Origin of the sequence: Actimicrobium sp. GrIS 1.19, from assembly GCF_035984655.1 — a bacterium.
Classification (GTDB): Bacteria; Pseudomonadota; Gammaproteobacteria; order Burkholderiales; family Burkholderiaceae_D; genus Actimicrobium.
This window is the reverse complement of the sequence record NZ_JAXCHT010000014.1, coordinates 56483-102113: the sequence shown is the minus strand read 5'-3', so window position 1 is coordinate 102113 and position 45631 is coordinate 56483. Positions and strand designations below refer to the sequence as shown.

The window sequence follows — 45631 nt, the reverse complement described above, 5'->3', positions numbered from 1 at the left end:
CGAAATAGCGAACGCGCATGGCTGGCTTGCCCCCGACAGCGCGCTACCCGAAGACACCGTTCTGGCCTCGGCGCTGATGCGCAAGGAGGCCTTGCCCGCCACCTGCATCTCGACGCTGGAACCATGGCGCACGCAAATCGGCAATTGGTTTGCCGCCGGCATTCAAGGCACGGCCATCCACGCCACGCTGATGCGCAATCATGGCTACAGCGGCAGCTACTCGGCCGTGAATCGATTCCTCCATCAGCTCGTCGTCGACGACGTACCGGATGTACCGATGCGGCTGACGTTCAAACCGGCGGAGGCGGCCCAGGTCGATTTCGGCGCCGGCCCGCCGATCACCGACGTGCATACCGGAGAGATATTTAAAACGTGGTTCTTCGTGCTCACACTGGCGTGGTCGCGCCATCAATACGCCGAGTTCGTGCGCGACCAGTCCGTCGCTACTTGGCTCGGCTGTCACCGCCACGCCTTTGAATGGTTCGGTGGCAGCGTCGCGCGGGTGATCATCGACAACGCCAAATGCGCCATCACGCGGGCTTGCGTGTTCGAGCCGGAAGTGCAGCGCGCCTATGGCGAATGCGCCGAAGGATATGGCTTCAAGATCGATCCATGTCCACCGCGCGATCCGCAGAAGAAAGGCATCGTCGAATCGGGCGTCAAATACATCAAGGGTAGTTTCCTGCCGCTGCGCGAGTTTCGTGACTTGGCCGACGCCAACCGGCAACTGCACGAATGGGTGATGACGCAGGCGGGCAATCGCATTCACGGCACCACCCGCGAGGCACCGTTGAAACGCTTCGCCGACGTCGAACGAAGTCTGTTGATCACCTTGCCTGATGTGCCGCCCCAGCTCGCTACCTGGGCCAAGGTCAAGGTCCACCGCGACGCCCATGTCCAGTATGACTACAACTATTATTCCGTGCCGTTCCGGCTGGTCGGCCATGCGCTGTGGTTGAAGGCTTCCGACACCATGGTGACGCTGTATCGCGAGCAGGAGAGCGTCGCCACCCACGTGCGACTGACGCGGCGCGGCGAGCGCAAGACGGTGCACGACCATATGCCGGCAGCGGCGCAGGCCTGGCAACTGCAGGATACGCAATGGTGCCTGAAGGAGGCCGAGCGCATCGGCCCAGCCTGCTACGCCTTGGTGCATGCCCTGTTCGGCGACGCCGTTCTGATCCGCATGCGCGCGGTCCAAGGCGTACTGCGACTCAAGAACAAATACGGCGCGGCCCGACTGGAGGCGGCCTGTTCGCGCGCCAACCACTACGGCACGCCCGGCTACAAGGTGGTCAAGAGCATTCTGGAGAAAGGACTCGATCAGCAAACCCTGCTGGCGGCCTTCGATGCCCTAGCCAGCACCTATACCGAAGGCGGCCGCTTCTACCGCGACACGCAAACCATTCTTCAATGAGAACCCACATGCATCCCATTCCTGAACTTACCCCTTTGCTTAAACAATTGCGTCTGTCTGGCATTCTCGATTCACTCGAAGCGCGCAACCGCGAAGCGATCGACTGCAAGCTGGCATTTACCGAGTTCCTCAGCTTGCTGATCCACGATGAAGTCGCCCGCCGCGATCAGAAGAAGCTCGACCTGCGCATGCGGCGCGCCAACTTCCGCAACCAGAAGACGCTCGAAGGTTTCGACTTCGACCGCCTGCCCGGCCTGAACCGCGCTGCGGTCCATGACCTGGCGACCTGCCGTTTCATTGAGGAGAAAGTCGCCGTGCTGATTGCCGGCCCTTGCGGCACCGGCAAGAGCCATCTTGCGCAGGCGCTCGGGCATGCCGCCGCGCGCCAGGGCTATGACGTGCTGTTCATCACGCAAACGCAACTCATGAACAGTCTGCGCACCGCGCAAGCGATGGGGAATTACGACCGGCGCTTCCAGTATCTGGCGAAAGTCGCGCTCCTCGTGATTGACGATTTCGGGCTCAAGCCGCTGCGCTCACCCGAAGACGAGGATTTCCATGACCTCATCGCCGAGCGCTACGAGCGTACCGCGACCATCTTGACCTCCAACCTCGACTTCTCGGAATGGGGCGCTGCGTTCCCGGCCAACAAGATGCTCGGCGCGGCCACGCTGGACCGCTTGCGCCATGGCGCGTATCGGGTGGTGCTGGATGGAGAGAGTTACCGCAGCCTGAAACCGGCACCGGAGAAATTTACGCCGCCATCCGCGAAGGGAGGCAAGATCAAGGTGCCGTGATGTCGTTCTTCTAAATGCCGCTACCTGCGGTACGCGCCATGCTTTCGGCGGGCTACGGAGTTGCCGGACAAAAAACCGTCCGGCAAGGGCTACCGCCCCGGCTCCTACCGCCGAACTTCGCCATACCCCGGCGAAGCCCGCTGCATGGCGCTTTGATCCTTCGTCGCTGTACTGCCACTTTGGTTTGGCAACACGGCGACAATTCCCGCTTCCCGCGTCAAAAACGCACCCTGAAAATACACCCGATTACAGCAAAAAATGCTATTGCAAAATCACCCAAAATCGCGCATCCTCGCACCCAGTTTGAGCCCCTGATTTGATTGGTCCTCGTGGCGCCATTACGCCGCAAATCGGTGGCGTCTTAATGCCGGTAATTGACACCCGTTACGCAGTCAAGGTAGGCCGCACCTTTACCCACTAGAAATCGTTCGGACGGTGCCACCAATGGCTCGATGGCGGCAATCCCTGTCAGTGCTTGCTGGTCCTGTACGAAGGCGACCAGTAGACGTGCATGGTCCTGGGCACCCTGTGCCAACGTGTTCTCCGTCACGATATCAGACAGCTCCTTCGTCGACTTGACGATGACCGGTACGTCGACCTTCAGCGTCGATGCGATCGCGTCGGCAATATCAGCCGCATGCTTGGCTGGCGTTCCCTTCGTTGCCTGGAACACGGCATTGCCGCTACTTAAAAGCGTGGCGACATTGGTATAGCCAAGCTCACCCAAGAGGGCTCGGAACTCTGCCATCGGAACGCGCTTGGCCTTGCCAACATTGACACCACGCAGCAGGGCTAGAAAGGTCGGCATTGTGACGCCTTACAGTTGAGTTGAGGCGGGCCTGATGGCGCGCCGAAGGGTGGGGTCATGCCGCACGATTCAATGCCGCCGCATAGCGCGCGAGCGATCGGTTGTAGCGCGGGAGATACCCGGAGAGGGCTGCCAGGCTGATCGACAAGGCTTCTCTTTCGCGACCCAGATCTGCGAGCGCCAGGGCCAGGAATGCGGAAACAGCTTGGTCCAACTCGTCAGACGGTTGCTTCAACTCTTCAATGAGCATGTCAGCCGCTTGCTGGGGGTTGCCGAGATGTCGAAGCGAACTGGCCATCTGAATCCGAACCCTGCGCCGGCGCGTGCCAGACAGGCCAGCATCAAGTGCTGATTCATACAGGGTGACTGCCTCGTGCGGCGACCCGGTTGAATCGTAGGCGGCGCCCAGTTCAAAGAACGCGACCGGATGTCGTTCCGCTAGTTCAGCCGTGAGTTGTCGCATGGCGCCCACGAACTCCGTGTCGCCCATTTCGTCAATGCGTTTCCACAGATGGACGAGGCGAACTTCCCAGTCTTCGTTGGTCGTCATCGGCGGGAGCCCGGGCCGCTCGGGAGTTCGCATACCAACTGCCTACGCCCGACCCGAGCGCGCGACAACATGCCGTGCGAAGTTGTCCAGGATGGCCTGCCAGCCAGCGCGTTGCTGCTCTTCGGAGTGACTGTCCTCACCGTCGAATGTCACGGTGACGGTGACGCCGGAAGGCCCGTCGGAAAACTCTACCAGGCCGATACGTTCGCCGAACCTGTACTCGAGAAGTTGTTGCGGCACGACTTTCGTGAACTCGCCGGCAAAGTCGAACCCGAAACTACCGTCCTTCGCCTCCATGCGAGACGTGAACTTGCCGCCCACGCGCAGATCGACCGCGGACGCAGTGGTATGCCAATCGGGCGAAGCGGTGTTCCAGATCATGATATCGTCGGGCGAATTGTAGGCGCGCCAGACCTCGGCAACAGGCGCGGCAACATGGGTGGATACGGTGATCTTCATTGTGGCTCCTGTACAGATGGGTCGTGGTTCGTGAGGCTTGACGCTGGAGTTCGCCGGCGGCAGCATATCTTCTCCCGAAGCCGCGTTCAAACCCACAGCCGATACATCCAGAACGATTCGTCCTCGATGAACCGCAGCGCGAATTCGCCGGGAGAAAAACCGGTAATCCGCTTGGCCACCCGGTTCATGTGCGCCTGGTCGGCAAAGCCCTCGGACTGCGCCAGGCCGGCCCAGTCCAGCGGTTGCCCGGCCTCGTAGCGATCGCGCGCGGCGAAGAACAGATCTTCGGTGCGGACCAGTGATTGCCACTCGCGCAGGGAGCGGCCGCTGAATGACTTGATGCGCCGTTCGACATGACGCGTACTGTGGACGCTGCTCCATTGCTGGGCCTTCCACGCGAGGCGTCCGACCCAATGCCTGCCCATCTGGCGCAGCGATGGCTGTGCGCCCGTCCTGCCCTGCAAAGCTTGCCACGGCGCGGTGAGATGGTTCTCCAGCACCGGCAGCAGGGCGTCATCGTCGCTGGCCAGGAGTGCATCCCAGAGAGGCGCCCATTGCGCACCCAGCAGCTCGGCTGCTGGAACAAAGCGGTCCTGAATGGCGGCGAGGTCGAACCCGAACAGGGCCTGGGCCGCGTCCGCGTTGAAGCAAGCCATGTAGCCCCGGCCCGTGCTCGGGGCCCAGCTCGCGGTAGGGTGCGACTGGCTGCCCGAGATGACGACCGGCGACGCAAACGGGCGCCAGGACGGCCCGGTTGCGCTGTCCCCAATCAATCCCGCATCAAGGCCGCGATACCAGGAAATCGCCACCAGGGGTGACGCGGGAAAGTGGGACAGGCGCTGGGCACTCGTCAAGGCCAGCGAGCGCGTATCGCGGCCGACCAGGGCGACCAGCGCACCCTGCAATGCGGGCGGCGGCAGACGCAGCCATGAATGCGGAGCGCGGTGGCCGTCGGCGCGCGGGCCACGCTCCAGCTGGCCTGGCGGCAGCATTGACAGCGGTGGTTGAATGGAGCTCATCGCTTGCCAGTATAGCAAGCCGCTTCCCGCAAGCGGTGATGTCGTTTCGGTTCAATACACATCGCCAACCGCAGTCGACAATGCCGTCATGAATACTACCTCGCCTCCACAATGCCCATACGGGCACGGCAAAAATGCTGCCGCGCCTTCCCTCCATCCATCGGGGGTGTGGCCCCCGGGGCCACCGTCCGGACTGATCGGCTGGACCCTGCTACGCAGCATGTCCCGCGACCTGCTGGGCACGGTAGCGGAATGGCGCCAGGCCTACGGCGACGTGGTCCATTTGCGCATGTGGCCGGAACACCAGATTGTGGTGAGCGACCCGCAACTGGTGCGCGATCTGTTGGTCGGTCATCACCTGGAATTGCGCCGCTGGGAGCGCGGCATCAGCGTCTTCTCGCAGCTGCACGGGCACAGCGTTCTCACCGCCGAGGGGGAGGTGTGGCGCGCCAAGCGCTCCGCCTTGCAGCCAGGTTTTTCACCCAAGGCGGTGCAAGCCTTCGTTCCGGCTATCGCGGGTGCTGCCGCGAAGACGTTTGCACGCTGGCCCAGCGGCGGGGCGGACTGGCCTGTTGAAAGCGCGCTTACCTCACTCGCGATGGACGTCATCTTGCGCATGATGTTTTCCAGTGAGATTGACGAGGACGCGCGCGCCGCGGAAGTTGCGCTGAACGACACGGCCAAAGCCGCCAATGCCGAGATGTACTGGCCGGCAAGTTTGCCCGACTGGATGCCGTGGAAACGCGCCAAGCGGCGAGGCATCGCCTTGCTCAAGCGCCTGATCAGCGGACACGTCGAGAAAAGGCTGGCGCTGGCGCCCGATGCATGGCCGGAAGACCTGCTCAGCCGGCTGCTGGTTCTGCACCGCGACGATCCGGCGGCTTGGCCACTGAAGGCCGTGCACGACGAATGCATGACTGCTTTCCTGGCCGGCCACGAGACGACGGCGGCAACGCTGACCTGGTGGGCCTGGTGCATGGCGGCAAACCCGCAGGCGCAGGAGCTGGCGCGGCGCGAGGTGGAGACGGTATTGCAAGGCCGGCTGCCCACCGCGCAGGATCTTCCCGCGCTTGCCTACCTCGCCACTACGCTGCAAGAAACACTGCGCCTGTATCCCGCCGCGCCGGTCCTGTTGTCGCGCCGCTCCACGCAGGCGATTACGCTGGGCGGCTGGCAGCTTCCCGCTGGAACGATGTTCATGGTGCCGCTACAGTTAATGCAGCACGATGCGCGCTGGTTTCCGGACCCGACTGCGTTTCGCCCCGAGCGCTTCGACTGTGGCGCGCCGGACTTGCCGCGTGGGTCCTTCATGCCATTCGGCACAGGCCCCCGAGTTTGCCTGGGCCAGCACCTGGCAACGACGGAGATGACGGTCATCGCGGCAATGCTGTTGCAGCGCTTCACGGTGAGCGTTCCCGACGGGATGGTGGCGCCCCGGCCGGCTTTCAATATCACGCTGCGCCCGGAATGTCCGCTGCGTTTGCGCCTTAAGGAATACACGCACAGTGTGAACCACGGGCCTGCTTTCCCATCGGACTTGGGGAGCCCCTGAAGGCGAGCGAGTATTTTGCGGATATCAGCAACGCTGCCATACGCATGGCGAAGCTCGGATCAATGATTGCTTTGCAGACTTGGCACTCGCAATCCCTGTGGCGCCCAATGTTTGGGATGAGATGCGTGCTTTATCTTGAGTGAATGGTTCGGCCGTTTGCGCCTGTAGCAACCCGTTATTCTTGGGAGCGATCAAGTGCCGGAAGAAACGGTGCGACCTTGCTCTCAAGCAGCTTGACCAACGCAGGTTCCATGAACTTGTAGTTGTCTGGAATGTTGAGGCACACAACCCGCGTCCCTTTCAGATGCGCCTTGAACTGCTCCGACAATTTGGACTTTTGCTTCTTCTCCATGACGAAGATGAGGTCCGCCCACTCGACAAGCTCCGTCGATACAGGAACCTCTGCATCGTGACTCAGCCCGGCCGAGGCGCATTCAATACCAGGATGCGCTGAGAAAATTTGCTCAGCGGTGGGACTACGCCACTTGTTTTTACCGCAGATGAAGAGGACGTTGTACATGCGGAACCTGGGGTCTAACGATTGACATGCGTGACGGCCGTCGGGAGTAGCCCTTGGGTGCTCCTCCGGATGGAAGGGTCAGTCCGCACCGGAGCTCGCAACCCAAATGGCTACGCTTGAGGTCCGCGCGGGGCAACATGACCTGCGAAGTCGTCCACGACGGTCTGCCAGCCCGCGCGTTTCTGCTCATCGGAGTGACTGTCCTCACCGTCAAATGTCACGGTTCACTTGGGTGGATTGAACCGTTCCGGGAACTCGCGCCGCGCGCTGGCGAGTACGCCCGGCAGATCTTCAAGGCTTCCATACCGCCGCATTTCGGAGGTGCGCACCCTGAATCCGATGCGCCACCGACCGGCGTTGTTGAGCCGTCCCGGAACGACCCGGAAATAGGGTTCTGTGCAAAGATTCAGGCGGATGTTGTGTCCGCCGGCCGACGCGGAGTCGAGGCAGTAGATACCCTCAGGAACCTCGAGCATGACCATCGTATTGCCGAGCACCATTCCCCCATAGGTTGTGTCCGTGTTGAGGTTTCTTACCCAGAAGCCATCGGTCGTTCCACCCCCGATGTCGCCAGGGTCGCGATCGATGCTGTCGACGATTTGTACCTGTACGTCGATGAGCAGGAGGCCGTTCTCTTCAGCATGTGCGCTAATTGAAGCCAAGGCCAGGCAGTGGGCCAGAAGGGCGACCAGCAGAATTCTCAATGCGTGGAAACGCCTGGTTTGAAGGCGAAGAAAGGTTCGGCTGGGCATTGCATGACGTGCTATAGAGCACCCTAACTTGATATCCATTGGACAATGTCAATTTAATAATGAATATTGCAAGATAGCATGGAAAGCTGACTCCGAGCGGAGGTGCACTCTGGTTTTTGTCTTACCCAATAAATTTTTATACGTCGAGTTTTAACAGCACCGACAAACCACGCAAATCCGTTTTGATTTCCACGCACCTGTTGGATCGAGTTAGTGAGTGTCGTCGCTACATGTATTGCCAGCCGTTCGTGCAAAAAACAATACTCAAAAATCGCGAAAAGATTTGACGGACTACCTCAGGGCGCGAAGCGGACGAAACAGGTTACTCAGTCAGCGAATTTCCTTCGGGCTGTGCATGTATGCTCAAGTTTTTTTACACGCTCAAAACTGTCACGGTCACGGGTCACGAAGAACATGTGCGGTGTACCGGCCCCGAGTACATGAAGGGGCTGAGTCATCCGAATTTGCTCCCAAAACAACTCGGTCGTATCGCATTCACTAAGGGGTGAAAAGCTGTAGCAGTTCACATAATTGCGTGTCGGGACAAGGCTCGGGACAACATCAAAAACATACCATTCATCGAACCCAGGCGCTGGCAACTCTGCGGCTTCAGTAATCTCTTTGCTAATCGCAACTGTTTCGGCAAGACGCCAGCCGGCCGTCAGCTCGTCCACAGTTAGTGTATAGGGACCACTGTCGCACGATGTAATCGCAACACGTTTTCCCAGCACCAGTTCAGGGGCAACTTGAAGTAGATCAGAAAGGGAAGGATCCCACGCCGTGGACCATTGCATCGCCCAGTATCCGTATCGTTCAATGCTGTGTGTCATAAAGGCTTTTCCAAGGAAAAATGCTGGACGTCCAGTAAGGCCACCCTCACCAAACTTTAAGGCTGCCTTTGGCCGGAACCCGCCCGTCGCACGCGTGCCAAATCCCGCTAGCAACACGGAACAAACACCCCGCAAGCCCTCGCCTAAACGGAGGCCGGCGGCCCCGCGCGCTTTTCCAGCCGCTGCGCATTGCGTTTCAGCGCGGCGTCCACCCCCTGCAGCACCGCCTCGGCATTGAACGGCTTGAGGATATATCCCGCCGCACCCATCTCCATGCAGGTCTTGATGGTCTCGATGTCCTGGCGGCCGCTGATCATCAGCACGGCGGCATCCGGGCACTGGACGAGCAGATCGCGCAAGACCTCAACGCCGCTGCGGTCGGGCAGCTCGATATCGAGGCAGATCATGGCGGGGCGGCGTTCCAGTGCGGCGGCCAGGCCGAGCTGGGCGGTGCCGACATCGGCGACGACCTCGTGGCGCTCGGCCACCAGAATGCTGCGCAGGATGGTGCGGGTCATTTCATTGTCATCAACGATCAGGACGTTCATTTTTTCTCTCGTTCGGTGGCGCGACGGGGCGACTTCAGGCAGCTTGACGAGGATGGTCGCATCCTGGGCAGACATGGTCGCATTGCAATGATACTAACCGAGAAGCCGGCGCTGCAGCGCGATCGGGGCGATCAAAAAAAAGCGGCATTCGCTCGCTGCGAATGCCGCCTTGGATTGCTGCAACAGCGTCCGGTCTGCTTACAGCACTTCGCTCGCATGGTCGGCCAGACGCGAGCGTTCGCCGCGCGCCAGCGTGACATGGCCGCTGTGGGCCCAGCCCTTGAAGCGATCCACCACATAGGTCAGGCCGCTCGATCCTTCGGTCAGATACGGCGTATCGATCTGCGCGATGTTGCCGAGGCAGATGATCTTGGTGCCCGGACCGGCGCGCGTGACCAGTGTCTTGATCTGTTTCGGCGTCAGATTCTGCGCTTCATCGACGATCAGGAACTTGTTGACGAAGGTGCGGCCACGCATGAAGTTGAGTGACTTGATCTTGATGCGCGAGCGGATCAGATCCTGCGTTGCGGCCCGGCCCCATTCGCCGGCATCCGAATCGGACTTGTTCAACACTTCCAGGTTGTCGTCGAAGGCGCCCATCCATGGCGACATTTTTTCTTCCTCGGTGCCGGGCAGGAAACCAATGTCTTCACCGACCGGCACGGTCACGCGGGTGACGATGATTTCGTTGTAGATCTTGGTTTCCAGCACCTGCGCCAGCCCGGCCGCCAGCGCCAGCAGCGTCTTGCCGGTACCGGCCTGGCCGAGCAGCGTGACGAAATCGCATTCTGGATTCATCAGCAGATTGAGCGCGAAATTCTGTTCGCGGTTCTTGGCCGTGATGCCCCAGACATTGCTCTTGGTGTGGCCGTAATCGCGCAAGGTTTGCAGCACCGCGGTCTTGCCGTTGATCTGGCGCACCTGGCCATAGAACATCGGTTCGCCGTTTTTGGGCTCCAGATACACGAACTGGTTGACCAGCATCTGCGCCACCGTCGGCCCGGTCAGGCGATAGAAGGTGTAGCCGGTGCCGTTCTTGTTTTCCTGCCACGACTCGATGCCCTTGCCATGCTTGTTCCAAAAGTCATCCGGCAATTGCAGGATGCCGGAGTAGAGCAGGTCGGTGTCTTCCAGCACATGGTCGTTGAAGTATTCCTCGGCCGGCAATCCCATCGCGCGCGCCTTGATGCGCATGTTGATGTCTTTCGACACCAGCACGATGGCGCGGCCCGGGTATTGCGTCTCCAGTGCGCGCACCACGCCCAGGATCTGGTTGTCCGCCTTGCCGACCGGCAGGCCCTCGGGCAACGCCATGTGCGTCAGTTTGGTCTGGAAGAACAACCGGCCCTTGGCATCCTTGTTGCCCAGTTTGGCGAGCGGGATGCCGTTTTCGATGTTGCCGTCGGCCATATCGCCGACCAGCGCGTCGAGCGAACGCGACACCTGCCGCGCGTTGCGCGCGACTTCGGACATGCCCTTCTTGTGGTCGTCGAGCTCCTCGAGGGTCATCATTGGCAGATACACGTCGTGTTCCTCGAAGCGGAACAGCGAGCTTGGATCGTGCATCAGGACATTGGTATCAAGTACGAACAGTTTGGTTTGACCGCCTTTGTCGGCCAGCCGGCTGACCGCCGATTTCGGTTTGACCACGGCCGGTTTGGCGGCCTTGACTTCGCGGATGCGGGCGGGTGTGTCGGTAACAGGGGCGCGCGCGACGGGCAGGGCGGCGGCCTCCAGGATTGCAGGGGTGGATGCAACCGCAGCGACAACCGGCGTCACGTACGATTTCACGATCTTGCTCTTGTCTGCCTTCGGGTAATCGATCGGTGACAGCAAGGCGGCAGGTTTGGTCGGAATTTTTGGCAGGGGCATCAGGACCTCGATCTGGTAACAGTGGAGTCATGCCATGATTTGCACCATGACGAACGGGGTCGAACAGTGGCAACAACAGTACTGCAAGAGGGTTGAACAAAGTGCAGAAAGCCGTTTGTGGCCGGGGCAACTGCCCTGACCAGAAACGGCTTTCCAGAAAGATAGGAGGATGAATTCAATGGCTGACGACTTAGGCAAGAGCCTTCACAAATTCCAGGACATCATCAACGTGACCAGGCACTTTCACTCCACGCCATTCTTTCACCAATCGGCCTGAAGCGTCAATCACAAAGGTGGTGCGTTCGATCCCGCGCACCTGCTTGCCATACATGTTCTTCATTTTCATCACGTTGAACATCAGGCAAACCGTCTCGTCCGGATCGGAGATGAGCTCGAACGGCATGCCCAGCTTGGCCTTGAAGCCTTCGTGCGAGCGCAGGCTGTCGCGGCTGATGCCGAACACGATCGCATTGGCCTGCTCGAATTCGGGGTACAGGTCGCGAAAGCGCAGGCTCTCTGCGGTGCAGCCAGGCGTATTGTCCTTCGGATAAAAAAACAGGATGACCTTCTTGCCGAGGTGATCCGACAACTTGAAAGGCGTGGCGCCGGTGATCGGCGCGGAGAAGTCGGGGACAATCATGTTCAATGCAGAGGGGCTGTCAGCCACGTAGATCTCCTGGTCAAGAATGTTTTTACTGTTTTGTATGCACCAGCAGGTCACCTGACCGGCCGGGCAGCGTGCCCCATTGGATCGGATTGACCGGTAATTCGCGCTGACCGATTGCGTCGTGGTATTGCGCCATCGAAGACAGTTGGTACCCTTGCGCGCGCCAGCCAGCCAGCAGCTGTTCGAAGATGGGGGCAAGTTTTTGCCCTTCAAGCTCGGCATGCAAGGTATACACATGATCGCGCGGACTCTCGGTCAACTTCAGCAGCGTAGCGGCGATATTTGACGGCGTGATGACCGTGCCGTCGATGGTGCGGCCCAACAATTCATCCAGCGTCGGCAGCGTGGTCGGCATCTGGATGCAGTTCAGGGTCGCGCCGAACGCGCTCAACCGGTGCGGCCCGCTGGCCGGATCGGTCAGGCTGCCGTCGTCGTTGAGCTGGGCGCGTTCGTCGGAGGCGTAGGCGATTCCGAAGCGGTCCAGCTGGGCAAACGCATGCGGATTCATTTGCCAGCCGGCCGCGCCGTGGGTGTGGGGAGCGGCACCGAAGATGTCGCTGAAGCGATCGAACGACTGCTGCATCTGCGCCTGCGTCCATGCTGCTTCCTGCCCGCGCACGTTGTCTTGCCAGACCACATGATCCCAGGTGTGGATGCCGCATTCGAAGCCGTCGTCGCGCACCGCGCGCAGTTCGGCCGCGCATTCCTTGCCGATATCCGGCGCCGGTAGCAAGACACCGTACATCAGGGTCTTCAGGCCATAGTGTTCGACCACCGAAGTGCGCGACACCTTTTGGAAAAAACCGGGCCGAAACGCCCGCCGCAACGCCCAGCCGGTGTGATCCGGCCCGAGCGAAAACAGGAAGGTGGCGTTGGCCTGATGCTGCGCCAGGTTGCGCGCCAGATTCGGCACCCCCTCGCGTGTCCCGCGAAAGGTGTCGACGTCGATCTTGAGAACGAGCTTGGGCATCAATCCATCAACGCGCGGGCTTCGGCCACCTGGCCGCGGTAGGCGTCGAAGATGTTGCGCAGCGTGTCAGCCATCGAGGTGGTCGGATTCCAGTCGAGTTCGGTGCAGGTGTTGGTGATTTTCGGCACCCGGTTCTGCACGTCCTGGTAGCCCTTGCCGTAGTACGTCGCCGAGGTGGTTTCGACCAGCTGCACTTTCTTGGCGGTGTCGGCGTATTCGGGATAGTCGGCCGCCAGCGTCAGCATCATGCCGGCCAGATCGCGGATCGAATAATTGTTGACCGGATTGCCGATGTTGTAGATCTTGCCGGTGGCAATGCCATCCTTGTTGGCGATGATCTTGATCAGCGCATCGATACCGTCGTCGATATACGTGAAGGCGCGCTTTTGCTGGCCGCCGTCGACCAGCGAGATGTTTTCGCCGCGCACGATATGGCCGAAGAACTGGGTCACCACGCGCGAGCTGCCTTCCTTGGCGGTATGGATCGAATCGAGGCCGGCGCCGATCCAGTTGAACGGACGGAACAGCGTGAAGTTCAGGCCTTCCATGCCGTAGCCCCAGATCACCCGATCCATCAGCTGCTTGGCGCACGAATAGATCCAGCGTGGCTTGTTGATCGGGCCGCAGATCAATTCGGATTCTTCCGGATCGAATTGCTCGTCATGGCACATGCCATAGACTTCGGAGGTGGACGGGAACACCAGGTGCTTGCCGTACTTGGCGGCCGAACGCACGATCGGCAGGTTGGCTTCGAAATCCAGCTCGAACACCCGCAGCGGTTCCTTGACGTAGGTCGACGGCGTGGCGATCGCCACCAGCGGCAGGATCACGTCGCACTTCTTGACGTGATACTCGACCCATTCCTTGTTGATGGTGATGTCGCCTTCAAAGAAATGCATGCGCGACTTGTATTCGGGATTGTCGAGGATGTCAGTGATGCGGTCCGTCATCATGTCCATGCCATACACGTGCCAGTCGGTGGTTTCGAGAATGCGTTTGGACAGGTGATGACCGATGAAGCCGTTGACGCCGAGGATGAGGACTTTTTTCATGAGCTGTGCTTTCGTTGGGGAGCTGGCCGCCGGCCAAAACAGGGTGGCGGATTAATGCGGGTTGTCGATCAGTGCTTGCTGCAATTGTTCCGGTGTGACGGTGTTGCCATTGGCGGTAAGTGTCCGGATTGCTATCGCCTGGCCATCGTTGCCGACGCCAAATATCGAATTATCCACTACTGCCAGTCCCGCAGGCAAATCGGCGAAGGTCCGGCGCGCCATGCGGGCCGCGCCAATCACGTAAGTCGTCGCGCCGAGCACGGTGAACGCACCCGGATAGGGCGGCGCCACCGCACGATGGAGGTTGTAGATGGCTTGCGCCGGCTGCTGCCAGTCGATGCGGCCATCTTCGGCCTTGCGCCCGCCGAAGTAACTGCCTTTGCTCAAGTCGTTCGGCAAGCGCGGGATGCGGCCGGCCAGCATCTCCGGCAACACGTTCCACAAGGTCTGCTCGGCGGCCACCACCACTTTGCCGAACACCTGAAACGCGGTGTCGTCGGGCAGGATCGGCACGCTGGTCTGGGCAATGATCGCGCCGGCATCGGGCTTGGCCAGCATCTCGTGCAGCGTCGCGCCGGTGACCTGCTCGCCGTGCAGCACCGCCCAGTTGATCGGTACCCGTCCGCGGTATTTGGGCAGCAGCGAGCCGTGCATGTTGAAGGCGCCGACGCGCGCATGCGCCAGCAACCCCACTGGCAGCATGTGGCGATAGTAAAAGCTGAAGATGAAATCCGGCGCAATGGCGCGCACTTGTTGATCGAGCTCCGCACTGGCAGGATCTTCCGGCGTGGTTACCGCGATGCCATGCTCGGCGCACAGCGCGGCGACCGAGTCGAACCAGATGGTTTCGGCCGGATTGTCCTGATGCGTCACCACCAGTGCGATGTCGACGCCGCGCGCCAGCAGCACCTGGATGCAGCGCACGCCGACATTATGATAGGCGAATACGACGGCGCGCACGGGTTACAGCTCCAGTGTGCTGCTGATGGAGGGCGCCGGCTGTTCGGCGGCCTCCTGCAACACGGCCTGGATCACATAGCGCGGGCGACCGCGCACCTGCTGGTAAATCCGGCCGACGTATTCGCCCACCAGGCCGATACCGAACAGCACGACGCCGATCATGAAGAAGACGATGGCAAACAGGGTGAACACGCCCTCGACCTCGGCGCCGAACAGGAAGCGTCGCGCCAGCAGGATCGCGAACAACGCCGCCGACAGGATCGACAGGCCGATCCCGAAGAGTGAAAAGAATTGCAGCGGCATCAGCGAAAAGCCGGTGATCAGGTCGAAGTTCAGCCGGATCAGGCTGTACAGCGAGTACTTGGATTCGCCGGCCGAGCGTTCTTCATGCTCGACGATGATCTCGGTCGGCTTGCGCGCAAAGGTGTAGGCCAGCGCCGGCACGAACGTGTTGACCTCGCTGCACTGATTGATCAGGTCGATCACATTGCGTCCGTAGGCGCGCAGCATGTTGCCCTGGTCGGTCATCTTGATATGGGTGATGCGCTCGCGCAGGCGGTTCATGGCGCGCGATGCGTAGGTGCGGAACACCGAATCCTGGCGGTCGCGCCGGATCGAGCCGACGTAATCAAAGCCTTCGCGCATCTTGGCGACCAGATGGCCAATCTCTTCCGGCGGATTTTGCAGGTCGGCGTCGAGGGTCACGGTAATGTCGCCGCGGGTGGCCTGGAAACCGGCCAGTATCGCCATATGCTGGCCATAGTTGCCATTGAAAAGCACCACGCGCGTGACATCCGGCCGCAGCCGGAACTGGTCGGCCAGGATCATCGTAGAGGCGTCGCGGCTGCCGTCGTTGACGAACACGACTTCATAGCTGTAGCCGAGCGCGTCGAGGGCCGGGTACAGCCGTCCGAACAGCTTGGCCAGGCCAGCTTCTTCGTTATAAATCGGAATGACGACGGAGAGTTGGGGTTTCATCGGCAGCCGTAAAATTATTGAAGGACGGATTTTACTGCGTCGACCGCGCGTTCGACATCGCTTTCGTTCATGGTGGAGAACATCGGCAACGAAACAATGCGACGACCAACCCGCTCGGCGACCGGGAACATGCCCTCGGTGAAGCCGCGGGCGCGGTACAGGCTCAACAGGTGAATCGACGGATAGTGATAGCCGATGCCAATCTGGCGCGCCATCATTTGTTCCATGAAGTGCGCGCGCGTGATGCGTTCGGGCAGCACCAGCTGGAACATGTGCCAGTTCGAATTTTCAAGATCGGCCACCGGCAGTTGCGCGCCGGTGCTGGCTTCGAAGTCGGCGCCGAACTGGGCGAAATAGTGTTTGGCCAGTCTGCGCCGGGTCGCGGTGATGGTGTCGAGGTGGACGAACTGGCCCAGTCCGATCGTGGCGGCGACATCGGTCATGTTGAATTTGCCGCCCAGCACGTCGACATCGAGGCCGTCGAAGCCGCTGCGGGTGACGCCTTGCAGGCGATATTTTTCAGCCACGCGCGCTTCGTCGGCATTGTTGAGCACCAGGCAACCACCTTCCGAGGTGGTGATGTTCTTGTTGGCCTGGAAGCTGAACGACACCATGTCGCCAAAGGCGCCGATGCGTTTGCCGTGCCAGCTTGAGCCGAGCGCCTGGGCGGCGTCCTCGACCACGCGCAGGTCGTACTTGTTGGCAATCGCATACAGACGTTCCATGTCGACCGGCAGGCCGGACAGATAGACCGGAATGATCGCCTTGGTGCGCGGCGTGATCGCGGCTTCCAGCTTGTCGAGGTCGATATTGCGGGTGACCGGGTCGATGTCGGCAAACACCGGCGTGGCACCGACCTCGATGATCACATTGGCGGTGGCGACCCACGAAATCGGCGTCGTGATGACTTCGTCGCCGACCCCGATGCCGGCGATGCGCAGCGCGATCTCCATCGTGCAGGTGCCGGAATTGAAGGTGCGCACCGGGCGGCCGCCGAAGTATTCCGACAGCATGTCCTCGAATGCCAGCACCTTTGGTCCGCTGGTGATCCAGCCGGAGCGCAGCACGTCGCCGACAGCGGCAATGGTGGCTTCATCGATGGTCGGTTTGGAAAAGGGCAGGAAGGGCAGGGTCATGGCGGGAGTTCGATTGGGTTGTAGGAGGGCGAACGATTAGCTGCGCGCCAGCAGGATGACACCGACGATGATGACGCCGATGCCAAGGATGCGCTGGGTCGAAATGATTTCACCCAGAAAATACCACGCGCCGATCGCATTGATGATGTAGCCAATCGACAGCATCGGATAGGCAATGGTGACGTCGACGCGCGACAGGCCGACGATCCAGACCAGCACCGACACCACATAACAGGTCAGTCCGCCAAGGATCGGTAGCTGGGTGGCCAGCTTGATGCCGGTGCCGAACCAGTTCTCGGCAGTCAGGTGAATGGCGCCGACCGCATTGGTGCCGGCCTTGAGCAGCAACTGGGCGACGGCATTGAGGCAGATGCCGGTCAGGATAAAAGCGAAGGTCGATGCATTCATGAGGGGGCGATCAGGGCTGGAGTTGGTTGGTGACGATCACCCGGCGCGGATCGGCGCCAATGACCCGCATCGGCAAGCCGAGCTGTTGCAGGTCGAGGTAGACATCGGGGCGAATGATGGCAATGGCCTTGCCGGGCTCGGCGCGCCATTGCGTGACGAAGTCGTCCAGTTCGGGAATCCACAGTTCCGGTTGCTGCTGCAGGCCGAATTCCAGTTCGTCGGCATGCGCCACCAGCTTGGTGGTGCGCTGCAGGTAAAACGGCAACGACTGCTCATAACGCTGGACCGCATACATCCGCGTCTGCGGGGTCAGTTCGGCCTTGACCGCGGCGACCAGCGCGTAGCCGGCGGCATAGCGACCCAGCGGATCGTGGCCGAGCATCAGGCACTGACCGGCGAGGAAGCCGGCAAAGGCGGTCACGGCGATCGCCGCGGTGGTGTGACGACGCGTGAGCAACATGGCAAACGCGCCGCCGCATGCAGCAATGGCTGCCGCAACGGCAATGCACGGCAGATAGGCTTGATACAGCGGCAACTCGAATGGCGTATTTGCCAGCAGTGGCACGCGTTGCAGCAAAGCCAGTCCGGCGATGCCCAGTGCCGTCAGCAGGGCTGCGTTGAGCAGCAGCACGCGTTGCGAGACCCGTTCGAGATAGCAGGCCAGCAGCAACGCCAGTGCCGGGAAGATCGGCAGGATGTAGGACGGCAGCTTGGAGCTGGAGATGCTGAAAAAGAAAAAGATGAAGCCAGCCCAGACCAGCAGCATTTTTTTCGGCTGGAAGGTACCCGGCACATTGCGCACGCCCTGCAGCACGCCCTGCACCAGCACGCCCAGCCAGGGCACCATGCCCAGCAGCAGGATCGGCAGGAAGTAATACAGGGGCCCGGCGCGATGGTGGATCTTGCTGGTAAAGCGCTGCAAGTGCTCGTGGATGAAGAAAAAGTGCGGAAACTCAGGGTTGTCCAGGGACACCAGCACGAACCACGGCGTCGTGATCAGGAAAAACACCAGCAGCCCGGCGCCGATGTGCAACCGTTTCCAGATCGACCAGTCGCGCGCCACGAAGGTGTAGATGAACAGCACCGCGCCCGGCAGCACGATGCCGATCAAGCCCTTGGACATCACCGCCAGCGCCATGCCGGCCCAGCACCACAGCATCCAGTTGCGCTGTTCGGTGGCGCTGGCGTCGTCGCGTTGCGCCAGCAGCAGCGCGCACAGCGCCAGTGTCATCATGGCCGACAGGCCCATGTCGAGCGTATTGATATGGCCCAGCATCGCCCACAGCACGCTGGAGCCCAGCACCAATGCGGCATTGCGCCCGACACTGGGGCCGAACAGGCGTTTGCCGGTGAAGGCCACGGCGGCCACGCCGAACAGGCCGCACAGTCCGGTCCACAGGCGTGCCTGCCATTCGCCGAGGCCGAACAGCTCGAACGTCAACGCATTCATCCAGACTTGCAGCGGGGGTTTTTCAAAGTACTTGATGCCGTTCAGGCGGGTGGTGATCCAGTTGCCGGTGGCGACCATTTCGCGCGCCATTTCGGCATAGCGGCCTTCGTCGGTCGGCACCAGCACGCGGGCGCCGAGGCCATAAAACCACACCACGCAAAACGTGACCAGGCCGATCCAGAACAGTACGCGGGCATTGAGGATGGCGCGCATCTCAGGCGGACGGCGCATCGAAAATCAGCGCCAGCGCGACCTTGCGGCCCTCGGCCATCAGAATGTTGTAGGTGCGGCAGGCGGCCTGGTTGTCCATGCATTCGACGCCGATGCGGCGCGCGGTAAGTGCGGCAATCAGGCGCGGATGGACAAAACGTTGGCGCGCTCCGGTGCCAAGAATGATCACGTCCGGGCGCTGCGCGTCGAGCGACGCGAAATCGTCGGCGGCAAGCGTCTCGAACGACGCCACCGGCCAGTCGACCGGCGCGACTTCCGGCAGCATGAACAGGCTGCGGCTGAAGCGCTTGAGGTTGATTTCGACGCCATCGGTATCGTAGGCGGTGACGGTTTGGTACTGTTGGGTTGTGGTGTGATGCAGCTTCATGCGGCCCGGACGTGTGTCACGTTATGGTTCGACAAAAGAAGCATTGTAGCGGCACTCCCATGTTAACGATTGATAAATGAAGGCGCTTTCGGCAAAATAGGTTTTTTCGCGGTGCAACATGGACCGCCTCATTCGCTTTCTCACTCGCCGCATCAACAGAAGGGACGCCATCGTGCGACCGATTCAAAAGTCCAGGAAACTGGCAGACGTGTGCTACGACATCCGCGGGCCAGTGCTTGAAAAAGCCAAGCAGATGGAAGATGAAGGCCACAAGATCATCAAGCTCAACATCGGCAATCTCGCTGCGTTCGGTTTCGATGCGCCCGACGAGATCGTGCAGGACATGATTCGCAACATGCAGAACGCGTCCGGCTACACCGATTCCAAAGGCTTGTTCGCGCCGCGCAAGGCGATCATGCATTACACCCAGGAAAAGCGCATCGCCGGGGTCACCATCGAGGATGTCTACCTCGGCAATGGCGCCTCCGAGCTGATCGTGATGAGCATGAATGCACTGCTCAACAGCGGTGATGAAGTGCTGGTGCCGGCGCCGGATTATCCGCTGTGGACCGCCGCGGTCAGCTTGTCGGGCGGCACGCCGGTGCATTACGTGTGCGACGAACAGGCCGACTGGTGCCCGGACATCGCCGACATCAAGAGCAAGATCAACGCCAATACCCGCGCCATCGTCGTCATCAATCCGAACAACCCGACCGGGGCGCTGTATCCGGACGCGCTGCTGCTGCAGATCGTCGAACTGGCGCGCCAGCATCAGCTGATCGTGTTCGCCGACGAGATCTACGACAAGGTGCTGTACGACGGCGCCAGGCATACGTCGATGGCATCGCTGGCCGATGATGTGCTGTTCATCACCTTCAACGGACTGTCCAAGAATTACCGCTCGTGCGGTTACCGGGCCGGCTGGATGGTGGTCTCGGGCGAAAAGAAACACGCGCGCGATTACATCGAAGGCCTCAACATGCTGACTTCGATGCGGCTGTGCGCCAATGCGCCCGGGCAATACGCGATCCAGACGGCGCTGGGTGGCTATCAGAGCATCAACGATCTGGTCGGCCCGGGCGGTCGGCTGCTGCGTCAGCGCGATATCGCGCACAAGATGCTGACCGATATTCCGGGCGTCACCTGCGTCAAGCCGAAATCGGCGCTGTACATGTTTCCCCGTCTTGATCCGGTGATGTACCCGATTACCAATGATCAGGATTTTGCTTACCAGTTGCTGGCCGAAGAGCGTGTACTGATCGTGCAGGGTACCGGCTTCAACTGCTTTACGCCTGACCATTTCCGCGTCGTGTTCCTGCCGAACTCGGATGACCTGGCCGAATCGATGGGACGCATTGCCCGCTTCCTCGACGGCTATCGGAAACGGCACGGCACCGCGTAATTTCATTTGTAGTCCGACTCACGAATTCTCATCCATGAAACCTATCAAAGTTGGTCTGTTAGGAATCGGCACCGTCGGTGCCGGTACCTTCAATGTTCTGAAGCGCAATCAGGAAGAAATTACCCGCCGCGCCGGTCGCAGCATTGAAATCGCCATGGTCGCCGACCTGGATGTCGAGCGCGCCCGCGCACTCACGAACGGCGAATGCGAGGTCGTCAGCGACGCCAATCTGGTGGTGTCCCATCCCGATATCGATATCGTCATCGAACTCATCGGTGGCTACGGCATCGCGCGCGACCTCGTGATGAAAGCCATCGCCAACGGCAAGCACGTTGTGACGGCCAACAAGGCGCTGCTGGCCTTGCACGGCAATGAAATTTTTGCGGCCGCGCAGGAGAAGGGCGTGATCGTCGCGTTCGAAGCCGCGGTCGCCGGCGGTATCCCGATCATCAAGGCGCTGCGGGAGGGCCTGACTGCCAACCGCATCCAGTGGATCGCCGGGATCATCAACGGCACCACCAATTTCATTTTGTCCGAAATGCGCGACAAGGGACTGGATTTCGACACCGTGCTGAAAGAAGCGCAACGGCTCGGGTACGCTGAAGCCGACCCGACGTTCGACATCGAAGGCGTCGATGCCGCGCACAAGGCAACCCTGATGGCGGCGATTGCGTTCGGGATTCCGGTCCAGTTCGCCAAGGCCCACGTCGAGGGCATCACCAAACTGGAAGCGACCGATATCCGCTACGCCGAACAACTGGGCTACCGCATCAAGCTGCTCGGCATTACCAAGCGCACCCCCAATGGCATCGAGTTGCGCGTGCACCCGACCCTGATTCCGGCCAAGCGCCTGATCGCCAATGTCGAGGGCGCGATGAACGCGGTGCTGGTGCATGGCGATGCGGTCGGCGCCACGCTGTATTACGGCAAGGGCGCCGGCGCCGAACCGACTGCCTCGGCGGTCATTGCCGATCTGGTCGACATTGCCCGGCTGGCCACCGCCGACCCCGGCCATCGCGTACCGCATCTGGCATTCCAGCCGGATGCGATGGCCGATACGCCGATCCTGCCGATGTCCGAAATCACCACCAGCTACTACCTGCGCATGCATGTCGCCGACATTCTCGGCGTGCTGGCGGCGGTAACGCGGATTCTGGCCGACTCCAACATCTCGATCGATGCGATGCTGCAAAAGGAACCGGCCGAAGGCGAAACCCAGACCGACATCGTGATGCTCACGCACCAGACCCAGGAAAAGCTGGTCGATGCCGCCATCGCGCGCATCGAAGCGCTGCCAACCGTCATCGGCAGCGTGACGCGGATTCGGCTCGAAGAGCTGGACTGACCTTCAGTCCTGCCCGCTCGGCGCTGCGGCGTTGCCGGTTGCGTCCCTGCCTTGGCGTAGCGACGAAGACAGTTGCAGTCGCCCCGCCAGCGGCACGTAGGGCTCGTACACATTGCTGCGCTGCCCATCCGGATCGGTGCCCGTCGATGCCCGTGCGCGGGCGGCCCTCAGGGCCGCAACCATTGCACTGGTTGCGCGCTGTGGTTGCGTGCTCGTCAACGGCTCCGGGGCCAGCAGCGGGACCTCCACCGTGGCCTGAGCCGGCACGGCGGGCTTGACCTCGGGTTCCGCCGGCACGCTGGTCTGCGGCATGGCCGGGGGCGGCACCGGCTGCGCGGGTTGATAGCCCTTGCCGCGGAAATACACCACCTTGGCCTTCATCGCCAGCACCAGTTCCGAGCGCGTGACCGAGTCGCTCCTGCCGTTTTGACTCAGGCCGCGCCGCGCGTCCGACGCATCGCGATCGATCGTAATTCCACCCAATAAAATCATGTCGCCCGGCCGGGCCCGGACCACGGTATTGATCTCGCGGTCGGCGGTGGTCGGCAGGGTCAGGTCGGTGCCGAGCGCGGTGAATTTGCTCAGGCTGACGATTTCCGAGATAGCCAGTCCGATCCGGGTGTACACGGTGTTGTCGCTGAAGTCGCCGAACAGCGTCAGATCCAGCCCGGTTTTCAGGTCGCGCGTCTCGGTGGTGACCTGATTCACCGAGGTGGAAAAATTGGTGCCGACCTTGGAAACGTAGGTGGTCGACTGGCCCACCCGCAAACTGCCCCGGGTACCGGAAATGACGGCCAGGCGCGGCCGCGAGATCGCCTTCACATTGCCTTGCGTTTGCAGGAAATTGATCAGCATGTCGATCGAAAAACGCGACGACGACAGCACCAGTCCGAGCCCGAGGCTGCTCAGCGTGCCGCTGGCGGCGTTGCCAATGGCTGGCGCGCTGCTGGCCGTGTCGGTGGCGCTTGCGGCCGGCTTTGCGGCTTGCCCGGGCGTGCCGGCCCAGCCCAGTTTGTTTCACTGGATGCCGGTATCGGAATTGTCCTTCAGGTCGACCTGAAAAATGTTCACGTCGTAGATGATCAGCGAACGCGTGTTGCGAATTTTTTGCAGATAGCTTTCGATCTTCGCCAGCGACGGTCGATTCGCATGGAACACCAGCAACGGTTGAGGCGATCGATGTACGGGTCCTTGGCGCCGAGGAACTGCAGGGTATTGGCCAGCCCGGCGGTATTGTCTTCGGACAGCGCCGGTGGCAGCTCGACCACGAATTGCTGCTCCTGCTGGATGAGCAGGGTGTTCTTGCGGTACGCATAGAAAAAGCCGATCGATTCCGACAGGCTGTCGAGCACCTCGGCCAGGCTGCCCTTGACATCGAACGCTGCGACGGTGCCGAAGCGCTCGCTGCCGTGACTGCCGCCCTCGATGTTGAGGGCGATGTCGGTGTCCTTCAGGACCAGTCGCAAGGCATCGTAGACGCCGGATTCGGTGACATTGAGTCCGTGCACGCGCACATTGGGCAGGCGGCCGCTGTCGACCATCGGGCGCAACAGGAAGATGTCGTCCGAGCCGAAGCCGGCATCGATATCCAGCTGTGCCTCGTTGCCGCCATCGTCGATGGTTTTTGTCTCGGGTGACTTGAGCATGCCGGCTTGCGGCGTCGCCAGCGGCCTGGGCAGACTGGCGCAGCCCTGCACCAGCAGCAGGAGCAACAGCACTGCCGTGCCTGCGCGTTGGCGTGGTGTCGTGTTGGAAGTCTGTTTCATGTCGGTGTCCCGGTTCAACATCGTGTTGCAAAACCCGGTGCATCGCGCCGGGTGCGGTGGCTTCAACTCATGCGTATCCAGGTGGCCTTGATTTTCTTGCTGGCCGCGACCAGTCCGACCTGCGCGCCCAGCGCCGTCACGTCGATACCCTTGCCGCTGATTGGCGTGACGGTGAGCTTGCCGGCCATCAGCGCGACCGAAGCGAAGGCATTGCTGCCGTCGTCGGCAGTGGCATTGACGATGTACTGCGCCTCGTCCTGCGGCATGAAGATCGGCTGGAAGGCGCCGGCACTGACGAACACCTCAGCCTCGCCGGTCTTCATGACATCCGATCGCAGCGACTTGGCATCGATGCGATCGGCGTCGAGTTTTTTGATGCGCGCCGTCTCGGCTTCCAGCGCGGCGACCTTGATATTGGTCGCCTTGATGTTGTCGAAAATCGCATCGCTGGCCTGGAAGGTCTTGATATCGACCAGTAGCGTGGCAGGGTCTTTCTTGACCAGGTGTTGCAGCACCAGCTGTTGTTCCTTGATGCCCTCGGCCAGCAATGGCACCAGTTGCGAGTACTGCACGCCCTTGTAGCCGTCGCGGTCGGTGCGCACCACCTCCGGCACGAACGGCTCGATCTGCTGCGCAATGAAGCCGAGCTGCCGGCCGGATTCGAAATTCCGGGTCGGGAACGCGGCGCGGTTGAATTCGTAATGCACGCCCTGCAGGCTCTTGATGGTGCCGATGGCGTTGACTACCGGCGTGATGTGCATCTTGAAGCGTGCGTCGGAGGCATTCACATACGCCGAGGTGCCGCCCGCAGTGCCATTGACGGTGAGCTGATACGCGCCGGCGCTGGTCTGGCCGATGGCGACGTTGTCGGTGGTGCGGCCCAGCACCACGGTATTGATCGAGGTCACCGCCGCGCCGGCGCCTAGCGCGGTCATGTAGGCGTTGACGTTGGTCGCCCCGAGTCCGGAGGCGCTGGCGCCCGCGCCGATCAGCGTGATCTGGCCGGAGCCGGCCATCGCGGCGGTGTCGGCGATGCCGCTGTTGTAGCCCACCAGGGTCATGTTGCTGCCAACAATCGGGTTGGTCACGGTGACGCCAGCCTTGCTGCCAATGGCGACATTCTGATAGCCGGAGGTGTTGTTGATCAGCGCCTGAAAACCGCTGGCGAGGTTGTCATGGCCGTCGCCGACGAATTGCATCGCTTTGCTGCCCAGCGCGACATTCTGGTAACCGGTCGTGCCGTTCTGCTGTGCACTGAAGCCCAGCGCTGCGTTGTCGTAGCCCAGCGTGTTGCTGACCAGGGCATTGCTGCCGAGCGCGGCGTTCTGGAAGCCGCTGGTATTGGCCTTGAGTGCCTTGTCACCGGCGGCCAGGTTGTCATAGCCATCGCTATTGGATTGCATCGCTTGATAACCCAGCGCGGTATTGCGAAAGCCGCTGGTGTTGGCCGCCAGCGCCTGGGTGCCGAATGCGGTCGCGTTGCCGCTGGCATCTGCCGCCAGCGCGCCGACGCCGAGCGCGGCACTGCCGCTGCTGAGCCACAGGCTGCGCACGCCGCCGACAGCGGCGCCCAGTTGGCCGCTGGCAGGTAAGTAGAACCCGGTGCCCTGATTGCCATTGAACGCATAGCTGGGGGCGGCGAGCGTGCCGGCGTGGGCGACAAGTTGGGGATTGACCGAATCGATCCGGAACGCTTCGGTGCCGCGCGTCGACACGCTCAGCGGGATCGCGGTGGAGCCCGCCAGCGTCGTGACCTTCAACAGGTATTGCGTGCCGCTGCCACCGCTGGAGGCGGCCGTTTCGCCGATGCCGAAGGCGGTGCTGTTGCCGGTCAGGGTCCAGTTCCAGTTTTGCCCGAACGCGCCATTGGCCAGCGTGTTGTTGGCCGTCAGCGCCGTCAGGGAATTGAGCGAGGAGGTCGCGCCGGTGCCGCGCGCGATCCTGATCCACGCCGCACCGGTATCGCGATAGATTTCATTGGTGTCGGTGGCAATGTAGATGCGGTTGGCGACGCCGAAGGCAGGGCGCGCCGCCAGCGTGCCGGAGACATTGCTGCTGCCCAGCACCAGGTCGCCAGCGGCGATGTTGACACCGCCGCTGCGCGCCTTGATGCCGCCGCTGACCTGCAAATTGTAGGCGGTGCCATCGTCGCCGGTGGCGCCGATGACGGTCTTGTCGGTCCTGCGGCCCAGCGTGATGGTGTTGATCGTGGTGACGGACGCGCCGGAGCCAATCGCCGTCATGTAGGCATTGGGATTGGCCGCCGCCAGGCCGGAGGCGCTGCTGTTCGAGCCGAGCAGCGTGATGTAGCCGGAGTCCGCCATGATGGCGTTGTCGGCCGGGGCTGCCGCATAGCCGATGAAGGTCGAGCCATCGGTCGTGGAGGCATTGGTGGTGGCGCCACCGGCACCTTTGCCGAGTGCGGTGTTGTACTGGCCCCGGGCTCTTCCGAGGGCGCCATCGCCGACCGCGGTGTTGCCATCGCCGGCGGTATTCTCAATCAGCGCCCAGCTGCGCACGGCGGTGTTGCTCCAGCCAGTCGTCAATGAAGCCAGGGCCAGATTGCCGGACGCCGTGTTGTAGTTGCCGTCGGTATTCGACGCCAGCGCGCTATACCCAATCGCCGTATTGTTCTGGCCGTTGCTGTTGGCGTTCAAGGCGTAGGAGCCGACCGCGGTCGAGGCGTCGCCGAGGTTGCTGGTCAGTGCCGCATAGCCAATCGCAACGTTGTCGACGCCGGCCACATTGGCCGCCAATGCTTGCGATCCGAACGCCGTATTGTTGTTCGCGCTGGCGGCATCGAGCACCAGCGCGCCGCTGCCGACGGCCAGACTGCCGCTGCTGATCGACAGCGCACGCGTACCCGCCACGCTGGCGGCGAGCTGGCCGGCGGCCGGCAGATACAGGCCGGTGCTCTGCGCGCCGGCAAACGCATAGCCCGGCGCGGCCAGCGAGCCGTCGTTGGCGACCAGTTGCGGATTGATCGAATCGACCCGAAATGCTTCGACGCCGCGCGTCGAGACGCTCAGTGGGATCGCGGTGGAGGCGGCCAGCGTGCCGATCCTGCCCAGATACTGGCTGCCGCTGCCGCCGGTTGCGGGCGCGCTTTCGCCGAGCGCGAAGGCGGTCGTGTCGCCGGTCAGCGCCCAGTTCCAGACCTGGGTATTGGCGCTGTTGGCGATGGTGTTGGCGGTGGTGGCCGCAGTGATCGACGACAGCGCCGTGGCGCCGGCGGCGGCGATCTTGTTCCAGCCGACGCCGCTGTCGCGATAGATTTCATTGGTGTCGGTGGCGATATAGATGCGGTTGGCGACGCCGAACGCAGGGCGGGCGGACAGCAAGCCCGAGACATTGCTGCTGCCCAGCACCAGGTCGCCAGCGGCGACGCTGATGCCGCCGCTGACTTGCAGATTGTAGGCAGTGCCATCGTCGCCGCTGGCGCCGATGACGGTCTTGTCGATAACCCGACCGAGCGCAATGGTGTTCGAGGTCGTCACCAGTGCTTCCGCGCCGATTGCGCTGGCGTGACTGAGCGGCGCAGCCGTACCCGGCATCGCATACGCGCCAACGAAGGTGTTCGACGAGCCGGTGACGTTGGCATTGGTCGCGTCGCCCAGCGCCGTCATGTAGCCGGCGTGGTAGCCCAGCGCGACATTGTCGGAACCGCTGGTGTTGGCCGCCAGCGCTTCGACGGCCAACGCCGCGTTACGTGTACCGCTGCTGTTCGAGAACAGCGCAGCGTTGCCGATGGCGGTGTTGTTCCACTCGATATTGTTGGTCAGGGCGTTGTTACCCAATGCGGTATTGGCCACGCCGGTGACGTTGTTGTACAGCGTACCGACGCCGACGGCGGTGTTCAAGCGCCCGCTCGTATTGTTCTGCAGCGACCAGTTGCCCAGCGCCGTGTTCTGATCCCCGACGGTATTCGATAACAGCGACAGCGCGCCGACGGCCACGTTGTTGGCGCCCGTTGTGTTGAGGTACAAGGCATAGCTGCCGACCGACGTGTTGGCTTGTCCGGTGCCATTCGTGGCGAGGGCATTGAAGCCGACGGCGGTGTTGGTGGCGCCGGTGGTGTTGGCGCTCAGGGCGTAATTGCCGAGCGCCGTGTTGTTGGAGCCGGTGGTGTTGCTGAACAGGCTTTCCTGGCCCACCGCGGTGTTGTATGCGCCGCTGGTGTTGCTGCCGAGCGCGTTGGCGCCGACGGCGGTCAAGCCACTGGCCGTGTTGTGGTTGAGCGCGGCGTAACCAAGGCCGACGTTGAACGAGCCGGCGACATTGTTCTCCATCGAAAATGCGCCCAATGCGGTATTGCTGGCGCCGGTGGTGGTGTTGCCCAGTGCGATCGCGCCGAGCGCGACGTTGCTGCCGCCGCTGCTGCTGGCCGCCAGCGCCCCGGTGCCGAAGGCGCTATTGGCGTTCGCGCCCAACCACAGCGCACGCACACCGCCGACGCTGGCGGCAAGCTGGCCGCCAGCGGGCAGATACAGACCGCTGGATTGGTCGCCGGCGAACGCATAGCCGGGTGCGCCGACGCTGCCGCTGTTGGCGACCAGCTGCGGATTGACCGCATCGACCCGAAACGCTTCGACGCCGCGCGTGACGACGCTCAGCGGTGCGGCGGTGGAGCCGGGCTGGGTGCCGATGCGGGTCAGGTATTGCGCCCCGGTGCCGCCACTGGAAGCGACCGATTCACCGAGCGCGAAGGCGCTGCCGTCGGCGCTGAGCGCCCAGTTCCAGCTTTGCGCAAAAGCGCCGTTGGCAATGCTGTTGGTGGACATGGCGGCGGTAATGGACGACAGCGCCGGTGCGCCTGCTGCGCCGCTGCCGATCTTGTTCCAGGCCGCGCCGGTATCGCGATAAATCTCATTGGTATCGGTGGCGATGAAAATGCGGTTGGCGACACCGGCGGCTGGACGTGCCGCCAACGCGCCGGAGATATTCGTACTGCCCAGCACCAGATCGCCGCTGGAGAGCTTCATGCCGCCATTGACCTAGAGCTGGTTGCCACTGCCGTCATTGCCGCTACCGCCCACCACCACAATGTCGGTGGCCCGTCCCAGCACGACCGTGTTCGAGGTGGTCACCCTGGCATCTGCACCGATCGCGCTGGCGTGATTCAACTGGGTGGTGGTACCGGGCATCGCGTAGGCGCCAACGAAGGTGTTGTTCGAGCCGGACACGTTGGCATTGGTCGCGGTAAAGAATCCATCGGCATAGCCGGCGTTCTGGCCGATCGCAACGTTGCCGTCGCCGGTGAGGTTGTCGCCCAGTGCATGATTGCCCACCGCGATATTGCTGCTGCCAGTGGTGGTGTGCTCGAGTGCCTTTTCACCGAAGGCATTGTTGGAGTTGCCGATGGAATTGACGCTGAGTGCGCGGTAGCCAACTGCCGTGTTGAATGCACCCGTCGTGTTGGCCGCCAGCGCAACGCCGCCGACTGCCGTGTTGTAGCTGCCGGTGGCATTCGCGCTCAAGGCGTCGGTGCCGAGCGCGCTGTTGAAGATGGCGGTGGTATTGCTGGCCAGCGCATTGCGCCCGATCGCGGTGTTCTGGTTGGTGGCGGCGCTGTCGAGCAGGAGCGCATTGCGGCCGATGCCCATGCCGTCTGCGCTCAACCACAGGGTGCGGACGCCACCGACACTGGCGGCCAATTGGCCGGCGCCGGGCAGATACAGACCGCTCGACTGCTGTACGCTGAACGCGTAGCTGGGCGCGCCGGCCGTGCCATTGTGGGCGACGATTTGCGGGTTCACTGCATCGACCCGAAACGCTTCGACGCCACGCGTGGCGACGCTCAGCGGAATCGCGGTGGACGCCGGCAGCGTGCCGATGGTGCTCAGGTATTGCGCGCCGCTGCCGCCGCTTGATGCGGCGCTCTCGCCAATCGCCAGGCCGGTCGTATTGGCGCTCAGGCTCCAGTTCCAGATCTGGGCGAAGGCGGCGTTGGCCAAGGTGTTGGCGGCAATTGCCGGGGTGATTGACGACAGCGCTGCGCTGATACCGGACCCGGCGGCGATCTTGTTCCAGACGGTCCCGGTATCGCGATAGATTTCATTGGTGTCGGTGGCGATGTAGATGCGGTTGATGACACCTGCGGCAGGGCGGGCGGCCAGCGCTCCGGCGACATTGCCGCCACCCAGCACGACATCACCGGCGCTCACCGTGAGGCCGTTGCTGGCAGTGAGGCTCGTGAAGGCGCCGCTGGCGCGCGTGGCCGCACCAATCGGTATGCCGTCGATGCTGGTGATGCCATACCCGCCGGCCGTGCTCGGCAAGCCGGTCAGCGCCGCGAACGCCGGGGTGATCAACGTGGCGCCGGCCGCGCTCAGGCGACCGGCAGCGTCGACCGCAAACGTCGGCGTCATGGTCGACGAGCCGTAGCTGCCCGCCGCCACACCGGTATTGGCGAGACTCAGGACACCCGAGACGTTGCTGGCGCCATCGAACGAGACCGACCAGTTGGCGTCGCCGCTCATGCCGATCAGCACCGGCATGTTCAGGCGCGAGGCCGTACCGGCGTTGCCGACCAGCGACCCGGTCAAGGTCGTGAAATTGCCGGCCGCCGGGACCAGTGCGCCAATCACGGTGCCATTGATGCTGCCACCGTTGATATTCACGCTGGCGGCATTGAAAATTCCGCCGCTCACGGTCAGCCCGCCCGACGCGGTGGTCCTGCCATCGGCGCCAATCTGCAAGCGGGTACTGCCGCCGGTGTCGAATGCAATGCTGCTGCCGGGGCCGGTACTGAACAGCAGTCGCGCGCTGCCATTGTCGTAGCCGACAAAGCCGGTCTGGTTGTCGCCAGTGAGCAGGTTGATGCCATTGAGCTGGCCATACGAACGCAGTCCGAGCGGGACGCCGGCGCTGGCGACTTCCAGCGCGTGGCCCGGATTGTTGGTGCCGATGCCGACCAGATACGGCGTGGCGATTTGGCCGGCGCCGGCACCTGCCTCCCACAGCGCCGACTGGCTGGTGTTGACCCACGCTTTGGCGTTGCTGCGCCAGCGCCACAGCGTGTTGTCGGCCTTCACCAGGCGCAGTTCGCCGTCGCGGATGCCGGGCAGCGCATCGAGTGCCGCGCGCGTCGCGACCGGATCGCCGAAGTACACGGTGCCGCCGACGCCCTGGCGGATCTGGGTGGTCGACATGGTGATCGCATAGTCATCGTCGGTGCTCGGCGCGCCGCTGGCGATCTGCGCGCAGCTGCGATTGAAGACGCCATCCAGCCCGGCCGAAACCACCGCAAACACCGGCGCGCCGAGATCGGCCTTGTTGCCGGGCAGGCGGTTGGCGTTTGCGGTGAACACGCTGCCGTTGTCCCACGCGCAATAACCCAGTTGTGCGCCGTAGCCGTCACCGGTCGGCAGCCCCAGTCCGGGCGGGATCAGGCCGCCGCCGAGCGGGCCGGGGCCGGGCGCGATCGGCGGCGGCTCGGGAAACGGATCGCCGTCGCTGTCGGGCATGGAGGCAATTGCCGTCGTGATCGCAGTCACAGCCTGACGCACCGCCGCTTCCTGCGCGGCGCGGCGCGACAGGTCGGCGGCCACCTTGAAGGAACCGACCGACTCGGCGATCAGGCCCGCGCCGGCCTGCGCGGGCAGCAGCAGTGCAAGCAGCATCAGGTGTTCCGGTTCAAGTCGCGCACGCATGGTGGTTCTCCTGAAAGGCGCCGTTCAATTGATCAAGGTCAGCGTCAAGGCATTTCCACTGCGCACCGCCTGGCCCGGTCCGATGCGTGCGACCACGGCATCGAGCAGGTCGCGGTGCCAGTTCGAATCAGGATTGACGGCGGTGGTCTGGATGCGAATGCTGTTGCTGTCGTTGACATAGGTCCAGCCGTTGAAGCCCGGCAGCGGACGCGGCGCCATGGCGCGGGCATCGCCCGACCAGATCGGCGCAAAGCCCTGGCCGGGGCAGGTCAGCGCCGCCACCTGCCGGTCGGCGGGCGTGGCCGGATACTGCACATGGTTGCCGGTGCCGTTATTGCCGGCCGGGTAAATCGTGCGGCACAGCAGGATCAAGTTGAAAATCAAATCGCGCTGCGCCACCATCTGTTCGCGAATCGCATGAAACTGCTGGGCCCTGGCATTGTCGTGCGCGATATTGGCCGCTGCCACGCCGATCAGCACGAACAGGCTGATGGCGAACAAGGCCGTGGCCGCCGCGAAGCCGCCCGCCCGGGTTGGCCGGTGGCGCATCTCAGGATTCTCCCAACGTGCTGTAGAACACGAAGCGGTTGTCGGCGGTGGCAAAGCAGCCGGTGGCGCGCCCGGCCGGGGTAAGGCTGATGGTGGCGCCGGGCGCACCGACCTCGGCCTGCGTCAGCGCGGCCAGCGGGATGGCCGGCGTGCCGTACATCTGGTTGTTGACCTGGGCGCAGACCGGTTGCGCCACATCCGCCAGCCAGGCGATGCTCTCCGGCGCGGTGCTGCCGATGCCGGTTACGGCAGTGCTGCGGTTATAGCGCCACGCGACCACCGCGCCGGGCGCCAGCGCCTGTGCCGGCGGCGCCTGATAGACGCCGTACTGGGTGGCCGGATTGAACAGGTCGCCGGCTGGCACACCGGCGGCATTGAAGGTCATCGTGGCGACATCGCCGCCATCGAACACGAAGCGACTGTAGGCATCGCGGAAGTCCGCGCTTTGCTTGAGCAGCACGGCGCTGAACACGCGCGCACTCTCGCTGGTGATGCGGGCCGGATTGCCGCGATTGGCATACGCCAGTGCCGCCCCGACCAGCGCAATCAGGGCGATCATGAACAGCACGATGGTCGCTCCCATGCCGCGCTGGTGGTGCTCGAGTCCCTGATACGGTGGCATTTTCACGTTCGGCGATCCGGTTGTTCCGTGGTGGTTTCAAGGTGCTGTGCGCGGCATGGCGATGGCAACAGCGGCTCAGCCGCGCAACTCGATCCTGGCGGCCGCGCGGCGCGCTTTCAGGTCCGCATTAAAGCGCTCCGACACAATCAGTTCCTTGATCTCGGCCTGCACCTTGTCCAGTTCCGGCTTCGGATTGGCCTTGACGTCTTCGACGTACAGCACCAGCACGCCTTCGCGCACCACCACCGGTTGCAGCCGCTCGCCGGCCTTGAGTTTCTTGACTGCCGGCCCAAGTCCGTATGGCACGTCGGCGGCGCCGAGCAAGTGATCGGCGTCTTTCCTGACGTAGGCCAGTCGCGCCAGCGCGTCCCTGTCGCCGCGCCCGAGCCCGTCGAACACCGCCTGCGCCTCGCGGGCGTCGACCGAGACAAAGAACTTCAACCGAAATGCCGTGAAATCCTCGTCCTTGACCCGGCTCTGATAGAAGGCCTTGATGTCTGCCTCGGTGACGGCGTTGCGCAATTCGGTCGAGCGCTGGCTGATGTACAGGTTGGCGAGGATGTCGTTCTTCGCGCTTTGCATGACGTTGCGCGACTGCTGGCTGTACAGCCGGTCGGCACTGTTGGCGGCAACCGCCTTGTTGATGGCGCGATCAATCGCAATCGCCTTGTCCAGCCCGGCGTTGAGGAACGGCTGCAATTCGGATTCCGCCACCACGGCGCCATCGACCACGGCGACCACCCGGCCACCGCGTTGCTCCGGCTGTTGCAGGCCGTGCCGGGTTTCGCTGGCCGCGGCCGCGCGCAACAGATCCAGCCCGAACCAGGCAAATGCCGCCAGCGTGCCGATGGCCACCATTGCGCCGGCGATGCGCAGGAAACGGGATCGTGTCGGGTCATTCATGGTTACTCCCTGGTGGGTGCTGCAAGAAAGATCGGTTCATCGGGCGCGCGACCCGGCAAGGGAAATGGCCTGGGTGTAGCCGCTGATGTCGGCCCAGGCCGCGTTGCCGCCGTCGCATTTGTTCAGGCAAATCGTGTCGGCGCTCCACGCCACGCCGGCGCGATAGGACTGCATCGTCACCAGCGCATAGATGAACTCGGGCAGCAGCGCCGGATCCTTGATGCCGATCTGGAGGGACTGGTGGTTGCGCGACAGCGCGACCTGTACCGCCGGATTGTTTTTCGCAATGACCGCGGCGGCGCTCTGATAGTCGGCCTCCAGCAACGGCTTCTTGTCGATCACCGGCGCGATCCGGGTCGCCTCGGCAGTCTTGCTGTCGCGCGTGAAGGCGAGCACGAAATTCGAGGTCTGATTGACCGCCATCACCAGAAAAATCACCGCCACCAGAAGCAGGGCCGGTGCGGCCAGCGTGAAATTCTGCAACGCGCTGCCGATAAACGGCCTCACGTGATTGATCGATTTGCCGAAGGCGTGCGCGCGCGGCGGCGCCGTCGATGCGATCAGCGCGCGCTCAATCGGACTGGTCTTGAACGGATTGGTCATGGTTCATTTCCGTGGCTGCAGCGGTTTTGCGGGCGCCGCACGCGGCACCGGCGTGGTGCCCGGCAGCGGTACGCCGAGCGCCACCCGCACCAGATTTTCATCGGTGCTCTGGTCGGCTTCGACCCTCGGACCGAGTGCGTCGATATAGTCCCTGGTGATCCAGGCCGGCATCATCAGGACAAATTTTTCGGTGCCGTTGCGCAGCTCGTATTCGTCGATCCAGCCGCCGGCTCGCACCACCAGCGCCGACACCCGCTGCAAACGCGCGACCTGCTGCGACAGCGGCGAGACGAAGTCGATCCGCGTGATCGCCTCGTTGACGGCATGCATGTGGCGCTGGTTGCCGCTGTCGGCTGCTGCATTGAGCACCGAGGTGCCGATGGCGGCCACGAAATACGCCAGCAGGGCGAGCCCGGCGACGATCGAGGCGTAGCGCGCGGTGCGCAGCGAAATGCCATCGGCGATGCGGCGGTAAGCGCCGGGAATCGACTCCATCGCCCACGGTTCGAAATCGTCGGCGGCGATTACCGGCAAGGTGTTCTGGTCGGCCAGCCACTGGCGCATGACGTCGCTGCTGTTGGCGATCAGGCGGATCTGGTCGCGGCGCTTCTCGACCGCCACCGACAGATTGACGCCCTCCAGGAAGTACACGCCGTCGCCGCGATGGTGCGGATGGCCGGGCAGGGCGGCGGCCAGCGGCGTGTGGAACAGCGGGATCGAGGCGAAAGCCGACGATGGCGCGGCAAAGTAGTACACCATCGCGTTGGCAACATCGGTGGCAACCAGCAAATGCATCTGCGCGGTGCCGAGCACGTCCTGCGCGACCATGAACACCGTCTTGTCGACATCGTCGCTGTGCAGCGGAATGGCGCCCGCAATCATGTGGGCGTAGGCGCTGTCGAAATTGCTCGGGCTCAGGGTCGGCATGGGATCCCTATTGCGAAGTCAGTGCGGCCATCGTGCCCTCGTTCTGGATCAGGGCGACCAACAGCGCGATCAGCACCGCCGCCAGCGAGAATGCCAGCGTGGCGACAAATGAAAACACCTGGAATTGTTTGGCGGCGCGTAGCGCCAGATGCTCGCGCCGCGCACCGATGACTTCAAAGGCGCGCGCCAGCTGGGCGCGATCGGTGTGGGCGCGGATCAGCGTGCGTTCCGAGCTTTCCAGCGGATGCTGCGCCAGTGCGCTGGCAATTTCCTCGCCATCCTCGATGCGCTTGACCGCGCCTTGCCAGTAGCCCACCACGCGTGGCACCCGCGAGGCTCGCTCGGCGATCGCCATGGCGGCCACCAGATCGACGCCGCCACGGATCAGCGACACTGCCACATTGGTGCTGTTGGTAATGGCGCTATGCAGGATGATGTGCCGGATGAACGGAATGCGCAGCACCACCGCTTCGACGCCGCGGCGCAACGCCGCACTGCCATGAAAATAGCCCGCTGCGCAGCCCAGCGCGCACAGGATCAATGCCAGCGCCAGTCCCAGCGTCAGGTCGTTGGCGGCAGCAGCAATGCGGATGCCGTGGCGGATCGCGACCACTTTGTCGGGCGCGGCATTGTCGGCGATTTCCTTTTCGATGGCTGGCAGGATCAGCACCCGGTTGCCGATCAGCGACAGGATCGAGAAGGTCACTTCGACCGCGGTAAACACCGCCGTGCCGAACAGCGCCTTGACGGTGCTGGCGCGCGCCTGGAAGTACGCCACCGCCGAGTTGATCGCATTCGCCAGCGAGCCGGTTTTTTCGCCGGCAGCCATGATGGCCAGCGTGGTCTGGTCGAAGAAATCGAGTGCGTCCATCGCCTCGAGAAAGCTGCCACCGCCGTCGAGAATCAGATTGGCGTAGTTCAGGCGCCGGCGCAGCGGACCGTTCTCGGCCTCGATCACCAGTTTTAGTGCGCGCCCGGCCGACAGGCCGGCCTGGGTATTGAAGTAGATGGCCAGCACGAATTGCTGCTTGTAGTCGCGCGTGACCGGATTGAGAAAACTCAGGCCCGGCTTGATGACCTTGATATCGACCGGAATACCGCCATTCCTGCGCACTTCGCTGACCACTTGTTGCGGATTTTCGGCCACCACGATGCTGCGATGGCGAAAGTAGCGCGTGGCCGAGCGGTCGCGCACCGCGTCCGCATCCGCCGCGTGCGCCAGCAGATAAGTGACATTGAAGTTCTTCAGGCCGTCCATGTCAGAACCCCGCCCGCACGGCTTGCGTGACGGTCTCGGCATCGATCAGACCGGCTTCGAGCAGACGCGCCATGACCTGATGCCTGGTGATGTGGGTAACGCCCTCGAGCTGGAACACCTCCTGGATCTGATGGATCGACGCAAACAGCTGGCGCGTGATCTCGCGGCGCAGTGCCTCGTCACCGGGAATGACGACCGTCTCGTGGATGGCAACCCGGCCAAGGTAGCCGCTGTGACCGCAATTGGCGCAGCCGCTGCGACGCATCGTGCGCACCTGGTCGGGCAGGCGCACGCCGTGCAGTTCGGGCAGGGCTTGCAGCTCAAGGGGCGTGGTCGCGCAGGATCACAGTTTGGGCAGCAGGCCCTGGTTGACCACGACGCTGAGCTGGTTTGCCAGAATGAACAGGGCCTCCTGCCGGGCCGGTCCGTCGCAAAAGGACAGGACCCGCTCGACCGTCTGCGCAGCGGTGCGGGCATGCACCGTTGCCAGCACCAGATGGCCCGACTCGGCAAACTTCAGTGCGGCACGCATGGTGTCGGTGTCGCGGATCTCGCCCAGGATCAGCACGTCCGGGTCCTGCCGCAGCACCGAACGCTCCAGATCGAGCGACTTTTCGTTGAGCAGCTGGTTCAGCTGGATCTGCCGCGCGAACGGCAACACGTATTCCACCGGTTCTTCCACCGTGATCACATTGATGCGGTCGCGACTGAAATTCTGCGCCAGCGCGTACAGGGTGGTGGTCTTGCCGGAGCCGGTTGGTCCGGAGATGAGCACCATTCCGCCGGCCTTGCCGCGCACATCGGCGACGCGACGGAACAATCGGCTCATGGCAGGCTGGAACGGGAACAGCGCGTCGAGGCCGATCATCGCGGCCGGATCGAGCACCCGGATGGCGATGGTTTCGCCACCGGCAATCGGTTGCGTCGCGACCCGGAACGCCACGCCGGCGCCGGCATCGGCCAGAGCCAGCCGGCCATCCTGGGCGCGCCGGCTATCGGAGGCGTCCATGCCGGATTCATTCTTGATGCGCGCAAACAGCGCCGCCATGATGCGCTCGGGCACCAGATGGGTCGGCTTGAGCGCGCCGTCGATGCGGTAACTGATCCAGGCGCCGGGGTCGCGCAGTTTGTCCAGATGGATATCCGAGGCACGCAGGGCAATCGCCTCGGCCAGCATCGCTGCGAGCGCCTGTTTCAAGAGCGAACCGCTGATTTCCTCGCTGCGCAGGCGCGTCATGACCGCATCGAACGACTGTTCCTGACGCCAGACCCCGGCCAGTGCGCGGTTGATCTCGCCAATGTCGGTGGGCGTGATGCGCAGGTCGCTGACCCTGACTGCGCAGGCGGCAATCAGGCTGGCGCTGGCGTTGGGTGGCAAGACGCGCGCGGCTTTCAGGTGCAGCACGCCGCCTTCGATCTCGATGGGAAAGACACCATGCAGTTGGCACAGGGCGGGTGGCAACAGTTGCCGGAACAGCGTCGTGTCCGCTTCGCCGTCAAGGTGCCGGGCCGCCAGCGCGATTTGCGACTGGGTGGCGAATTGATTGCGCACGATGATCTCGGCCAGCAGTGCCTGCCGGCCGGTTTCGCGGATGGATTTCTGCTGGCGCAGGCTGACCTCCAGCTGCTGCTGCGTCATCATGCCGGCATGCACCAGATAGTCTCCGATCTGGCGCTGCAGATTTTTTTCCGGCACGGGCTTGGCAGTCATGGTGTCCATCGCCTTATTGCTGGGGCTGCGTCGGCGAGGCCGGCGCGGCAGGCGCCGTGGCGGCTGCAGCGTCACCGGACGACGCCGAGCGGACCTTGCTTTCGACGGTGATGCTGCGTTTGTAAGCGGGATCGGGGCGCTCCAGCACGATCGTTGGCGGCGGTGGCGCACCGGACGCTTCCAGCTCGCCGGCAAATACGATCGTGCGCTGGCCGGCGCCCCTGGTGGTTCCATCGACTACATGAAAAATCGCAACCTGACGCTCGCTCACCCGCGCGACCAGGCTGCCGGACAGGCTGATTGCATTGACCACCTGACCGTCCGACAGGGTCATTGCGTCATTGCGCAGTGCGGTCGGCGGGGTACCGGGCCCGAGCGACACTGGCGCCATGCTGGCGCCGCTCGGTGGTGCGGCCAGCGCCGTGGCCGGGCCGCGCTGGGCCAGTGAACGGCGCAGCACGGCGTGCTTGCCTACAATGGCGGCGACATGGAAACCTGCAAAGCGCTCCCGGAGTTCGCTCAGCTCGCGCAGATACGGATCGTCCGACACCAATCCCGGTATCGCCGCTGGCACTGCGGGATAGGCAGTTGCGGCGCCGCTGCGCGCTGGCGGTGCAGGAACTGGCGGCAGGTCGGGATTGGCCAGGCTGTGCGGACGAATCAACGGATTGGGAATCTGCATCTGCGCGCACGCCGATATGGCGCTGAACAGGAGCGTCAATGCACAGGCCGCGGCTCGTGCACCCTTGATCCGGCAACCGGGCAATGTTTTCCCGCGCATCATCGCTTCCACTTTTTTTGGTCTCGCATATCCGCTTGCGGCGGTCCCGTCCTGTTGTTCGTTGATGGAACTTCAGGTATGTGTTGATGGTAACTTATGGTTGCGAAAGGCGGTGACGAAACACCGAAAATTTGGTGTGCGGAAACAACGGCGGCGGGAATCGTTGTTGTCGACAGGCTGGCTGGGGATGGCTAATTGATTGAATACAAACAGATTTAATTGAAACAGTGATAAATCTTGCTGGCCTGCAGTTCGGCGCATGCACGCTGTCGCAGGAACCAACAGTCTTGTTCGATGAGCATTGTGATGGCAAAAAAATGGCAATGCCATTTCACATTCCGGCCGCGCTGGCCGTTTCGACCGTGCCGGCCGGCCGGCCGCGAGCGCAGCGGGAGCGGTCGGTTGGCTTGACAACTTCGGTCATCCACACTTACCCTAAGCCCCATTCTTGCAGGCGTGCGACTGCCTCCCACTGCGCGGCGCGGCCAGCATCCCACCATTGCCATTTCAGACTCGCAAAGACCCACCGTGCTTTCTCTCCTTACCACCGCGATTCGACGCAATCACGACCTGCCAACGCGCCCCTTCACCCGCATCGTGGCAATGAAGGCGTGCAGCGCATGACCGATCTTCAAACCAGCCTGATTGCCATTGGCAGCATCATCGTCGCAGGTGTTATTTCGTATAACAAATGGCAGGAACGCAAGGCCAGGAAAACCGTCGAACGCGCTTTTTCGTCGCCCGGCGATGATGTCCTGATGACACCCTCGGATAGTCAGCCACAGTCGGCGCGGGTTGAACCTGGCTTCCTGGCCGGCGAGGACGCGAGCAACATCGAATCCGAAGCCATCGCCCCTGTCGTCGAGCATGTCGAGGCGGCGCCGACGGCGCGCGAATTGCCGGTCGACGAACTGGTCGACTGCCTCATCCCGCTGGCGCTGGAGCAACCGGTGCGCGGCGACAAGGTGCTTGGCCGCATCCAGCAGTTGCGCCACGTCGGCAACAAGCCGGTCCATTTCATCGGCTTGCGGGACGGCGTCGAATGGGAACCGATCGTGCACGGCAGCCTCTACACCGCGCTGCAGGCCGGTGTGCAATTGGCCAACCGCACCAATCCGCTCAATGAAATCGAGTATTCGGAACTGGTGATGCGCCTGCGCACCGTGGCTGACGACCTGGGCGCCGATCCGGACGTGCCGGACATGACGCATGTCATGCAAAGCGCTCGCGCGCTGCACCAGTTCATTACCGAATTCGACGCGCAACTGAGCGTCAACATTCAATCCAATAGCGCACCGTGGGCCATCCATACCTTGCTGATCGCACTTGAAAAGCAAGGCTTCGATCTGCGTCCCGAAGGCCGTCTGGTCATGCCGGATGGCGAGGGCGGTGTGCTGTTTTCGCTGTCGACCAATGTCACGCTGGCGGCCGACACGACCTCGCGCCTGACCCTGTTGCTGGATGTGCCACGGGTGGCGCAGCCGCACAACGGGTTCGGCGCCATGATTGCCTGCGCCCGCTCGCTGGCCATGCGCATGGACGGCACCGTGGTCGATGATGGCAATCAGCCGCTGACCGAAAATGCACTGGCTGAAATCGCCAATCAGGTCAATGAGTTCTACGCGAACATGGACGCGGCTGACATTCCGGCCGGTTCGGTCCGCGCGCTGCGTCTGTTCAGCTGACCCCCATGACCGGTCCTTCGGTCACTGGCGCGGTCGCTGGCGATGCACAGGCGCGGGTAAACGCCTTGCGCGCGCTGCTTGAGCGACACGCCCACGCCTACTACGTGCTCGACAGCCCGACCATTCCCGACGCCGATTACGACGCCTTGTTCCGCGAACTGGAGGCGCTCGAAAGCGCGCATCCCGAGCTGATCACGGCGACCTCGCCGACCCAGCGGGTCGGCGCGCCGCCCTTGCCGGCATTTACCCAGGTGCGCCATTCGGTGCCGATGCTGTCGTTGGCCAATGGTTTTGCCGACGAGGACATCGTTGCCTTCGACCGCCGCGTGCGCGACGGCTTATCGGCCAGCGACGAGGTGGCCTACGCCACCGAGTTGAAGTTCGACGGACTGGCGATCAATCTGCGTTACGAGGCTGGCGTGCTGGTGGAAGCGGCCACGCGCGGCGATGGCGCTACCGGTGAAAACGTCACGACCAATATCCGCACGATTCGCGCCATTCCGCTGCGCCTGCAGACCGCGCAACCGCCGGCGGTGATCGACATCCGCGGCGAAGTGCTGATGTACAAGGCTGACTTTGCCCGCCTGAATGCGCGCCAGCGCGCCGCCGGCCTGAAGGAATTCGCCAATCCGCGCAATGCCGCCGCCGGTAGTCTGCGGCAACTCGATTCGGCCATCACGGCGCAGCGCTCGCTGCGCTTTTTTGCGTATGGCGTCGGTCTGCTGGAGGGCGCCGCGATGCCGCCATCGCATGCCGCGCTGCTGGACTGGTATCGGCAGCTTGGCGTGCCGGTTTGCGAGCATCGCAAGGTGGTCGCCGGCGCGTCGGGTTTGCTTGCGTTCTATCGCGAGATTGGCGAGAAGCGGTCGGCATTGCCGTATGAAATTGACGGCGTGGTCTACAAGGTCAACGACGCCACCCTGCAGCAGCAACTTGGTTTCGTCGCGCGCGCGCCGCGTTACGCGCTGGCGCACAAGTTTCCGGCCGAGGAGGCCAGCACCGTGGTGCAGGGCATCGATGTCCAGGTCGGCAGGACCGGCGCGATCACGCCGGTGGCGCGACTGGCGCCGGTGTCGGTCGGCGGCGTCACCGTCACCAACGCCACGCTGCACAATGAAGACGAAGTGCGGCGCAAGGACATCCGCATCGGCGACAGCGTCATCGTGCGCCGGGCCGGCGACGTGATTCCGGAAGTGGTGTCGTTCGTGCCCGAGCTGCGCCCGCTGGATGCGCGTGAATTCGTCATGCCAACGGCCTGCCCGGTGTGCGGCTCGACTATCCTGCGGCTGGAGGAGGAGGCCATTGCGCGCTGTTCCGGCGGCTGGCTGAAATGCGCCGCGCAGCGCAAGGGCGGCTTGCAGCACTTCGTCTCGCGCCGGGCGATGGATATCGAAGGGCTGGGCGAGCAATTGATCGATCAGCTGGTGGACCGCAAGGTCATCAACACCCCCGCCGATTTGTACCGGCTGGGTCTGGTCGGCCTGGCCGAGCTCGATCGCATGGCCGACCGCTCTGCCCAGAACGTGCTTGCCGCGCTCGAAAAATCCAAGGCGACCACGCTGGCGCGATTCATTTATGCGCTCGGCATCCGGCATGTCGGCGAAGCCACTGCCAAGGCGCTGGCGGCCCATTTCGGCGGACTCGATGCGCTGTTGGCGGCCTCGGAAGAGCAGTTGCTGGAAGTCGACGATGTCGGGCCGGTCGTGGCCGGGGCAATTCGCACGTTTCTGGCCGACCCGTTGAACGTGGAATTGATCGCCCAGTTGCGCGCCGCCGGCATCCACTGGACCGAAACCACGGCGCGCGTCAATGCCGTGTTGCCGCAATCCGGTAAAACCTTCGTGCTCACTGGTACATTGCCGACATTGACCCGCGAGGCTGCCGCGGCACTGATCGAAGCAGCCGGCGGCAAGGTGGCCGGTTCGGTCTCCAGAAAAACCAATTATGTCGTTGCCGGCAGCGATGCCGGCAGCAAGCTTGCCAAGGCCGAAGAACTCGGCGTGGCCATCCTCGACGAAGCCGCTTTACTCCAACTTTTGAATGATTGACTGACTCCGACCATGCGAAAAATCAAAAAAGCCGTATTCCCCGTGGCTGGCCTTGGCAGCCGCTTTTTACCCGCAACCAAGGCGCAGCCGAAAGAGATGTTGCCGATCGTTGACAAGCCATTGATTCAATATGCGGTGGAAGAAGCGGTCGCCGCTGGCATCACCGAGATGATTTTCATCACCGGGCGCAACAAGCGTGCGATCGAGGATCATTTCGACAAGGCCTATGAGCTCGAAGCCGAACTGGAAGCAGCCGGCAAGACGCAGTTGCTGGAATTCGTGCAGAACGTGATCCCGAAGCATGTCACCTGCATCTACATTCGGCAGTCGGCGCCACTTGGACTCGGCCATGCCGTGTTGTGCGCGCGCCCGGTGATCGGCAGCGAACCGTTCGCGGTGTTGCTGGCCGACGATTTCATGGATGTCCCGGACGGCACCGCGCCGGTACTGGCGCAGATGACCGATATCTTTTCGCGCCAGGGCTCCAGCCTGCTGGCCGTGCAGGACGTGCCGCGTGCCGAGACCAAGCAGTACGGCATCGTCAGCGTCACGCCGTACGCTCGCACGCTGGAACAGGTCAATGCGATCGTCGAGAAGCCATCACCCGAAGAGGCGCCGTCGACCCTGGCGGTGGTCGGACGCTACGTGCTGACCAACGGCATTTTCGATTATCTGGAAAACCTCGGGCAGGGCGCCGGTGGCGAGATTCAACTTACTGACGGCATCGCCGCGATGATCGAATCCGAGCGCGTGCTGGCATATCGGTACGAAGGTCAGCGCTATGACTGCGGCTCCAAGCTGGGTTATCTGAAAGCGTCGATGGCGATGGGCCGCAAGCATCCGGAAACCGGCAAGGCCTTCACCGAATACCTGGCGAGCTTCCGATGACCGTGCGCGAGATACTGAAGATGGGTGACCCCCGCCTGTTGCGTCAGGCCGAACCCGTCACGGAGTTCAACACGCCGGAGCTGCAGGCGCTGATCGCCGACATGTTCGAGACCATGATTGCCGCCAATGGCGCCGGACTGGCAGCGCCGCAGATTGGCGTCAATCTGCAACTGGTGATTTTTGGCTTCAAGCAGAACCAGCGCTATCCGGACGCGCCGGAGGTGCCCGAGACCGTCCTGATCAACCCGGTCCTGACGCCGATTTCCGACGAGCAGAAGGAAGACTGGGAAGGTTGCCTGTCAGTGCCCGGCCTGCGCGGCGTGGTGCCTCGCTGGACGCGCCTGCATTACGAGGGGGTCGATCAGCACGGCGCAAGCATCAGCCGCGATGTCGAGGGGTTTCACGCGCGCGTGGTGCAGCATGAGTGCGATCATCTGGCCGGCATTCTGTATCCGATGCGGATCAGGGATTTCAGCCAGTTCGGCTACACCAGCGTGCTGTTTCCGGAGCTGGACCCGAACCACGACGACTAGGCTCAGAAGGTCTCGTCCGGCCCCAGATAGCGCCACTGGCCGGTCGGCAGGTCGCCCAGCTTGACATTGCCGATCCGCACCCGTTTCAGGCCCATCACTTTCAGGCCGACGATGTCGCACATGCGGCGAATCTGACGCTTCTTGCCTTCACGCAGAATGAAGCTCAACTGGTCTTCGTTCTGCCACCGCACCTTGGCCGGCAACAGTGGCTTGCCGTCGAGGACCAGCCCATGCTGCAGGCGCTGCAACTCGCGCTCGGGCAGGGTGCCGGGTTTGCTGTATTGCACCCGCACCAGATATTCCTTTTCGACCGCCGTGTTTTCGCCGATCAACTGCTTCGCGATGCGGCCATCCTGCGTCAGGATCAACAATCCCACCGAGTCGATATCGAGCCGTCCGGCTGGTACGAGGCTGCGCAACTGGGTCGGATGGAACTGCGTGTCGGCGCGATCCTCGGCCCAGCGGTTTTCCGGTTTGATCAGGGTCACGGCCGGCTCGTAGCCGTCCTCGGCCTGGCCGCTGACATAGCCCATCGGCTTGTTGATCAGCACCGTCACCAGCTTGGATTGCTGTGCGGCGGCCTGGCGCTCGATGGTGATGCGCTGGTCCGGCAGGATCTTGGTACCCAGCTCGGAAATCACCTGGCCATCGACCCGTACCCAGCCCTTGGCGATCCATTCATCAGCTTCACGGCGGGAGCACAGTCCGAGTTCGGACATGCGTTTGGACAGGCGGAGCGGTTCAGTCATGGCGGAGCACAATAAAAGAGGGTGAAATCACACGCGTAATGCGTCGAGCAAATCGGTTTCCAGCTGGATCTGGCTGCGCGCGTTGTTGAGGGTCGGGCCGTCGACCAGGAACACGTCCTCGACCCGTTCGCCCAGCGTCATGATCTTGGCGGTGTGCAGATTGATCCGGTATTTGGCCAGCACATTGGCGATCGAATACAGCAAGCCGTTGCGGTCGTTGGCGCTGATCGACAACAGATAATACTGGCCGCGCTCGTCCGGGCGCAAGTCGACCGATGGTGTCGCCGGGAACGTGCGCGACAGTCGCGACAGGCGACCGCGTGTTGGCGCCGGCAAACTGTCGTTACTGGTCAACAACGCCGTCAGTTCGTGTTCGATGAGGTTGATGATGTCGCGATAATTATTGGCAAAATTCGCCTCGGTGACCAGGAACGTATCGAGTGCATAGCCATGCGCAGTGGTGTGGATCTTGGCATCGAGGATGCTGAAGTTCTTGCGGTCGAAGTAACTGCAAATGCGGGCAAACAAGTCCGGCTGGTCGCGCACATAAACGGTTACCTGCAAGCCCTCGCCAATCGTCGCCAGGCGGCATTTGACCACCGGGTTCGGACTGTCGAACTTGCCGATCAGCGAACGGGTTTGCCAGGCGATATCGGAGGCGTCATGGCGCAAAAAATACGCCACGTCGAGCTGCTTCCATAGCTGTTCGTGCGCGTCGGCCGGCAGGCCATACAGCCGCAACGTGGCGAGGGCTTCCTGCTGGCGGTTTTTCAGTTCGCGGTCGGCCGAGGGCGCTTCGCCGCCAAGCACGCGCAGCGTGATGCGGTACAGGTCTTCCAGCAGCTTGCCCTTCCATGCATTCCACA

Annotated in this window: 43 protein-coding genes (1 of these 43 only partly in view); 10 read left to right on the top strand and 33 right to left on the bottom strand. The window is 62.7% G+C overall.

From position 1 onward, the window contains the following. Both istA and istB read left to right on the top strand, forming a co-directional pair. Window positions 1–1417 (top strand): IS21 family transposase (gene istA, locus RCH09_RS11750; protein ID WP_326941270.1); only part of this gene is annotated, 1417 nt, incomplete at its 5' end. 8 nt (window positions 1418–1425) lie between these two features. Beyond that, a complete protein-coding gene (gene istB, locus RCH09_RS11745) occupies window positions 1426–2214 on the top strand; it encodes an IS21-like element helper ATPase IstB (RefSeq protein WP_326941269.1) in 789 nt (262 codons plus the stop codon). 361 nt (window positions 2215–2575) lie between these two features. Here the strand turns inward: istB and RCH09_RS11740 are convergent, their stop codons facing one another. From RCH09_RS11740 to RCH09_RS11725, 4 genes are all read right to left on the bottom strand, one after another. Then, a complete protein-coding gene (locus tag RCH09_RS11740; RefSeq protein WP_326941268.1) occupies window positions 2576–3022 on the bottom strand; it encodes a DUF1697 domain-containing protein in 447 nt (148 codons plus the stop codon). Window positions 3023–3077: 55 nt separating this feature from the next. After that, a complete protein-coding gene (locus tag RCH09_RS11735) occupies window positions 3078–3572 on the bottom strand; it encodes a tetratricopeptide repeat protein (RefSeq protein WP_326941267.1) in 495 nt (164 codons plus the stop codon). 42 nt (window positions 3573–3614) lie between these two features. Then, window positions 3615–4031, bottom strand: coding sequence for an SRPBCC domain-containing protein (locus tag RCH09_RS11730; RefSeq protein ID WP_326941266.1), 417 nt, complete (start codon window positions 4029–4031; stop codon window positions 3615–3617). A gap of 86 nt (window positions 4032–4117) precedes the next feature. Further along, window positions 4118–5050, bottom strand: a complete 933-nt coding sequence (locus RCH09_RS11725) for a helix-turn-helix domain-containing protein (RefSeq protein ID WP_326941265.1) — start codon at window positions 5048–5050, stop codon at window positions 4118–4120. A gap of 88 nt (window positions 5051–5138) precedes the next feature. On the opposite strand from RCH09_RS11725, the gene RCH09_RS11720 reads away from it, so the two are divergent. Next, window positions 5139–6602: a cytochrome P450 gene (locus RCH09_RS11720; protein WP_326941278.1), complete on the top strand. Its 1464-nt coding sequence runs from the start codon at window positions 5139–5141 to the stop codon at window positions 6600–6602. 175 nt (window positions 6603–6777) lie between these two features. On the opposite strand, the gene RCH09_RS11715 is transcribed toward RCH09_RS11720, so the two are convergent. The 14 genes from RCH09_RS11715 to RCH09_RS11650 form a co-directional block, all read right to left on the bottom strand. Continuing rightward, window positions 6778–7122 carry a low molecular weight protein tyrosine phosphatase family protein gene (locus tag RCH09_RS11715; protein ID WP_326941264.1) on the bottom strand — a complete coding sequence of 115 codons (345 nt, stop codon included), beginning with the start codon at window positions 7120–7122 and terminating at the stop codon, window positions 6778–6780. 224 nt (window positions 7123–7346) lie between these two features. Next, window positions 7347–7826, bottom strand: a complete 480-nt coding sequence (locus RCH09_RS11710) for a hypothetical protein (protein WP_326941263.1) — start codon at window positions 7824–7826, stop codon at window positions 7347–7349. Window positions 7827–8200: 374 nt separating this feature from the next. Next, on the bottom strand, window positions 8201–8704 hold the full coding sequence (locus RCH09_RS11705) for a hypothetical protein (protein ID WP_326941262.1): 504 nt from the start codon (window positions 8702–8704) through the stop codon (window positions 8201–8203). 143 nt (window positions 8705–8847) lie between these two features. Further along, window positions 8848–9252 (bottom strand): response regulator transcription factor, encoded by a 405-nt coding sequence (locus RCH09_RS11700; protein ID WP_326941261.1) that lies wholly within the window; start codon window positions 9250–9252, stop codon window positions 8848–8850. Between the two features lie 198 nt (window positions 9253–9450). Then, on the bottom strand, window positions 9451–11124 hold the full coding sequence (locus tag RCH09_RS11695) for a PhoH family protein (protein WP_326941260.1): 1674 nt from the start codon (window positions 11122–11124) through the stop codon (window positions 9451–9453). A 190-nt stretch (window positions 11125–11314) separates the two neighbouring features. Continuing rightward, window positions 11315–11791: a peroxiredoxin gene (locus RCH09_RS11690; RefSeq protein ID WP_326941259.1), complete on the bottom strand. Its 477-nt coding sequence runs from the start codon at window positions 11789–11791 to the stop codon at window positions 11315–11317. 25 nt (window positions 11792–11816) lie between these two features. Next, entirely contained in the window at window positions 11817–12761 is a 945-nt protein-coding gene (locus RCH09_RS11685; protein WP_326941258.1) for a polysaccharide deacetylase family protein, read from the bottom strand. Then, entirely contained in the window at window positions 12761–13813 is a 1053-nt protein-coding gene (locus tag RCH09_RS11680; RefSeq protein ID WP_326941257.1) for a bifunctional UDP-4-keto-pentose/UDP-xylose synthase, read from the bottom strand. The genes RCH09_RS11685 and RCH09_RS11680 overlap by 1 nt, the downstream gene beginning before the upstream one ends. Window positions 13814–13864: 51 nt before the next feature. Continuing rightward, the gene (locus RCH09_RS11675) at window positions 13865–14773 is read right to left on the bottom strand and encodes a formyltransferase (RefSeq protein WP_326941256.1); all 909 of its coding nucleotides are present in this window, start codon (window positions 14771–14773) and stop codon (window positions 13865–13867) included. Between the two features lie 3 nt (window positions 14774–14776). Beyond that, the gene (locus tag RCH09_RS11670; RefSeq protein ID WP_326941255.1) at window positions 14777–15751 is read right to left on the bottom strand and encodes a glycosyltransferase; all 975 of its coding nucleotides are present in this window, start codon (window positions 15749–15751) and stop codon (window positions 14777–14779) included. Between the two features lie 14 nt (window positions 15752–15765). Continuing rightward, window positions 15766–16887: a DegT/DnrJ/EryC1/StrS family aminotransferase gene (locus tag RCH09_RS11665; protein ID WP_326941254.1), complete on the bottom strand. Its 1122-nt coding sequence runs from the start codon at window positions 16885–16887 to the stop codon at window positions 15766–15768. 36 nt (window positions 16888–16923) lie between these two features. Further along, the gene (locus tag RCH09_RS11660; RefSeq protein WP_326941253.1) at window positions 16924–17295 is read right to left on the bottom strand and encodes an EamA family transporter; all 372 of its coding nucleotides are present in this window, start codon (window positions 17293–17295) and stop codon (window positions 16924–16926) included. Window positions 17296–17305: 10 nt separating this feature from the next. Next, window positions 17306–18958, bottom strand: a complete 1653-nt coding sequence (locus RCH09_RS11655; protein ID WP_442785033.1) for a glycosyltransferase family 39 protein — start codon at window positions 18956–18958, stop codon at window positions 17306–17308. A 1-nt stretch (window position 18959) separates the two neighbouring features. Beyond that, the gene (locus RCH09_RS11650; RefSeq protein WP_326941251.1) at window positions 18960–19343 is read right to left on the bottom strand and encodes an Mth938-like domain-containing protein; all 384 of its coding nucleotides are present in this window, start codon (window positions 19341–19343) and stop codon (window positions 18960–18962) included. Window positions 19344–19515: 172 nt separating this feature from the next. Here RCH09_RS11650 and RCH09_RS11645 point away from each other — a divergent pair, with 172 nt between their 5' ends. Both RCH09_RS11645 and RCH09_RS11640 read left to right on the top strand, forming a co-directional pair. Then, the gene (locus tag RCH09_RS11645; RefSeq protein ID WP_326941250.1) at window positions 19516–20745 is read left to right on the top strand and encodes a pyridoxal phosphate-dependent aminotransferase; all 1230 of its coding nucleotides are present in this window, start codon (window positions 19516–19518) and stop codon (window positions 20743–20745) included. A 34-nt stretch (window positions 20746–20779) separates the two neighbouring features. Next, entirely contained in the window at window positions 20780–22090 is a 1311-nt protein-coding gene (locus RCH09_RS11640; protein ID WP_326941249.1) for a homoserine dehydrogenase, read from the top strand. Between the two features lie 3 nt (window positions 22091–22093). On the opposite strand, the gene RCH09_RS11635 is transcribed toward RCH09_RS11640, so the two are convergent. After that, window positions 22094–22945 (bottom strand): hypothetical protein, encoded by an 852-nt coding sequence (locus RCH09_RS11635; protein ID WP_326941248.1) that lies wholly within the window; start codon window positions 22943–22945, stop codon window positions 22094–22096. On the opposite strand from RCH09_RS11635, the gene RCH09_RS11630 reads away from it, so the two are divergent. Further along, window positions 22944–23150 (top strand): hypothetical protein, encoded by a 207-nt coding sequence (locus RCH09_RS11630; protein WP_326941247.1) that lies wholly within the window; start codon window positions 22944–22946, stop codon window positions 23148–23150. The genes RCH09_RS11635 and RCH09_RS11630 overlap by 2 nt on opposite strands. Window positions 23151–23172: 22 nt before the next feature. On the opposite strand, the gene RCH09_RS11625 is transcribed toward RCH09_RS11630, so the two are convergent. The 12 genes from RCH09_RS11625 to RCH09_RS11570 all read right to left on the bottom strand — a co-directional run bounded on the left by RCH09_RS11625 (window position 23173) and on the right by RCH09_RS11570 (window position 38862). Beyond that, a complete protein-coding gene (locus tag RCH09_RS11625) occupies window positions 23173–23856 on the bottom strand; it encodes a hypothetical protein (RefSeq protein WP_326941246.1) in 684 nt (227 codons plus the stop codon). A 62-nt stretch (window positions 23857–23918) separates the two neighbouring features. Beyond that, the gene (locus RCH09_RS11620) at window positions 23919–28838 is read right to left on the bottom strand and encodes a tail fiber domain-containing protein (RefSeq protein WP_326941245.1); all 4920 of its coding nucleotides are present in this window, start codon (window positions 28836–28838) and stop codon (window positions 23919–23921) included. Between the two features lie 12 nt (window positions 28839–28850). After that, window positions 28851–31508 (bottom strand): beta strand repeat-containing protein, encoded by a 2658-nt coding sequence (locus tag RCH09_RS11615; protein ID WP_326941244.1) that lies wholly within the window; start codon window positions 31506–31508, stop codon window positions 28851–28853. A 24-nt stretch (window positions 31509–31532) separates the two neighbouring features. After that, on the bottom strand, window positions 31533–32057 hold the full coding sequence (locus tag RCH09_RS11610; protein ID WP_326941243.1) for a hypothetical protein: 525 nt from the start codon (window positions 32055–32057) through the stop codon (window positions 31533–31535). Window position 32058: 1 nt separating this feature from the next. After that, window positions 32059–32685, bottom strand: coding sequence for a hypothetical protein (locus RCH09_RS11605; protein WP_326941242.1), 627 nt, complete (start codon window positions 32683–32685; stop codon window positions 32059–32061). 69 nt (window positions 32686–32754) lie between these two features. Next, window positions 32755–33582 carry a peptidylprolyl isomerase gene (locus tag RCH09_RS11600; protein WP_326941241.1) on the bottom strand — a complete coding sequence of 276 codons (828 nt, stop codon included), beginning with the start codon at window positions 33580–33582 and terminating at the stop codon, window positions 32755–32757. A gap of 36 nt (window positions 33583–33618) precedes the next feature. Continuing rightward, window positions 33619–34185, bottom strand: a complete 567-nt coding sequence (locus RCH09_RS11595) for a hypothetical protein (protein ID WP_326941240.1) — start codon at window positions 34183–34185, stop codon at window positions 33619–33621. Window positions 34186–34188: 3 nt separating this feature from the next. Continuing rightward, on the bottom strand, window positions 34189–35112 hold the full coding sequence (locus RCH09_RS11590) for a hypothetical protein (RefSeq protein ID WP_326941239.1): 924 nt from the start codon (window positions 35110–35112) through the stop codon (window positions 34189–34191). A gap of 7 nt (window positions 35113–35119) precedes the next feature. Then, window positions 35120–36370, bottom strand: coding sequence for a type II secretion system F family protein (locus RCH09_RS11585; RefSeq protein WP_326941238.1), 1251 nt, complete (start codon window positions 36368–36370; stop codon window positions 35120–35122). 1 nt (window position 36371) lies between these two features. Then, window positions 36372–36662 (bottom strand): hypothetical protein, encoded by a 291-nt coding sequence (locus tag RCH09_RS11580; protein ID WP_326941237.1) that lies wholly within the window; start codon window positions 36660–36662, stop codon window positions 36372–36374. 51 nt (window positions 36663–36713) lie between these two features. Further along, the gene (locus RCH09_RS11575; RefSeq protein WP_326941236.1) at window positions 36714–38081 is read right to left on the bottom strand and encodes a GspE/PulE family protein; all 1368 of its coding nucleotides are present in this window, start codon (window positions 38079–38081) and stop codon (window positions 36714–36716) included. 13 nt (window positions 38082–38094) lie between these two features. Further along, window positions 38095–38862 (bottom strand): hypothetical protein, encoded by a 768-nt coding sequence (locus RCH09_RS11570; RefSeq protein WP_326941235.1) that lies wholly within the window; start codon window positions 38860–38862, stop codon window positions 38095–38097. A gap of 620 nt (window positions 38863–39482) precedes the next feature. Between RCH09_RS11570 and RCH09_RS11565 the strand changes: the two genes are divergently transcribed. The 4 genes from RCH09_RS11565 to def are packed head-to-tail and all read left to right on the top strand — an operon-like array spanning window position 39483 to window position 44016. Continuing rightward, window positions 39483–40547 carry a cell division protein ZipA C-terminal FtsZ-binding domain-containing protein gene (locus RCH09_RS11565; protein ID WP_326941234.1) on the top strand — a complete coding sequence of 355 codons (1065 nt, stop codon included), beginning with the start codon at window positions 39483–39485 and terminating at the stop codon, window positions 40545–40547. Between the two features lie 5 nt (window positions 40548–40552). Further along, entirely contained in the window at window positions 40553–42595 is a 2043-nt protein-coding gene (gene ligA / locus RCH09_RS11560; protein ID WP_326941233.1) for an NAD-dependent DNA ligase LigA, read from the top strand. A 12-nt stretch (window positions 42596–42607) separates the two neighbouring features. After that, entirely contained in the window at window positions 42608–43483 is an 876-nt protein-coding gene (gene galU / locus RCH09_RS11555; RefSeq protein ID WP_326941232.1) for a UTP--glucose-1-phosphate uridylyltransferase GalU, read from the top strand. Then, window positions 43480–44016, top strand: coding sequence for a peptide deformylase (gene def, locus RCH09_RS11550; protein WP_326941231.1), 537 nt, complete (start codon window positions 43480–43482; stop codon window positions 44014–44016). Before galU ends, def begins: the two co-directional genes overlap by 4 nt. Window positions 44017–44018: 2 nt before the next feature. Here def and RCH09_RS11545 read toward each other — a convergent pair whose 3' ends face one another. Further along, window positions 44019–44765: a pseudouridine synthase gene (locus RCH09_RS11545; RefSeq protein ID WP_326941230.1), complete on the bottom strand. Its 747-nt coding sequence runs from the start codon at window positions 44763–44765 to the stop codon at window positions 44019–44021. A gap of 27 nt (window positions 44766–44792) precedes the next feature. Beyond that, window positions 44793–45631, bottom strand: the 3' end of a protein-coding gene (locus RCH09_RS11540; protein ID WP_326941229.1) for a [protein-PII] uridylyltransferase. It continues 1714 nt past the right edge of the window; the window shows 839 of its 2553 coding nt (coding positions 1715–2553); its start codon lies off the right edge, out of view; it ends in the stop codon at window positions 44793–44795.

Coding starts and splice junctions, on each gene's coding strand:
- RCH09_RS11705 (WP_326941262.1), bottom strand. CDS start 8,704: ATGACACACAGCATTGAACGATACGGATACTGGGCGATGCAATGGTCC.
- RCH09_RS11650 (WP_326941251.1), bottom strand. CDS start 19,343: ATGAAGCTGCATCACACCACAACCCAACAGTACCAAACCGTCACCGCC.
- RCH09_RS11600 (WP_326941241.1), bottom strand. CDS start 33,582: ATGAATGACCCGACACGATCCCGTTTCCTGCGCATCGCCGGCGCAATG.
- RCH09_RS11630 (WP_326941247.1), top strand. CDS start 22,944: ATGTCGATCGAAAAACGCGACGACGACAGCACCAGTCCGAGCCCGAGG.
- istB (WP_326941269.1), top strand. CDS start 1,426: ATGCATCCCATTCCTGAACTTACCCCTTTGCTTAAACAATTGCGTCTG.
- RCH09_RS11730 (WP_326941266.1), bottom strand. CDS start 4,031: ATGAAGATCACCGTATCCACCCATGTTGCCGCGCCTGTTGCCGAGGTC.
- RCH09_RS11545 (WP_326941230.1), bottom strand. CDS start 44,765: ATGACTGAACCGCTCCGCCTGTCCAAACGCATGTCCGAACTCGGACTG.
- RCH09_RS11565 (WP_326941234.1), top strand. CDS start 39,483: ATGACCGATCTTCAAACCAGCCTGATTGCCATTGGCAGCATCATCGTC.
- RCH09_RS11590 (WP_326941239.1), bottom strand. CDS start 35,112: ATGCCGACCCTGAGCCCGAGCAATTTCGACAGCGCCTACGCCCACATG.
- RCH09_RS11660 (WP_326941253.1), bottom strand. CDS start 17,295: ATGAATGCATCGACCTTCGCTTTTATCCTGACCGGCATCTGCCTCAAT.
- RCH09_RS11570 (WP_326941235.1), bottom strand. CDS start 38,862: ATGCGCGGGAAAACATTGCCCGGTTGCCGGATCAAGGGTGCACGAGCC.
- ligA (WP_326941233.1), top strand. CDS start 40,553: ATGACCGGTCCTTCGGTCACTGGCGCGGTCGCTGGCGATGCACAGGCG.
- RCH09_RS11635 (WP_326941248.1), bottom strand. CDS start 22,945: ATGCTGATCAATTTCCTGCAAACGCAAGGCAATGTGAAGGCGATCTCG.
- RCH09_RS11740 (WP_326941268.1), bottom strand. CDS start 3,022: ATGCCGACCTTTCTAGCCCTGCTGCGTGGTGTCAATGTTGGCAAGGCC.
- RCH09_RS11625 (WP_326941246.1), bottom strand. CDS start 23,856: ATGAAACAGACTTCCAACACGACACCACGCCAACGCGCAGGCACGGCA.
- RCH09_RS11680 (WP_326941257.1), bottom strand. CDS start 13,813: ATGAAAAAAGTCCTCATCCTCGGCGTCAACGGCTTCATCGGTCATCAC.
- RCH09_RS11585 (WP_326941238.1), bottom strand. CDS start 36,370: ATGGACGGCCTGAAGAACTTCAATGTCACTTATCTGCTGGCGCACGCG.
- RCH09_RS11715 (WP_326941264.1), bottom strand. CDS start 7,122: ATGTACAACGTCCTCTTCATCTGCGGTAAAAACAAGTGGCGTAGTCCC.
- RCH09_RS11620 (WP_326941245.1), bottom strand. CDS start 28,838: ATGAAGCTCTCCAGCGGCGATCTGGTGCTGGGCAGTACGAATATCTCC.
- def (WP_326941231.1), top strand. CDS start 43,480: ATGACCGTGCGCGAGATACTGAAGATGGGTGACCCCCGCCTGTTGCGT.
- RCH09_RS11735 (WP_326941267.1), bottom strand. CDS start 3,572: ATGACGACCAACGAAGACTGGGAAGTTCGCCTCGTCCATCTGTGGAAA.
- RCH09_RS11695 (WP_326941260.1), bottom strand. CDS start 11,124: ATGCCCCTGCCAAAAATTCCGACCAAACCTGCCGCCTTGCTGTCACCG.
- RCH09_RS11685 (WP_326941258.1), bottom strand. CDS start 12,761: ATGCCCAAGCTCGTTCTCAAGATCGACGTCGACACCTTTCGCGGGACA.
- RCH09_RS11665 (WP_326941254.1), bottom strand. CDS start 16,887: ATGACCCTGCCCTTCCTGCCCTTTTCCAAACCGACCATCGATGAAGCC.
- RCH09_RS11595 (WP_326941240.1), bottom strand. CDS start 34,185: ATGACCAATCCGTTCAAGACCAGTCCGATTGAGCGCGCGCTGATCGCA.
- RCH09_RS11725 (WP_326941265.1), bottom strand. CDS start 5,050: ATGAGCTCCATTCAACCACCGCTGTCAATGCTGCCGCCAGGCCAGCTG.
- RCH09_RS11575 (WP_326941236.1), bottom strand. CDS start 38,081: ATGACTGCCAAGCCCGTGCCGGAAAAAAATCTGCAGCGCCAGATCGGA.
- galU (WP_326941232.1), top strand. CDS start 42,608: ATGCGAAAAATCAAAAAAGCCGTATTCCCCGTGGCTGGCCTTGGCAGC.
- RCH09_RS11615 (WP_326941244.1), bottom strand. CDS start 31,508: ATGCGTGCGCGACTTGAACCGGAACACCTGATGCTGCTTGCACTGCTG.
- RCH09_RS11700 (WP_326941261.1), bottom strand. CDS start 9,252: ATGAACGTCCTGATCGTTGATGACAATGAAATGACCCGCACCATCCTG.
- RCH09_RS11670 (WP_326941255.1), bottom strand. CDS start 15,751: ATGAAACCCCAACTCTCCGTCGTCATTCCGATTTATAACGAAGAAGCT.
- RCH09_RS11720 (WP_326941278.1), top strand. CDS start 5,139: ATGAATACTACCTCGCCTCCACAATGCCCATACGGGCACGGCAAAAAT.
- RCH09_RS11655 (WP_442785033.1), bottom strand. CDS start 18,958: ATGCGCGCCATCCTCAATGCCCGCGTACTGTTCTGGATCGGCCTGGTC.
- RCH09_RS11640 (WP_326941249.1), top strand. CDS start 20,780: ATGAAACCTATCAAAGTTGGTCTGTTAGGAATCGGCACCGTCGGTGCC.
- RCH09_RS11610 (WP_326941243.1), bottom strand. CDS start 32,057: ATGCGCCACCGGCCAACCCGGGCGGGCGGCTTCGCGGCGGCCACGGCC.